This window comes from Microbacterium jejuense (assembly GCF_039544225.1).
In the GTDB taxonomy this organism is placed as follows: Bacteria; Actinomycetota; Actinomycetes; order Actinomycetales; family Microbacteriaceae; genus Microbacterium; species Microbacterium jejuense.
This window is the reverse complement of the sequence record NZ_BAABLG010000001.1, coordinates 283,538-340,478: the sequence shown is the minus strand read 5'-3', so window position 1 is coordinate 340,478 and position 56,941 is coordinate 283,538. Positions and strand designations below refer to the sequence as shown.

Genomic DNA, 56,941 nt, shown 5'->3' with positions numbered 1-56,941 from the left:
GTGGGAGTGACCTTCCGCATCCCCGATCTGTACGTCGCGAACGTGTCGATGTTCATCGCGATGTACACCGTCGGTGCGTGGGTCGACGATCGGCGCCGCGCGATGTGGGTGCGTGCGGCGGTCATCGTCGGCATGTTCGTGTGGCTGCTCGCCACGATGTTCCAGGCGGCGATCGACCCGTCCGACGATGCGCTCTCGAAGGCCGGGCTGTTCTCGCCGTTCGCGGCGATGATGCTCATCCAGCTGCTCATCAACGCCGCGTTCTTCGGCGGCGCCTACTACATGGGCGACCGCGCCTATGCGGCGGCGATGGAGCGGACCGCGCTCGAGGAGCGCACGCACGAGCTCGAGCGCGAGCGCGAGGTGACCGCGGCGCAGGCGGTGGCCCTGGACCGCGTCCGCATCGCGCGCGAGCTGCACGACGTCGTCGCGCACCACGTCTCGGCGATGGGCGTGCAGGCGGGCGCGGCACGGGCCGTGCTCGACCGGGACCCGGATGCCGCACGCTCGGCGCTGCAGGGCGTCGAGGCGTCGGCGCGCTCGGCACTGGTCGAGCTGCGCCAGCTGCTCGAGACCCTCCGCACCTCGGCGCCCGACGGCGACGGCGGCTCGACCGTGCACCTGTCGGCGCTGCCCGACCTGGTCGCGTACGCGAACGACAACGGCCTGCCCACGACGCTGACGATCGTCGGCGAGCCGGCGCCCCTCCCCGACCTCGTGCAGGTGAACGTGTACCGCGTCGCGCAGGAGGCGCTCACGAACGCGCGCCGCCACGGCGGACCGGATGCCGCCGCCGACGTGCGACTGCGCTACGACGACGATGCTGTCGAACTCGAAGTCGTCAACACCGGCCGGGCGATGACCACGCCCATGCGGCCGGGGCTCGGACTCGTCGGCATGCGCGAACGCGCTGCAGCCTCGGGCGGCGAGCTCGAGACCGGACCCCGGTCGCGCGGAGGGTTCCGGGTGCGGCTGCGCGTACCGCTCGCGGCGCACGCGGAGGCTGTCGCGTGAGCGCGCCGATCCGCGTGCTGCTGGTCGACGACCACGCCGTGATGCGCGCCGGCTTCCGCATGATCCTCGAGTCCGCGGGTGACATCGTCGTGATCGGCGAGGCCTCGAACGGCGCCGAGGCGGTGGCTGCGGCATCCGCCCTTCAGCCCGACGTGATCTGCATGGACGTCCAGATGCCCGACATGGACGGGCTCGAGGCGACGCGGCGGATCGTGGCGGACGAGGACATCGCGGCGGCCGTCGTGGTCGTCACGACCTTCGACCGCGACGATTACCTGTTCGACGCCCTCGCGGCCGGGGCGAGCGGCTTCCTGCTGAAGAACGCCGGCCCCGAGGAGCTCATCTCGGCCGTGCGCGTGGCGGCCGCCGGCGACGCGCTGCTCGCACCCGAGGTCACCCGGCGCGTGATCGCGCGGTTCGCGGCGTCGCCGGTGCCGGCGCTCCGGCAGGCGGCCACGCCCCGCGTCGCCGAGCCCGCCGACGCGCGCCTCGTCGTCGATCTCACCGAGCGCGAGGCCGAGGTGCTGCAGCTCGTCGCGCAGGCGATGAGCAATGCCGAGATCGCCCGGCGCCTGTACATCGGCGAGGCCACGGTCAAGACGCACGTGTCGAACGTGCTGCAGAAGCTCGGCGCCCGCGATCGCGTGGCTGCGGTGGTCTACGCCCATCGCCACGGCCTGGCCTGAACGAGACGGCGGGGCCGGAGACGACGGATGCCTCGGCTCCAGGCCCGCGAAGGGCCGGAGCCGAGGCATCCACCGGCTGGAACGGGATCGGCGAGACGCCGATCCACGAGGGTGTCAGGCCGCGACGGCGACCGGGGCGTAGCGCTCGATGAGCGCGCCGAAGGCCTCGAGGTAGGCCGTCAGGAACTCGGCGGTCTGCTCGTTGGTGACCTCGCCGGTCTCGGTGAACAGACCCGGCGTCGACTGCACGTAGCCCTCGGGCTGACCGAGCGTCGGGGCGTTGTAGTGGCTCAGGATCGCCTTGAGGTGCTGCTGCGCGGCCGCGGTGGCGATGCCGCCGCCCGACGTGCCGATCACGGCGGTGGGCTTGCCGTTGAACGAGCCCTGGCCCCACGGGCGGGCGGCCCAGTCGAGCGCGTTCTTGAGCACGCCCGGGATCGAGCGGCTGTACTCGGGGGTGACGAGGATGACGCCGTCGACGTCGTCGATGGCCTGCTTGAAGTCGCGCGCGACCTGCGGGTAGTCGGCGTCGAAGTCGGGCGAGTAGAAGGGGAGGTCCTTGATCGGGATCTCGACGAGGGTGGTGCCCTCGGGTGCAAGGCGCTCGAGGGCCTTCGCGAGGCGGCGGTTGATCGAGCTGCTCGAGATGCTGCCGACGATGTAGCCGATGGTCCGGTCGGTCATGTTCCTGCTCCTTGAAGACAAAAAGGCGTCCCCGGTGGGGATCCACCGTGGACGTTCCACCTCCATGCAAGCACATGAACCTGAGATCTATTCCAGCGTATGCAAAGCGGCGGGATCTTCCCCACGCCGCCACGGGTCTCCCCCTTGCGGGGGAGGCGCGGCCGAGACGCCCCCTCTAGCGTCGAAGGCATGACGAAAGGGGACCAGATGCTGCAGCTGAGCGGTGTCACCAAGAGCTACGGCGGGCGCCGGGCGTTGGACGGGGTGTCGTTCGACGTGCGACAGGGCCGTCTCACCGGCTTCGTCGGCGGCAACGGCGCCGGCAAGACCACGACCATGCGCATCGTGCTAGGCGTGCTCGCCAAGGACGCCGGGACCGTGACGCTCGACGGCACCGAGGTGACCGCATCCGACCGCCGCCGCTTCGGCTACATGCCCGAGGAGCGCGGGCTCTACCCCAAGATGAAGGTGCTCGAGCACATCGTGTACCTCGCGCGCCTGCACGGCTTCTCGAAGACGGATGCCACGACTCGCGCCCGTGCGCTGCTGGAGCAGCTGGGGCTCGGCGAGCGCCTGAACGACAACGTCGAGACGCTGTCGCTCGGCAACCAGCAACGGGCGCAGATCGCCGCCGCCCTCGTGCACGACCCCGAGGTGCTGATCCTCGACGAGCCGTTCTCGGGCCTCGACCCGCTCGCGGTCGACGTCGTGGCGGGCGTGCTGCAGGAGCGCGCGAAGGCCGGCGCCGCCGTGCTGTTCTCGTCGCATCAGCTCGACGTCGTCGAGCGGCTGTGCGACGACCTCGTCATCATCGCGGGCGGCACGATCCGCGCCGCCGGCGCCCGCGACACGCTGCGCGCCCAGCACTCGACCCGCCGCTTCGAGCTGGTCTCGGCCGGCGACGCCGGCTGGCTGCGCTCCGAGCCTGGCGTCGAGGTGCTCGACTTCGACGGCGGCTTCGCCGTGTTCGACGCCGACAGCGACGAGACCGCCCAGCGCGTGCTGCGCCGGGCCGTCGCACAGGGGGATGTGGCCAGCTTCGCGCCGCAGCATCCCTCTCTCGCCCAGATCTTCAAGGAGGTCATCCAGTGAGCACCGCACCCCGCTCCGCCGACACGGCGCCCGGCCTCGGCGCGCCCCAGGCCATCTGGCTCGTCGCCGAGCGCGAGATCGCCTCGAAGCTGCGCAGCAAGGCCTTCGTCATCTCGACGGCGATCCTGCTGCTCGGCTCTCTCGTGCTCGTGATCTGGGGCGGCTTCCAGGCCGCCAACCAGTCCGGCACGCCGGTCGCCGTCACCGCCGACGCGCAGCAGTACGTCGAGGGCCTTCCCGGCCTCGAGGTGACCGATGTCGCCGACAAGGCCGCCGCCGAGGCGCTCGTCAAGGACGGCGCTGTCGACGCCGCGGTCGTCGCCGACTCCTCGTCGCCGATGGGCTTTCTGGTGATCGCCGACGACTCCGCGCCGACACAGCTGCTGCTGTCGCTCGCGCAGCTGCCCCCGGTCGAGCTGCTGAACCCCGAGGGCGGCCAGGCCGCCGCGCTCGGCTACATCGCCGCGATCGGCTTCGGCATCGTGTTCCTGCTCGCGGCCTCGCTGTTCGGCAGCACCATCGCGCAGAGCGTCGTCGAAGAGAAGCAGACCCGCGTGGTCGAGCTGCTGATCTCGGCGATCCCGGTGCGGGCGCTGCTGGCGGGCAAGGTGATCGGCAACACGATCCTCGCGATGGGTCAGATCCTCGTGCTCGCGTCGATCGCGATCATCGGCCTGACCGTGACCGACCAGACCGCCATGCTGCAGGGCCTCGGGGCGCCGATCGCGTGGTTCGCGATCTTCTTCCTGTTCGGATTCATCCTGCTGGCGTCGCTGTTCGCCGCCGCGGCGTCGATGGTCTCGCGTCAGGAGGACATCGGGTCGACCACGATGCCGATCACGATGCTGATCATGGCCCCGTACTTCCTGGTCATCTTCTTCAACGACAACCCGCTGGTGCTGACGATCATGTCGTACGTGCCATTCTCGGCTCCTGTCGGCATGCCGATGCGCATCTTCCTCGGCCAGGCGCAGTGGTGGGAGCCGCTGGTGTCGCTCGTGATCCTGGTCGCCACGTGCGTGGCGGCGATCCTGGTGGCGGCGCGGATCTACCAGAACTCGCTGCTGCGCATGGGCGGCCGCGTGAAGCTGTCGGAGGCGCTCGCGGGCTGACTCACCGCTGCGGGTGCGGGAGTGGCTTCCGGCACTGGAGACGGCGATGTGGGCCGTGCCGGGCGTGGTGGCCTGCGTCCTGCTGCCGGCGCTCGCGGTGAACCTCACGCTCCTGCTGCGGATGCCTGCTCCCGCCCCGACGGCGGCGCCGGCGCACTGACCGGGGCTGCCGTCGCCAGGGACCGCAGCCGCACCGCGTAGACGGCGAGCGCCAGGGTCGTGAAGAGGTAGATCACCGCGGCCTGCAGCGCGTAGGCCGGGTAGTCGATGATCCACGGCGACGCGGTCGGATCACCGGCGGCCGCGGGGTTGTCGTGCACATACGGCACGACCTCCGCCAGCGCGTAGCCGGCGACCTGCCCAGCGGCGTAGAGCAGGGCGGACAGGCCGAGCGCGAGCCAGGCCTGCGCGCGCCGCGTGCGCCACACCCGGCGGGTCGCCCCGAGCGCCGTGCGCGGCCGCCACCCGTCTCCCGGCGCGGCGAACGCGCTCATGACCGGGGCGAGGATCACCGCGGCGGTGAGCACGACGAGCAGCGCGAGCACGCCGGCCATCAGCAGCGACTCGCTGCCGGCGCGGCTGCGCATGAGCTGAGGCACGAGCAGCAGCGCGAGCAGCGGCAGGCAGCCGAGCATCACGGAGGCGTGGGTCCGCAGGAGCACGAGGGGTCGCATGCGACCAGCCAAGCCGGTCACGGTCCTCGCCGGTATCGGGTGAACCCCCCTATCGGCGCACCGGTGCGCCGCGTCCGTCCGCTTGTCAGTCCCCCATCATCTCCGGCGTCATGACGCCGACCGAGATCACGTTGCCGGCCGGGTCGCGGAACCACGCCATGTCGGGTCCGCCCATGAAACCGCGCGAGATGCCCTTCTCATCGGTGCCGTAGTCGGGGTCGGTGTAGATCTTGGTGACGACGCCGCGCGCGTTGAGGTCATCGACGGCCGCGTCGACGTCGTCGACCCCGAAGTTCAGGATCGTGAAGACGGCGGGCTCGTGGTCCTCCTTCGGGTAGACGAACACGCTGCCGCCCGCGGGGAGCTTGAACGTGAATCCTCCGCCCATCTCCTCCCAGACGGTGACGTCGAGTCCCAGGGTGTCGCGGTAGAAGGCCACGGCCTCGTCGATGTCGGGAACGGCGAAGCTCGAATACGCCTGTGCTGTGGTGAACATCTCATCCTCCCAGTGATCGGCCCCGGATCAACGATCCTCTTGCCTGACGAGGCTGTCCAGGGGTCGCCGTGCTCTCCTTCGCGGCACCGGACACGCGGCGTAGACTCCCGGCATCCGCACGAACCGTGACAGTGAAGTGACAGTCAACGGGCGGCAGGTCCCGCTCGCCGGCACGGTGCCGCACGCCACCGCGCTGGAGTTGCTGCGGGGCGTCGGATTCACGGGCGCGAAGGAGGGCTGCGCCGAAGGCGAGTGCGGCGCGTGCGCTGTGCTGCTGGCCACCGAGGGACCGGACGGCGGGACCGTGTGGACGCCTGTCAACGCCTGTCTCGTTCCGGCGCACGCGCTCGACGGCCAGGAGGTCGTGACGGCCGAGGGACTGGGCACCCCGGACGAGCTGCACCCGGTGCAGCAGGGTCTCGCCGCGGCCGGCGGGTCGCAGTGCGGCTACTGCACGCCCGGGTTCGTCTGCGCGATGGCGGCCGAGTACTACCGTCCCGATCGAGCGCCCGCACCCGGGGGCACGGGACCCGAGGCGCAGGACCCCGAGCACGGCCCCAACGGCTTCGACCTGCACGCGCTGAGCGGCAACCTGTGCCGCTGCACCGGCTACCGCCCGATCCGCGACGCCGCCTTCGCCCTCGGGATGCCGCAGCCCGGCGATCCGCTGCGGCGTCGGTCGGAGGGCGGGGCGCCGCCGCCCGCCACGACCGACATCGACGTCGACGGCGCGCGCTTCGTGCGACCGGAGACCCTCGCCGACGCGCTGCGGCTGCTGCGCGACGAACCGGACGCCGTGCCCGTGGCCGGCTCCACAGACTGGGGTGTCGAGGTCAACCTGCGGGCGGCCCGCGCCCGGCTCGTGCTGGCGATCGACCGTCTGCCCGAGCTGCGCACGACGACCGTGTCGGACGACGTCGTCGAGCTCGGAGCGGCCGTGCCGCTCACCGAGCTCGAGCGGCGGATCGCGGGCGACGTACCGCTGCTCGCTCAGCTGATCCCGCAGTTCGCGTCGCGCCTCATCCGCAACCGCGCGACGCTCGGCGGCAACCTCGGCACGGCGTCCCCCATCGGCGACGCCGCCCCGGTGTTGCTCGCGCTGGGCGCGACCATCGTCCTCGTCTCCGCCGACGGCGGCGAGCGCGAGGTCGACCTGGCGGACTACTTCACCGGCTACCGCACGACGGTGCGCCGCCGCGACGAGCTGATCCGCACCATCCGGATCCCCGCGCGCCGCGCGATACCGGGGGTGGGGAGGGAGGTCAGCGGGTTCGTGAAGGTGGCGAAACGGCGGTTCGACGACATCTCGTCGGTCGCCGTGGCGGTGGCGGTGGACATCGATGACGACGGGGTCGTCGTGGCGGCGCGCATCGGCCTGGGCGGAGTGGCCGCGACCCCGCTGCGCGCGTACGCCACCGAACGGACGCTGGTCGGACGCCCGTGGAACGCGCAGACGGCGGCTGCGGCATCCCTCGTCCTTCAGAGCGAGGGGACACCGCTCAGCGACCACCGCGCGAGCGCCGCGTACCGCACGCGCATGCTCGGCACGGCGCTGCCCGCCCTGTACGCCTCGACGACCGCGGTGCCGGCATGAGCGGCCTCGCCGATCGCCCGCCCGACGCCGTCGTCGGACGCCCCGCGGTGCACGAGAGCGCGGCGCTGCACGTCACGGGCGCCGCGATGTACACCGACGACCTCGCCGCGCGCGCCCACGGCGTGCTCACGGCGTGGCCGGTGGCCTCGACATCGGCGCACGCGCTCGTCTCGCTCGACGTCGAGCCGGCCTACGAGGTGCCGGGCGTCGTGCGCGTGCTCACCGCCGACGACGTTCCGGGGATCAACGACGCGGGCGTCAAGCACGACGAGCCGCTGTTCCCGTCCGAGGCGATGTTCCACGGTCACGCGCTCGCGTGGGTGCTGGGCGAGACGACGGATGCCGCACGCCGCGGCGCCGCGGCGGTGCAGGTCTCGTACGAGCAGCTGCCGTCTCTCATCACCGTGCGCGAGGCCATCGCGGCGGGGTCGTTCCAGGGCGCGTCGCCGACGATCGAGCGCGGTGACACGGTGGCCGCCCTCGCGGGCGCCGCCCACGTGTTCGCGGGCGAGATCGAGATCGGCGGGCAGGAGCACTTCTCGCTCGAGACGCACGCGGCCTTCGCGGTGCGCGAGCCCGACGGCCGCTACTTCGTGGAGTGCTCGACGCAGCACCCGTCCGAGACGCAGGAGATCGTCGCGCACGTGCTCGGCATCCCCTCCAGCGAGGTCGCCGTCGAATGCCTGCGCATGGGCGGCGGGTTCGGCGGCAAAGAGATGCAGCCGCACGGGTTCGCCGCGATCGCCGCACTGGGCGCGAAGCTCACCGGCCGCCCGGTGCGGCTGCGGCTGACCCGCACGCAAGACATCACGATGACCGGCAAGCGGCACCCGTTCCTGCTGGAGTGGCGCGCGGGATTCGACGCCGACGGCATGCTGCAGGCGCTCGACACGACGCTCACGTCGGACGGCGGCTGGAGCCTCGACCTCTCGGAACCCGTGCTCGGCCGCGCGCTCGCGCACGTCGACAACGCGTACTGGATCCCGAACGTGCGCGCGCACGGCCGCATCGCGAAGACGAACAAGCCGTCGAACACCGCCTTCCGCGGCTTCGGCGGCCCCCAGGGCGTCTTCGTGATCGAGGAGGTTCTCGGACGCGCGGCGTCGGCGCTCGGCATCCCTCCCCACGAGCTGCGGGCGCGCAACTTCTACCGGCCCGGTCACACCACCCCGTACGGGCAGCCGGTCAAGGACGCCGAGCGCCTGCCGAGGATCTGGACGCAGCTGGGCGACGGGTGCGCGTTCGACGAGCGGCTCGACGAGATCACCCGCTTCAACGCCGCGCACCCCGACCGCAAGCGCGGCCTCGCGATGACGCCGGTCAAGTTCGGCATCTCGTTCACCTTCACCTCGTTCAACCAGGCCGGCGCCCTCGTCATCGTCTACAAGGACGGCTCGGTGCTGATCACCCACGGCGGCACCGAGATGGGCCAGGGACTGCACACCAAGATGATGCAGGTGGCAGCCACCGCTCTCGGGGTTCCGCTGGAGGCCGTGCGGCTCGCACCGACCCGCACCGACAAGGTGCCCAACACGTCGGCGACGGCGGCGTCCTCGAGCGCCGACCTCAACGGCGGGGCGATCAAGGCCGCGTGCGAAGAGATCCGTGGCCGCCTCGCTGCCGTGGCCGGACGGATGCTCGGCGTCGACGAGCGCGACGTGCGGTTCTCGGGCGGCGTCGTGACGGGCCTGGATGCCGCCGGCCCGAGCCTCGCCTTCGCCGAGGTCGTCGGCACGGCGTACCTGCAGCGCGTGCAGCTGTTCGCCGCGGGCTACTACCGCACCGAGGGGCTGCACTGGGATGCGCAGCGCAACCAGGGATCGCCCTTCAAGTACTACGCGTACGGCGCCGCGGCCGCCGAGGTCGAGATCGACGGCTTCACCGGCGCGCACCGCATGCGCCGCGTCGACATCGTGCACGACGTGGGCGACTCGCTGTCGCCACTGCTGGACGTCGGCCAGATCGAGGGCGGCTACGTGCAGGGCGTCGGGTGGCTCACGATGGAGGAGCTGCGCTGGGACACCGGCGACGGCCCGACCCGCGGCCGCCTGCAGACCCCGTCGGCGAGCACGTACAAGCTGCCGAGCTTCTCGGAGCTCCCGGGCGACTTCCACGTGCGCCTGTTCGACGACGCCCGCGAGGACGGCGCCGTGTACGGCTCGAAGGCCGTCGGCGAGCCGCCGTTCCTGCTCGCCTTCAGCGCCCGCGAGGCCCTGCGCCACGCGATCGGCTCGTTCGGCCCGCCCGGCCACGTCGTCGAGCTCGCGTCGCCGGCCACCCCCGAGGCGGTGTTCTGGGCGATCGAGGCGGCTCGCGAGGCGGCGTCGGGATCGGTGGATGCCGGCGGCCCGGCGCACGGCGCCGCCGGCGCTGCGCACGATGCGTCGCAGCCTGCGGGGACCGCCGTCCCCGTGGCGGAGTGAGGCCCGCCGTGGACTGGCTCGACGCGCTGCAGCGGCTGCGCGACGCCCGGACTCCTGCGGTCGTCGTGACGCTCGCGATGGTGCGCGGGCATGCGCCCCGCAACGGCGGCGCCAAGATGGTCGTCTCGCCCGGCGACGCGTTCGGCACGATCGGCGGCGGCAACCTCGAGGCGACCGCGGTGGCGCGGGCGCAGGTCATGCTCGCGTCGGGCGCCGCCGAGCCCGAGCTGCTGACCCTCACGCTGAGCGACAAGGCCGGCACCGACTACGGCGTGCAATGCTGCGGCGGCGAAGTGACGCTGCTGCTCGAACCGGTGCGCGTCGTGCCCTCGGTGGCGGTGTTCGGCATCGGGCACGTGGGGCTCGAGCTCGCCCGCATCCTGGCGCGCCAGAGCCTTGCCCTGCATCTGGTCGACTCGCGCGCCGACATGCTGGCGGCGGCCCGGCTCGCTCCGCTGGCCGACGCCGTCGCCGAGGTGCACGTGCATCATGCGCCGGTGCCCGAGGCGGTGCTGCGCGATGTGCCGCCGGGCACGCACGTGCTGGTCATGACGCACGACCACGCCGAAGACCTCGCGATCGTCGACCAGGCGCTGCGCACCGACGGTGTCGCCTCGATCGGGCTGATCGGCTCGCGGTCGAAGTGGTCCCGCTTCCGCGCGAAGCTCACGGATGCCGGGCACGACGAGGACGCGCTCGCCCGCGTGACGACGCCCATCGGCCTGCCCGGCCTCACCGGCAAACAGCCCGCGACGATCGCCGTGAGCGTGGCCGCCGGCATCCTTCAGCTCATCGAGCAGGCGGCCACCACCGGTCCTCCCCTCCCGGTCCGTGAGCGAGCGAAGCGAGACGACACGCCGTAGGCCCGCCGATCGGACAGAACCGATCTGAGACACACGCGCGGGGGCAGGGTTCTCGAGAGCGTCTCGCCACGTTTCGTCTCGCTCGTGCCTCGCTCGCTCAACGACCGGAAGGGCGCCTGCCACGCCGGCTCGACGACCGGCACAGACGATCGCCGGGCGGTCAGTACTCGATGCGGGTCGACGTGCGCCGCCACTCGTCGAACGGCGCGACGCGCTGCGCGTCCGGCAGGGCGATCGTGGTGACCGGCATGATGTCGCGGTGCTCGGGATGGCCGTCGAAGTAGCGATAGAACAGCGCGTCGTCGAAGCCGGCGGCTGCGGCATCCTCGCGGTCCGCCGCGAAGTAGACGCGCCCGACGCGCGCCCACAGCGCCGCGCCCAGGCACATCGGGCACGGCTCGCAGCTGGAGTAGAGCGTCGCGCCGGCCAGGTCGAACGTGCCGAGCCCCTGGCACGCCCGCCGGATCGCGGTCACCTCCGCATGCGCCGACGGGTCGAGGTCCGCGGTGACCCGGTTCACGCCTTCGAACACCTGCCCGTCGGCCGACACGACGAGGGCTCCGAACGGCCCGCCTGCGTTGCGGACGTTCTCGGTCGCGATCTCGATGGCCCGGGCCAGATGCTGGGCGGGCGCTCCGTCGATGGAGGACATCAGGCCTCCACCATACGAGCGCCGGGTCGCTCGCGCATCACCCTCAGCGTTCGACGAGGACGCCGTCCGCGTCGGCCCACACATGACGGCCCGGGACGAACGTCACGCCGGCGATCGTGACCGGCACGTCGACCTCGCCGAGGCCGTCCTTGGCGCTCTTGCGCGGGTTCGAGCCGAGCGCCTTGATGCCGAGGTCCAGGCCCGCCAGCGCCACCCGGTCGCGGATCGCACCGTGCACGATGAGCCCCGCCCAGCCGTTGGCGACCGCCGAGCCCGCGATGAGGTCGCCCACGAGCGCCGACTCCAGCGATCCCCCGCCGTCGATCACGAGCACCGCGCCCGCGCCGGGCGTCGCGACCAGCGCCTTGAGGAGGGCGTTGTCGCGGTGGCACCGCACGGTGCGGACCGGGCCGTCGAAGGCGGTGCGCCCGCCGAGGTCGTGGAACTGCAGCGCGAGCGAGTCGAGCTCGTCGCCGCGCTCGTCGTAGAGGTCTGCCGTGGCGATCGTCATGCGGCCCAGGCTATGGCCGTCGCAGCGGCCGCCGGCATCCCTCCCCCGCAGAAGTTCGCCCCGCATTCTGCCCGTCGCAAGATCAGTTCGTTCGTCGAACGCTGAGGGACGGACGGATGTCAGCGGGCCGCGGGGGGATTGTCGTCGGGGTGGAGCGCACTGAAGAACGAGTAGGTGTCGCCGTCGGCGTCGGGGCCTCGCTCCTTGAACTCGTTGACGAGCTCGTACAGGCGGTGCTGGAACTCCTCTTTGTGGGCGGCGTTGACCTTCAGGCCCATCCAGGTCACGTCGAGCTCGTCGTCGGGCACGCCCTGGACCTGCTGCAGGAACGTCTCCAGCAGCACGGGAGAACCGCCCGGCATCGACGTGCGCCACGACAGGCCGGTGGCGCGGTACGGAACCTCGCGCGCGCCCTGCGCGCCGGCGCGCTCGGGCTCGGCGGCGAGATAGCCGGTCTGCACGAGCGTGCGCACGTGGTGCAGCATCGTGCCCGGGTTCACGCCGAGCAGCTCCGCGAGCTCTTTGTTGGTGCGGGACTCGAAGGCGCACAGGCGCAGCACGCGCAGACGCAGCGGCGAGCTGAGCGCACGCATCCGCGCCTCTGCCTCGGGGTCCCCCTCATGCAGGACGATCCGCTCTTCCCGGTCTGTCACGAGCTCAGCGTAGCAAGACTGATTGACAGATCTCAATCAGTGGCGCACACTGATTGACATGTCCCAATCAGAAGAGCACCGCGCCGACGACGGCGCCGCCTCGGGGCTCGCGGCGGAGGCGCTCGCAGAAGCGCGGGCCGAGGCATCCACACCTCTCGCCAGCAGAGTCGACGACGCCGTCGAAGCGGACCAGGATGCCGCCGGCGCGGCGCCCGAGCCCCACCACCCCAAGGGCTCGCTGTGGCGCGACCGCAACTTCCTCACGATGTGGACGGGCCAGGCCTTCAGCCAGTTCGGCTCGCAGATCACGATGGTGGCGCTGCCGGTGATCGCGGTCATCCTGCTGGATGCGACCGAATTCGAGGTGGGCCTGCTCAACGCCGCCGAGGTCGCCGCGTTCCTCCTCGTCGGCCTGCCGGCGGGCGCCTGGATAGACCGCATGCGCAAGCGGCATGTCATGATCTGGGCCGACGCCGTACGCGCCCTCGCACTGGCGTCGATCCCCGTGCTGTGGGCGCTGGACCTGCTGCACATCTGGCAGCTGATGGCCGTCGGACTCGTGATCGGCATCGCGACGGTGTTCTTCGACGTGTCCTACCAGAGCATCATCCCGTCGCTCGTTCGCACCGACCAGATCGGCGAGGCCAACGGCAAGTTCGAATCGACGCAGCAGATCGCGCACCTCGCCGGCCCCGCGATCGCCGGCTGGCTGGTCGCCGTGGTCACCGCACCCGTCGCGATCCTCGTCGATGCGGTCACCTACGCCATCTCGTTCTTCGCGCTGCTGCGCACCCGCGACCACGAGCAGCGCCGCGCCCCCGAGGACCACCAGCCGATCATGCGCGAGATCGGCGAGGGCCTGCGGTGGGTGTTCGGCAATCCGCTGCTGCGCCGCATCGTCGGCACCACCGCGGTGTCGAACTTCGCCAGCACGATGGCCTACACGATGCTGCCGATCTTCGTGCTGCGCCAGCTCGAGTTCACACCCCAGGCGTACGGCATCATCTTCTCGCTGGGCGCCATCGGCGGCCTGCTCGGCGCCATCGCGACGCCGCGCATCGTCGCCCGCATCGGCGAGGCGCGGGCGATCCCGGTCAGCGCGATCGCGTTCAGCGTCGCGGGCGCCGGCGTGCTGCTCGCCGCGATCTTTCCCGCCGTGGCGTTCCCGCTGCTGGTGGTGCAGAGCTTCATCGCGAGCTTCACCGTGCTGGTGTACAACATCACGCAGGTGACGTTCCGGCAGCGGATCACCCCGCCGCGCCTGCTCGGCCGCATGAACGCCTCGATCCGCTTCGTGGTGTGGGGCGTCATGCCCATCTCGGCCATCCTCGCGGGCGTGCTCGGCCAATGGCTCGGCGTCGTCCCCACGCTCTGGATCTCCGCCGTGATCGAGCTCGCGTCCGCGCTGTTCGTCGTGATCGGCCCGTTCTGGACGATGCGAGACCTCCCGCAGGCGCCGGCCGAGGCTGCCACCCCCTGACACGGACCAGGATGCCGCGGCCGCCGTGCAGGGTCGGTCGCGGCATCCCCTTCTCCCTGTTCAGCGAGGCCACCGCGCAACCGGCGACCCCGCTCACGCGCTCCTGGTGCGGCTGCACACGGAAGGCGCTGACCGGTCGCGGCTGCGAACCGGGAATGACTCTCAGATATATGCGGTTGCATGGACCTGGGCCGACGGCGTCCCGGCACATCGCACGACAGCAAGGAGACGCCCCATGTCCACCATCACGCGCACCGCCGAGACCGACGCCCCCATCATCGACGTCCTGGCCGAACGCTGGAGCACGCGCATCTTCGACCGCAACGCCGTGATCGACGAGGCCGCACTCGCCAGCGCGCTGGAGGCCGCCCGCTGGGCGCCGACGGCCGCCAACACGCAGGCCTGGCGCGTCGTCGTCGCGCGACGCGGCACCGCCGCGCACGCCACCGTGCTCGCGTCCCTCGCCGGCTTCAACAGCGCCTGGGCCGGAGACGCGGCGGCCCTCGTCGTCTTCGTGGCCGAGACCGAGCGCGACGGCAAGCCGATGATGTGGGCGCAGTACGACACCGGTCAGGTCGCCGCCCACTTCACGGTGCAGGCGCACGCGAACGGCCTCTCGACCCACCAGATGGGCGGCTTCGACCGCGATGCGATCGCCGCCGGCTTCGGCCTCGGCGACGAGTTCACGCCGGTCACCGTCATGGCCGTCGGCGAGCTCGGCGACATCCGGCAGGCCTCGGACGAGCTGCAGGCGCGCGAGAACGCGCCGCGCGTGCGTCGTCCCGTCGCCGAGTCGGTCCTCGTGAACGACTGACGCACCCCGGCCCCGGACCACTGATGCCTCGCCCGCAGCGTGCGGGCGAGGCATCCGTGTCTCCGGCACAGGTGACACCAGGGTTCAGGGCGGTCCCCGGAACGTCAGTCGTCGAGCAGCTCGGCCTCGATCACGTCGTCATCCTCGTCGGCGGCAGGCTCCGGCGTGGCCGGGCCGTCGCTCGTGAGCACGAGCGACGAGCCGTCGGCCGCCACGTCGACGCGCACGACGTCTCCGTCGCGCACCCCGCCCGACAGCAGTGCCATCGCAAGGCGGTCCTGGATCTCGGACTGGATGAGCCGGCGCAGCGGCCGCGCGCCGAACACCGGGTCGTAGCCGCGCTCGGCCAGCCACGCGCGGGCATCCGGGGTGACGGCCAGCGACAGGCGCCGGTCGCGCAGCCGCCGCTGCAGCGCGAACACCGCGAGCTCGACGATCTGCGCGAGGTCGTCCTCGCTCAGCGCCGAGAACATCACGATGTCGTCGAGGCGATTGAGGAACTCGGGCTTGAACGCCTGCCGCACGATCGCCATGACGGACTCGCGCTTCTGCTCGGTCGTCAAGGTCGGGTCGATGAGGATCGGCGAACCGAGGTTCGACGTCAGGATGAGGATCACGTTCGTGAAGTCGACCGTGCGCCCCTGACCGTCGGTGAGACGTCCGTCGTCCATGACCTGCAGCAGCACGTCGAAGACCTCGGGGTGCGCCTTCTCGACCTCGTCGAGCAGCACGACCGAGTACGGGCGCCGGCGGACGGCCTCGGTGAGCTGGCCGCCCTGCTCGTACCCGATGTACCCGGGAGGGGCGCCGACCAGGCGAGAGACCGAGTGCTTCTCGCCGTACTCCGACATGTCGATGCGCACCATGGCGTGCTCGTCGTCGAACAGGAACTCGGCGAGCGCCTTGGCGAGCTCGGTCTTGCCGACGCCGGTCGGGCCGAGGAACAGGAACGAGCCGGTCGGACGACCCGGGTCGCTGATACCGGCGCGGGAGCGCCGGACGGCGTCCGACACCGCCTTGACGGCATCCTTCTGCCCGATCAGGCGCTTGCCGAGCTCGGCCTCCAGATGCAGCAGCTTCTCGGTCTCGCCCTGCATCAGGCGCCCGACGGGGATGCCGGTCCACGCCGCGATGACGGCCGCGATGTCTTCATCGGTGACCTGGTCGTTGACCATGCGGTCGCCGGCGGGCTCTTCGCGCTCCGCTTCGACCAGCTGGCGCTCCAGCGCGGGGATCTCGGCGTACAGCAGGCGCGAGGCCTTCTCGAGGTTGCCCTCGCGCTGCGCGCGCTCAGCCTCCATGCGGGCGGCGTCGAGCTTGGTCTTGAGGTCGCCGACGCGGTTGAGCGACGCGCGCTCGCGCTCCCAGCGGCCCTGCAGCTCGCCCAGGCGCTCCTGCTCGACCCGCAGCGTCTCGCGCAGTGCGGCGAGACGCTCCTTCGACGCGTCATCCTTCTCCTTCTTGAGCGCGAGCTCTTCGAGCTTGAGGCGGTCGACGTGGCGGCGCAGCTCGTCGATCTCGAGCGGGGCCGAGTCGATCTCCATACGCAGGCGCGACGCGGCCTCGTCGATCAGGTCGATGGCCTTGTCGGGCAGCTGCCGGCTCGGGATGTAGCGGTGGCTGAGGGATGCCGCGGCCACGAGAGCCGCGTCGGCGATGGCCACCTTGTGGTGCGCCTCGTACCGCTCCTTCAGCCCGCGCAGGATCGCGACGGTGTCTTCGACGCTCGGCTCGCCCACGTACACCTGCTGGAAGCGGCGCTCCAGCGCGGCATCCTTCTCGATGAACTCGCGGTACTCGTTGAGCGTGGTCGCGCCGATGAGGCGCAGCTCACCGCGGGCGAGCATGGGCTTGAGCATGTTGGATGCGGCGACCGACCCCTCACCGCCGCCCGCGCCCATCAGCACGTGCAACTCGTCGATGAAGGTGATGATGCGGCCGTCGGACTCGGTGATCTCTTTGAGGACGCTCTTCAGTCGCTCCTCGAACTGGCCGCGGTACATCGCGCCGGCGACGAGGGCGGAGATGTCGAGGGTGACGAGCTCCTTGTTCTTGAGGGACTCGGCGACGTCGCCCGCGACGATGCGCTGGGCGAGGCCCTCCACGACGGCGGTCTTGCCGACGCCGGGCTCGCCGATGAGGACGGGGTTGTTCTTGGTGCGACGGGTCAGCACCTGGCTGACGCGACGGATCTCGCTGTCGCGCCCGATGACGGGGTCGAGCTTGCCCTGACGGGCACGGTCGGTGAGGTTGATGCCGAACTGTTCGAGGGCGCTCTGCGCGTCCTCCTGTCCGGGCTGCTGCGTGGCGTTCATATGTCTCCTGAAATCTGTGAGACCCAACTCGTCGCAAAAGTTGAGTCGTGATGACTCAAGTTTACCAAGAGAGGGATGCCGCGGCAAGACGCCTCAGCCCTCGCGGGGTCCTTCCCGCGGGTCTTCGCGCGGCTCGGCGCGCAGTTCGTCGCGCGCGTCGTCGTAAGCCCGCCGGAGCGCGGCCCCCACCCACTCCGAGCCGCGGTAGAGGTTCGCCTCGCCCATCTCGGCGCGCAGCCCGCCGGCCTCGAGCTGGCGGATCACCCGCGCCTCGCTGACCACGAGCTTGAGGTCGGAGTCCACGGCCCGCAGTTCGCGCGCGTACCGGCGCAGCACCTCGACGAACGACAGGCCGACCTCGTCGACGCCGCGCAGGCGCACGATCACGACCGAGCGCGCCGACTCGGCCGTGACCTCGGGCAGCTGCCGCTCGAACGTGGGCGCGCTCGCGAAGAACAGGCTGCCGTAGGGCTGCAGCACCACGATCTCGTGCGGCGGGATGCGGTGCGGCGGATCGATCTCGCGCATGCGCCCGTCGTCGGCGAAGACCACTCGGCGCACCCGTACCCGGTTGGACTGCTGTGCGACGAACAGGATGATGCCGAGGCCGACGCCGGCGAGCACCGCGAACTGCAGCGGGATCACGAGGGTCAGCACGAAGGTGACGGCCATCACGACGGTCTGCAGCGGCCCGCTCCTGATGACCGAATACACGCGGCTCGGCTTGACCGCGGTCACCCCGACGACGATCAGCAGACCGGCGAGCGCGGGCATGGCGATGTAGGCGACGAGCCCCGACGCCAGCAGGATCACGAGCGACATGACGACGCCAGCCACGAAGTACACCAGGCGCGTCCGCGCCCCCGCTGCGGCGACGAGGGTCGAGCCCGACGACGAACCGCCGACCGGCATCCCCCGGAAGATCCCCGACACGATGTTGCCCGCGCCCTGCCCGATGAAGTCCCGCGACGTGTCGGCGGGCTTGCCCTCGGCCGGGATCGCGGCAGACACTCCCGCGCCCTGCACCATCGCCACGAACGCGAGCGAGATCGCGGGCAGGATCAGGAACACCACGTCGTCGAGGCTGGGCAGCACCGGTGTCGGGAGCGAGCCGGGCACGGCCACCAGGTCGCGCAGCTGCGTGACGGGGGTGGCCACCCACAGGTCGAGCAGCACCGCCGAGATCGAGCCGACGACCACCGCGACCACCATTCCCAGCGCACCCACCCGGGTGTTCTGCAGCAGCACGATGATGAGCACCGTGATCGCGCCCACGACGAGCGCGGGGATGCTCCACTGCACGACGTGCAGGCCGAGGTCGATGGTCTTCGCGATGCGGTTGTCGCCCTGTGCGGCATACCCGGTGAAGTTCGACAGCTGCCCCAGCACGATGTTCACGCCGACCGCGGTGACGAACCCGGTCATGACGGCCGTCGGCACGAATCGCACCAGTCTGCCCGCCCCCAGCAGGCCCGCGACGACGAGGATGATCCCACTCATGACGGTCAGCGTGTACAGCGCGCGGTCCGGGTCGGCCAGCGTCTGCAGCCCGGCATCCGACACGATGAGCGCCATCGCCCCGGTGACCTGCACGGTCATGAGCGCGCTGCTCGTGAACAGGGCGGCGCCGACCATGCCGAACAGGTGCCCATACAGCCCCGCGAGCGGATTGAGCCCCGACAGCAGCCCCTGCGCGAGCCCGTCGGGCACGCTCTCGACACCGAGCGTCAGCCCCGCCACGAGGTCATGGCGCAGCGTCTTGCGCGAGAACCACGTCCGCGGATTGAGCCCCACGCTGACACGCTAGCGAACGGCTCCCCCGCTGTCTCGGGCGCCCTCGCCGCTACGCGACGGATTCGAGAGCGGATGCCGCGGCCCCGGCCGTTCCGGCATCCACCAGCTCGTCCTCCGCGCACACCTCGTCGGTGCAGGCGAACCGGGCGCGGTACGAGGTGGGGGTCGTGCCGAGCACGCGCGCGAAGTTCTGGCGCAGCACGGCCGCCGAGCCGAACCCGCTCTCGTACGCGATGCGGTCGAGGCCGAGGTCGGTCTTCTCGAGCAGCCGCTGGGCGTGGATGATCCGCTGGCGTGCGAGCCACGCCGCGGGCGTCGCACCATGGTCGGCCTTGAAGCGCCGCGCGAACGTGCGGGGCGACATGTGAGCCTTCGCGGCGAGCTGGTCGACGGTGAGGTCCAGCCGCAGGTTGTCGAGCATCCAGTCGGTGACCGGCGCGAGCGACAGTGACGTCGTCGCCGGCAGCGGGCTGGCGATGAACTGCGCCTGCCCGCCGTCGCGCTGCGGGGGCACCACCATGCGGCGGGCGATCTTGTTGGTGAGCTCCGCGCCGAGCTCCTGCCGAAGCAGGTGCAGGCAGGCGTCGATGCCGGCAGCGGTGCCGGCGCTCGTGATGATGCGGCCGTCCTGCACGTACAGCACGTCGGGGTCGACGTCGATCGACGGGTACATCGAGGCCATGATGTGCGCGTACATCCAGTGCGTCGTGGCCTTGCGGCCGTCGAGAACGCCGGCCTCGGCGAGGATGAACGAGCCGCTGCAGACGCTCAGCACCCATGCGTCGCGAGCGACGGCGGCGCGCACGGCGGCCATGACGCGGGGGTCGGTGTTACCCCAGTACTCGCGCGGCGTCGGGCACACCACCACGAGGTCGGCCTCGTACGCGAACGACAGGTCGTGCTCGACGTTCAGCGAGAAGCCCAGCTTGGAGCGCACGACGCCCGGATCGGCCGTGACCACGCGGAAGTCGAAGTTGGGCACCCCGTCATCGGTGCGGTCGAGGCCGAACGCCTCGCACGCGACCCCGAACTCGAACGGCGCGAACCCGTCCACGACGATGCAGGCGACGGTCTTCATCGGAACCTCCTCGGTCACTTCCGCTCCTCGGCCGCTGAGCCTGCCGAAGCGTGGCAGTTTTCGTGCGATGTGTGTCCATCCTGCCACTCGTGGCAGTTCTTACGCAAGCGTAGCGTTTCTGCCATGTTCCTGATCATCGTTCTCGCCGCACTGTCGGCCTGGGCCCTTGCCTCGACCGTCGTCGCCCTCCGCAGCGACGGCTACCGCCAGGTGCCCACCGACCGCACCCGCCTGCCCTGACGCGCAGCGTCCACGCCGCGCCCCACACAGCGTCCGCCGGGCCCCCTAAGCTCGGCACGTGACGACTCCCCCGAGCACCCCCGAAACCCCCCACGACCAGCCGATCCCGGCGCCTGACGCGGCTCCGGCGCAACCCGGAGCCCCCGCGGCGCCCTCCTCTGCAGCACCCGGTGCGAAGAACCCGCTCGGCCTCATCGCGCTGATCATCGCCGTGGCGACACTCGCGCTGTCGACAGTGACGCTCATCAGCCAGGCGGCGATGATGCTGCAGCCGGACTACGACTACATGCTCGTCAACCTCGTGACCACTGTCTTCACGAGCATCGGCGGTCTGATGGCCCTCGCCGCCGTCGTGCTGGGCGCGATCGGGCTGGCCAAGAAGGGCGCTCCGAAGGGGGCGGCGGGCGTCGGACTGGGCATCGGCGTCGCCACGGTCTGGGCGATCCTCGGCAACCTGATCTACAGCGGCATCCTCAGCATCGTCTACGGCTGACGCACGGCATCACGCGCTGACGCGCCGGTACACCTCGACCATCGCGGCCGTGCGCGACGACTGGCGGAAGCGCTCGCGGACGGTCGGGTCGGGGGTGCGCGGCGTTCCGGCGGAGATGTCGGATGCCGCCGCCCGCAGCGCCTGCGCCAGCGCGGCGATGGACGCATCGGGGCCGTCGCCGGCGCCGACCGCCCAGAACCCGCTGCCGAGCTCGGCCGCCAGATCGGGATCGCTCACGATGGCAGGAGTGCCGAGCGAGGCCGCCTCGAAGATCGTCATGCCCTGCGTCTCGAAGCCGATCGAGGTCTGCACGACGGCGTCCGCGGCGGCGATGCGCCGCAGCGTCTCGGCGTACGGCATGCGTCCCGCGAAGGTGACGGCGGCGCGCGGCCGGAGCTTCTCGACCAGCCGCTGCGCCGCGCGCAGCTGGCCGCCGCCGCCGATGATCTCGACGTCGGCCTCGATGCCCGACGTCGCGAGGGCTTCGAGGAACGGCAGCAGCCGCTTCTCGGGGCTCATGCGCCCGAGCCACACGAACCGCGGCGGTCCCGGTGCGCGCTCGGCCGGCGCGGTGACGAGCGCGGCTTCGAGAAGGTCATCGTCGATCCCGTTCCAGATGACGTCGACGGCCGGCTCCACCGGCGGTGCCTCGGCGTGCGCACGGGCACGATCCTTCGGCACGGCACCGTGCGCCTCGAGCCGCCGGGCGAAGTGCGTCGACGGCGCGGTGACGGCATCGGACCGGTTCGCGAGCCGCCGCAGATACGCCCAGCCGTCGCGTCCGACCGGCTTCGCGTCGTGCACGCCGAGCGCCCGCCGCTGCCATGCGTTCAGCACGCGCAGCACGAGCTTGGGGAACGGCGCGGTCGCCTCGATGCCGACGTCCACGCGGTTGTGCATCGTGTGCACGAGCGGCAGCCCGTGCCGCTGCGCGAACCGGTGCCCGATGAACGCGCCCCAGAAGTCGGCCTGCACGTGCACGACATCCACGGGCGGACGACCCGTGTCTTCGAGCAGGCGCTGCAGGGCGGCATCCACCCGTCGATCGGTGCGCCGACCCGGCCAGGTCATCGCGTACTCGCGGTCGACCGTGATCGGGATCGACGGCAGATCGAGGTACGAAGGATCGGCGGCGCCCGCCCGCGCCCGCGGGCCGTGCATGCCCGGCGCCACCACCGTCACCGTGTGCCCGGCCTTCTCGAGGAAGCGGCGCTGCAGGCGCATCGACACCTGGGCCCCGCCCAGCGTCTCGGCATGCTGGTCGCCGAACATCACGACGTGCACGGCGGCCTACTCGGGCAGCGGCTCGTCGCGATAGAGCGCCTCGAACGTGTCGAGCGTGCGCCGGATGTCGTGCACCTTGACGCCTTCTAGCGACGCCTGCTGCATGCGCACGCGCTCGTCCTGGGGCAGCGTGAGCACTGTCGTCAGCTTGGCCGCGAGGTCGTCGACGTCGCCGGGGCGGAAGAGGTACCCGTTCTCACCGTCGTGCACGAGGTGCGGCAGCGCGACGGCATCCGCCGCGACGACCGGCAGCCCCGAGGCCATGGCCTCCATCGTGGCGATCGACTGCAGCTCGGCGATCGAGGCGATCGCGAACACGCTCGCGTTCGTCAGCAGCGACCGGATCTCTTCGTCGGTGGTGTGCCCATGGAAGTGCACGCGCTGCGACAGACCGAGCTCGCCGGTGAGGTTCTCGAGGTTGCGGCGCTGGTCGCCGCTGCCCACGATGTCGAAGCGCACGTCGAGGGCGGGATCGAGCTTCGCTATCGCGCGAAGGATCACGTCGATCTGCTTCTCGGTCGTGAGGCGCCCGACGAACACGATGCGGTTGCCGTCGCGGGGCTCGAGGTCGGCCGTGTAGTTGCCGGCGTCGATGCCGCAGCTGATCGGGATGACGCCCTCGATCTCGATCGTCGACTCCAAGAAGTCGGCGGCCTTGCGCGTGGGGGTCGTCACGGCGCGGGTGAGGTCGAAGGTGCGCTTCGCATCGGCCCACGCGATCTTGACCATGACCCGGTCGAGCGAGTCCGGCAGCGTCGTGAAGTCGAGGATGTTCTCTGCCATCACGTGGTTCGTGGCGATGATCGGGATGCCGCGCTTGTGCGCCTCGCGGGCAAGGCCCCGGCCGATCACGATGTGCGACTGGATGTGCACGACGTCGGGCTGCACCTCGTCGAGCACGCGGCGCGCGTAGTGCTTCGACATCCACGGCAGCACGAAGGTCAGCCAGTCGTGCGGCAAGAAGCGCCACGCCGGCAGCCGGTACATCGTCATCGGCTGACCTTCGATCTCTTCGGTGAAGGTGCCGTGCTCACGGTGCGTCTTGCTGGGGGCCATGACGTTCACGTCGTGGCCCCGGGCGACGAGGCCTGCCGCGAGGCGCTCCGCGAAGCGGGCGGCGCCGTTGACGTGGGGCAGGAACGTGTCGGCGCCGATCAGGATCGTCAGCGGGCGCTCGGAAGCGCCGGGGGTTTCGTCGGGCGTCGCAGGATCGGTCACGGATTGGGGGCCTTCTGTGCGGCGGACGCGCGACGAGGGCTGGTCGAGGCGCGGCATCCACCTTACTTCACACGCTTCCGAAGGCTCCCCAGGAACGCGCCAGACGCGGCACGTACCCTGGGGGTCATGCCCCGACTGCAGGCCGACGCCGATCCGAACCTGTGGGTGCCGGTGACCGAGTCCCTCGGCTTCCGCGGACGCCGCCACCGCAAGGCGGCGATCCGGATGCTGCTGACCCAGGCCGGCGGCGCGGCCGGCGCCGAGCCGCGGCCCGGCAGCGGCGTCGCCGCCTGGGCGATGAGTCAGGCCGCACCGTTCCTCATGCGCCGGGCCGCCGGCCGCGTGCTGGTGTGGGTCTTCAAGTCCGACCCCGAACTCGTGGTCGTGATGGCGCAGGTCCAGCAGGCCAACAACGACCTGCGCGCCGCGCGGGCCATGATGCCGATGGAGTACGACGACACCGAGTCGTTCCGCAACCCCTATCTGGGTGTCGGCGAGAAGCTCGAGATGGCGCTGCCGGCCGACCAGCGGACGCCGCCGTTCGCCACCTACACGTGGGACACCGGCACGCACTTCGTGACCGTCACGGCGGTGTGCTCGGACCGCGAGCGGTTCGGCACCGTGATCGGCGGCGTCGACGACATCGCCCGCACGCTGCGGGTCGTCGACGACGTCACGATCGGCGAGGCGCCCGAGGTTCTGCGGATCGACCCGAAGAACTGATCGACGCAACCGTCCGCGCAGGCTCCGCGCCGCTAGCCTGAGCACGTGAAGCGCGATACACCGCCTCCCGTGCCCGCTCAGCCCCTGCTGTCGCCGAGCCTGCGCGTGCTGCTGACGCTCGCGGCGGCCGCCGTCGTGCTGGCCGGTGTGTCCCTCGCGCGCGGCGTGTTCGGACCCCTCGCCCTGGCGATCGTGCTCGTCGTCATCTGCGAACCCGCCCGGCGTCCGTTCCAGCGACTGGGCTGGCCGCGATGGGCCGGCACGACAGCCGTCATCGTCGTCGCCTACCTGGTGCTGCTGGGCATGGCGGCCCTGCTGTGGATCGCGGGCACCCAGTTCGCGGGCCTCATCGCCGACTACGCCGACAAGCTGCGCTCCAGCGCCGACGACGTGGTCGCGTGGCTGCAGTCGCTCGGCCTCGACCAGCAGGCGGCGGATGCCACGGCCGCCGCCGTCGACCCCAAGACGATCCTCGGGCTGGTGTCGAGCCTCGGCGGCACGGTCGTCGGCGTCGCGACCGCCCTGTTCTTCGTGTTCGCCTACGTCATCTTCATGGCCGCCGACGCCGCCCGCTACGGCGAGGCCGAGCGCGTGTTCGGCGCCGAGCGGCGACCGGTCATCCTGCGGGCGCGACAGCTGAACACCGGCATCCGGCGCTACTACGTCGTCAACGCGAGCTTCGGCGCCATCGTGGCGATCATCGACGGCCTCGCGCTGTGGGCCTTGGGCGTGCCGGCGCCGATCACCTGGGCGATCCTCGCGTTCGTCACGAACTTCATCCCCAACATCGGGTTCGTCATCGGGCTGATCCCGCCGGCGGTGCTGGCGTTCGTGATCGGCGGGTGGCCGCTGCTGCTCGGGGTGATCGCGATCTACTGCGTCGTCAATGTCGTGCTGCAGGTGCTCGTGCAGCCCAAGTTCGTGAGCGACGCCGTCGACCTCAGCCTCACGCTGAGCTTCTTCTCGGTGATCTTCTGGACGTTCGTGATCGGCCCGCTCGGCGCGATCCTGTCCATCCCGCTCACCCTGTTCGTACGTACGCTCGTGCTCGAGGGCGACCCCGGCGCCACCTGGCTGCGCTGGCTCTCGGGCGACCGCAACGCGCGGCCGCGCCCGGCACCCGTCCACCAGACCGCAGGGAGGCGGCCATGACCCAGACCCCGATCGACGAGATGGATGCCGCCGACCCGGCACCCGCGTCGGACCCGCACGAGCCGACCCGGCGTGAGGCGGTCGCGACGCGGCTGCTCGACACCTCCACCGAGCGCGGCCTCGAATCGCTGGCACTGAGCGTCGGGGCGATCGCGTTCGTCATCGCCGCGCTCGTGGCCCTCATCGTCTTCCGGTTCCAGTCGACGCCGATCTCGGGTCCCGGATCGATCGGCGAGTACGCCGCCGTCGCCTCGGGCGTAGCCGCCCTGCTCGCGGTGATCGCCGGGCGCTTCGTGCTGCACGAGCGCGGCCGCCACGGCACGCCGCTGCGCTTCCTGGACTATGTCGACATCGCCGCGCTCGCCTTCGCGCACGGGGTGATCGCGGTGCTCGGCTGGACACTGCTCGCCGTGATCCTGGAGCAGTCCTTCCTCGGGGCCGAGGTGTTCGCCCTGCCCGTGCTGGTGCTCGCCGGCGCGACCGCCGCACTGACCGCCTACGTCGCGTTCTACTCGGCCACCCACATGGATCTGCAGCTGCTGGCAGTCGTGCTCGCGGTGTTCCTCGTGCTCGGCGTCGTGGCCAGCATGATGACCGCCAGCGACCCGGACTGGTGGAAAGACAACCTCAGCGCGCTCGGCATGTCGTCGAACGCGTCGTCGTGGGCCTTCAACATCACGATCATCGTCGCCGGGGTGCTGGTGACGACGCTCGCCCGCTACGCGACGCGCGGCGTACCCGCGGCAAGCGAGAACGGCAGGCGCTGGGTGCGGATCCTCCTGGTCATCGTCGGCATCTTCCTCGCCTGCGTCGGCATCTTCCACGTCGACGACTTCTTCGCGATCCACAACACCGTCGCGACCGGGATGGTCGTCGCGTACGCCGCGCTGGTCGTCATGCTGCCGCGGTGGATCCCCGGGATGCCCCGCGTCTTCTATGCGCTCGGCTGGGTGTTCCTGGCCGTCACGGTGGTGCTCGGCATCCTCTTCGGCGTGGGGTACTACACCCTGACCGCGGTGGAGCTCGTCGCGGGCATCCTGATCTTCTCGTGGATCGTGCTGTTCATCCGCAACACGGCCGCGCTCGAACTGGACGCCCGCAAGGCCTGAGCATGGACGAGCGGACGTGGCATCAGCGCACCGAGGTGCCGCTGATGATCGCGGGCCTGGTGTACCTCGTCGCGTTCTCGTGGCGGGTGATCGCCGACCTGCAGGGGCCGGGACGCGTCGTCGCCGATGTGCTCATCTTCGTGACATGGGCGATGTTCATCGGCGACTACCTCGTGCGGCTGTTCCTCGCCGACCAGCGCTGGCTCTGGTTCCGCACGCACCTGTTCGCCCTGGCGTTCGCGGTCATCCCGGTGCTGCGCCTGGTACGGCTGCTGCAGGTGCTCACGAAGCTGCCCGGGATGAAGCCGACGCGCGGCGCGCTTCTGCGCACGCAGATCATCGTGTACGGCGCCGGCGCGTCGATGCTGCTGGTCTTCGTGGCATCGCTGGCGGTGCTGGATGCCGAGCGTCACGCGCCGGACGCCTCGATCACGACGTTCGGGATCGCGATGTGGTGGTCGTGCGTCACCGTGACGACGACGGGCTACGGCGACTACACGCCGATCACATCGGCCGGCCGGTGGGTCGGCGTGGGCCTCATGCTCGGCGGGGTGGCGCTGGCCGGCGTCATCACGGCGACGCTGGCGTCGTGGGTCGTCGAGCGCGGAACACGCAACAACGACGCCGAAGAGCCGGCGACACGCGCCCAGGTGCGCGAGCTGATGGCGCGGATCGACGCGCTCACCGCCGCCACGGGAGGCGGAGCGGATGCCGGGAGCACCGGCGCGACCGGCACCGCCGCCGATGCCTCCACCCCGGCTCCCGCGCCCCCTGCGGACGCCGAGGACGGCCGACGCACCGACGACGGGACCTGAAGTCACGTGCCTGGCGGGCGGATCATTGGACCGTGATCTCGACGCCCTGTCCGGCATCCACGATCACTCCGACGAACGACGGGATCACCGTCGACAGCGAGTCGCGCAGGTCGTCGACCGCGGGCGTCGAGCCGTCCGTCGTGCGCACGTCGACCGTGGCGGTGGTGCCCGACCAGGTGACCCCCGCCACCTGTGCACCCTCGTCATCGGCCAGCCACTGGGTCGCGGTCTGCTGGATCGACACCGACCACCGGGCGAGCGCGACCGACACGACCGAGTTGAACGCGAGCGGGATCGCGATGATCACGGTCAGCACGGTGACGATGATGTAGGCGCGGCGGCGGTTCGCCACGGGCGACGATCCGGGGTCGCGTGCGTAGCCCGCGAGGGTGAACACGATGCTCCCGGCGATCACGAGCGCGAACACGTTCGACAGGAACAGCCACAGCGCACCGAGGGCGTCTGCCCACAGCCCCTGCCCCGCGCAGACGCCGACCACACCGAGAGGCGGCACGAGCGAGATCGCGATCGCGACGCCGGGCAGGATCGCGCTGAGGTCGCGGCGGCACATCGCGAACCCGCCCGCGAAGCCGGTCGCCAGCGCCGCGACCAGGTCCATGAAGCTCGGCGAGGTGCGCCCGAGCACCTGCGAGTTCGTCTGAAGGCTCTCGGGCGTCGCGACGAAGACCGAGAACGCGAGACCCAGCACGATCACGATCGCGAGCCCCGCAAGCACCCACAGGATGGATCGCACCACCAGGCTCAGATGCCCTGTGACGATGCCGAGCGCGATGGCGAGGATGGGCGTCCCCAGCGGCGCGATGATCATGGCGCCGATGACCGTCGCGGTCGAGTCGGTCAGCACGCCGGCGATCGCGATGATGCCCGCGAGCACGAGCATGATGAGGAACCCGCTGCGCTTGCCCGCGCGGTCGCCGGAGCCGAGGTCGAGGGCCTCGGTCACCTCGGCCGCGGTCTGGCGCTGCGTCGGCGGAATGAGGTTCCGCAGCATCTGCGAAGGCGTTGCCATGCGCACATCATGGCGCACGATCCGGCCGCGGCCGCGCGGCGCCGGTCGCGCCACGCCGGGCATCCGGCGGTCACCTGACCGGGGACGACGAAGGCCGCACCCCGGGGATGCGGCCTTCGTGCGTTCCGTGTGACGGAGGGTCAGCCGAGCAGCTTCGCCTTCGCGGCGGCGAACTCCTCGTCCGACAGGATGCCCTGCGCGTGCAGCTGAGCCAGCTGCGTGAGCTTGGCCATCATGTCGTCCCCGCCGCCGGCGGCGGGAGCTGCCGGGGCCGGAGCCGGAGGGGCCGCGGCCTGCGCGTTCGCGACGGCCTGGGCTGCGGCGGCATCCATCGCGGCCTGCTGCTGCTGGGCCTCGTAGGCCTGCTGCTCCTGAGCGGCGTAGGCCTTCTGCTGCTGGTGACCGGCGACGGCGCCCGAGACGGCGGTCGCGGTGCCCGCGACGACGGCGGTGCGCGCCGCCATGCCGATCAGGCCGGGACGGCCCATTCTTCCGAGTGGCATGTCTTCCTCCTTCAGTCGGCGTTCTCAGCGAGGAACGCGTTGACGATCGGCGCGGGGACGCCCTCGCGGGCGATGACGGCGCCGCCGGCGTTGTAGAGCGCCGATGCGAAAGCCTTGGCCCAGAGCAGCTCGACGACGAGGATCGCCGCCGAGGTGCCCGGCTCGAGGCCTGCGGCGAGGGCGAGGATGTCTTCCTCGCCCGCGAGACCCTCGAGGTCGAGTGTCGGCACGTCGCTCTCGATCGTGTCGGACAGCTCGAGGATCTCCAGCTCGCCCTCGGGCGAGCGCCGGACGAACACCAGGTCGAGGACGTTCACCGTGCCTTCGGCGACCAGGTCGTCGATGGCCTGGAGCACGGCCGGGCCCGGGCGGTCGCCCTCGAACCCGATCGCGTAGAACTCGATGGGGCCGTAGTCGAAGTCAGTCATGTCTTCTCCGTTTCGCGGATCGCCCTCAGGCCGAGAGCGCCTTTGCCTTCAGTGAGTCGAACTCGGCCTGGGTGATCGTTCCGGCGTCGAGCAGTGCCTTCGCCTTGGCGACCTCGTCGGCGGGGCTGGCCGAGGCGCCCGCCGTCTGTCGGATGTAGTCCTGCTGAGCCGCCTGGAGCGCGCGGGCCTGTGCGATCGAGCGCTCCTGCATGCCCTTGCCACGCGCGATGAGGTACACGAGCGCGGTGAGGAACGGGACGAAGATCAGGAAGAGGATCCAGACCGCCTTCAGCCAGCCGTTGAGCTTCTCGTCGCGGAACAGGTCGCCGATGATCGAGAAGACCACCATCAGGTAGGCGACGAAGACGAAGACCCAGAAGATCCAAGCGAGAAGGTCCCAGAAACCCATGTGCGGAATGCCAATCTGTTGGACGGGCCGAGGCCCGTCTCTGTAACGAAAGGAACAGCGCGGCGCGCCGTTCCTGATCGCGACACTACTCCCAACCGGCCTTCGACGGCATCATGTGGGAATGGTCGATTCCCCCGAGTCCCCGAACGTTTCCGAACCCGACACCGAGGTCGTGGCATCCCCCCGCTCCGCCGTCGCCGCCGCGGAACGACCGCGACGGGTGTGGGCGGTCGTCGCCGGGCTCGATCACCCGCTCGCGCTGGGGTTCCTGGTGACGATCGGCGTGCTCGCGGCGCTGGTCCTGGGACTCGCGGCGACGGTGATCTCGACGATCCTGGTGTACATCGTGCTGGCGATGTTCCTGGCCGTCGGGCTCGACCCGCTGGTGCGGCGCCTCGAGGGCAAGGGCATCCGGCGCGGCACCGGCATCGCCATCGTGTTCTGCGGTTTCGCGGTGGCGATGGCGGCATTCCTGATGTTCGTGTTCCCGCCGGTGCTCGCGCAGATCGGCCAGCTGGTCGCCGCGATCCCCGACGCGATCGCGGCGGTCCCCGAGTCCGCGTGGTTCGGAGCCCTCGATGCCGGAGCCCAGCAGGCGGTGCTGGCCGGCATCGACCAGGCGGGCGACTGGATCTCGTCGCCGTCGACCCTCGCCCACCTGGGCGGCGGGCTGCTGTCGGCGGGCATCGGGTTGATCGGCGCCGTCTCGGCGACCTTCATCGTCGTCGCGCTGACGCTGTACTTCCTCGCCTCGCTCGCGGCGAGCAAGCACGCTCTGTACGCCCTCGCCCCCGCGCGCAGCCGCACCCGCATCGAGGACCTCACCGAGCGCATCACCGACTCCGTCGGCTCGGCGCTGCTCGGATCGGTGACGCTGTCGCTCATCAACGCGGCCGTGGTGTTCGTGCTGCACCTGCTGATCGGCCTGCCGTTCCCGGCGCTGATGGCGGTGATCGCGTTCGTGATCACGCTGATCCCGCTGTTCGGCTCGGTGATCTTCCTGGTGCTGGGCAGCCTCGTGGCCCTCTTCACGAGCCCGCTGCAGGCCCTGATCTTCGCGATCTGCTACCTCGTGTACATCCAGATCGAGTCGTACGTGGTCAGTCCGCGCGTCATGAACAAGGCGATCTCGATCCCGCCCGCGCTGGTGCTGATCGGTGCGCTCGCGGGCGGCGCGCTCATGGGCATCGTGGGCGTGCTGCTCGCGCTGCCCGTGATCGCCTCGCTGCTGCTGATCATCCGCGAGGTGGTCGTGCCGCGTCAGAACCTCAAGGTGTAGCCCGGTCCCCTCCTCGAACTCGTGTGGCGGGACCCCCCGCTTCATCGAGCCAGGGGATGTCCGGCGAAACCGAGGCCCACGCCCCTCGTCTCGCGTCGATTCCCCTGCTTCGCCGAAGAGATCCCCTGCTTCGCGGAACGGCCGCGATGGTGGATGCCGGGCCCCCGGCATCCACCGGGCCACCCGGGCATCGGGCACCGGGCATCGGGCACCCGGGGCATCGGGCATCGGGCATCGGGCCACCGGGCACCCGGGGCACCGGGCACCCGGGGCACCGGGCATCGGGCCACCAGGCACCGGGCACCGGGCACACCGGCGCAAAGCCCCCGGCTCGGCGCGCAGACCCCCGACCTCAGCGCGAAACCCCCGCCTCGACGCGCAGACCCCCGGCCTCAGCGCAAAGCCCCCGGCTCGGCGCGCAGATCCCCGCCTCGGCGCACGAATCACTGGTCTCGCGAACCGCTCGGGAAGGGAGATGCCGGGCGCCCGGCATCCCCTCCGCCTCAGTTCAGCGCCGAGGTCAGACGGGCCACGCCGTCGAGGAACGTCGCCTTGGCCGGCTCACGCCGCCACTCCTCGAGGGTGAGCTCGCGGCCGGCGTCGCGGTAGGCCTGCTCGACCTCGCGCATCTGGGCGACGAAGGACTCACCCAGCACCATCATCGAGACCTCCATGTTGAGGCTGAACGAGCGGATGTCCATGTTGCTGGACCCGATGACGGCGATGTCGTGGTCGATCGAGAAGTGCTTCGAGTGCAGGATGAACGGCGCCGGGTACATGAAGATGCGCACACCGGCCTCCAGCAGCGCGTCGTAGTACGAGCGCTGCGCGTGGTAGACCATGCCCTGGTCGCCGATCTCGGACACGAACAGCTGCACCTCGAGTCCCCGTTGGCACGCCGTCGTGATCGCGTAGACCATGGCCTCGTCGGGCACGAAGTACGGGCTCGTGATGATGACGCGCTCGGTCGCCCCGTGGATGAGCGACAGGAAGAGGCGCAGGTTGTTCTCGGTCTCGTAGCCCGGCCCGCTCGGCACGAGCTGGCAGACGAGATCTCCGGATGCCGGGACCTGCGCGGCGGGGACGTGCTCGTCGTCGAGCTGCACGCCGGTCTCGATCAGCCAGTCCGAGAGGAACACCGCGTCGATCTCGGCCACGGCGGGACCGTCGACGCGCGACACAAGCTCCTGCCACTTGAGGCCGCGCTTGATGTTCTTGGGCGAGTTGTAGGTGCGGTCGATGAGGTTCTGCGAGCCGACGAACGCGGTGCGGCCGTCGACGACCACGATCTTGCGGTGGTTGCGCAGGTCGGGTCGCTGGTACTTGCCCTGGAACGGCTGGACCGGCAGCATCCACGACCAGATCACGCCGATGCGGTCGAGCTCGGCGAACGTCTTCTCCTGATCGGCGACCTTGCGCGAGGCGATGTAGTCGGCGAGCAGGCGCACCGTGACACCGCGCTTGACCGCGTTCGCCATCGCGGTGAAGAACACCTCGGTCGTCTTGTCCCACGACACGATGTAGAACTCGACGTGCACGAACTTCTCGGCGGTGTCGATCGCCTGTGCCATCGCGATGATGGATGCCTCGTAGTCGCTGATCAGCTCGGCCCGGTTGCCCGGCACCGGCGGCAGGCTCGTGAGCTTCTCGTTCTGCGCCGTGACCCGCGTGAACCAGGTCGGCCACGACGACGGATCGGCCTTCTCGCTGCCGGCCGCGGCGACCCGGTCACGGAGGATCCCGTCGATGCGAGCCTGCTCGGCGCGTCGCTTCTTGGGCAGCTTGACGTTGCCGATCAGCAGGAACAGCACGATGCCGACGATCGGCAGCAGGAAGATCAGCAGCAGCCACGACATCGCGGCCGTGGGCTTGCGGCCCTTGGGGATGACGATGAGCGCGGTGATGTTGATCGCGAGCACCACGAGTGCCCCGATCAGCCAGCCGAGGTTCGCGAAGAAGGCGGAGTCCACGTGAGCAGTGTGCCGCATTCCACGGCGATCCCGGTACATTCGCGAATGTGACCTCGACCGCCCCCGCTTCTCGACGGCCCCGCTGGCTGCTGCCCACCTTCGCCGGTTACCGCCGCGAGTGGCTCACGCCCGACATCGTCGGCGGCCTCTCAGCCGGAGCGGTGGTGGTGCCCCAGGCGATGGCGTACGCGACGATCGCGAACCTCCCGGTGCAGATCGGCCTCTACACGTGCATCCTGCCGATGCTGGTCTATGCACTGCTGGGCGGCAGCCGAGCGATGAGCGTGTCGACGACCTCGACGATCGCGACGCTCACGGCGACGACGCTCGTGTCGGCGGGCGTCGCGGCCGCGGCCGACGACCCCGATGCCGCGCTCGGCTCACTCGTGCTGCTGACTTTGCTGGTGGGCGCGATCCTGCTGATCGCCTGGCTGCTGAGGCTCGGCTCGCTGGTCGAGAACATCAGCGGCGCCACCGTGCTCGGCCTCAAGATCGGCGTCGGCGCGACGGTCGCGGTCGGCCAGCTGCCGAAGCTGCTCGGCGAGACGGGGAACGTCTCAGGTGAGGGGTTCGTCAACTCCCTCGTCGCGGTCGGCGCGGCTCTCGACAGCGTCAACTGGCCCACAGTCGCGCTCTCGGTCGGCTCGATCCTCGCGCTCGTGGTGCTGCAGCGGTTCGCTCCGCGCGTGCCCGGGACGCTCATCGTGGTCATGGTCGGCATCCTGCTCAGCGCGTTCACCGGGCTGACGGCGGCCGGCGTGGCGCTCATCGACCCGGTGCCGTCGGGGTTCCCGCTCCCGTCGCTCCCCGACTTCACGCACCTGCCCGAGTTGATCCCCGGCGCGCTCGCGATCGCCATCATGGCGTTCCTGGAGTCCGCGGCTGTGGCGCGCGGTATCCGCAAAGCGACCGAGCCGCAGGTCGACAGCAATCAGGAGCTGTTCGCGACCGGCGCTGCCAACGTCATCGGCGCGTTCTTCACGACCATGCCGGCGGCGGGCGGGTTCTCGCAGAGCGCGGTCAACCAGAACGCCGGAGCGAAGACTCAGCTGTCGACGATCGTCACGGTGGTGCTCGCGATCCTGGTGGCGCTGTTCCTCGGTCCGGTACTGAGTCTGCTCCCCCAGGCGACGCTCGCGGCCATGGTGTTCGTCGCGGTCGCGGGACTCATCAACATCCCCGAGCTCGTGCGCTGGGCGCGCATCAGCCGGATCGACTTCTGGATCGCGCTCGTCGTCGCGCTCATCGGCCTGTCGGCGGGCCTGCTCCCCGCTGTCGCCATCGGCGTCGTCATGACGCTCGTCCTCGTCCTGCGTGAGGTGAACATCCCCAAGCTCGACATCATCGACCGAGAGGGCGACGCCGTCGCCGTGCACCTCGGGCGCGGCCTTTATACGGCCAACGCCGCTGAGAACGCCCGCGCGATCGTCGCACTTGCGACCAGCCAGGCGCCGCCCGTCGACGCCCTGGTGCTCGACGTCGAGCGGCTCGACATCGTCACCGTCACGATCCTCGACGCGCTGGAGGGCCTGGACCGCGAGCTGGCTCAGCTGGGCATCGTGCTGTATCTCGCCCGGCTTCCTGAGAAGGCCACAGCCATCGCCCGGAAGACGCCGTGGTTCGAGAGTCTGGAGCAGGGCGGCCGCGTGCACGCCGCCGTCGACGAGGGGCTCGCCGCCGCGTCCGCGGCAGCGGCGAGATGAGGGACCGCTGATGACCGAGCCGCCGGCACCTGCCGCACGCAGGCCCCCGACTTCTCAGCGCGCCTGCCGGTGCGCATGTCGATCCCGGCGCTGATCGTCGGTGTGGTGTGCGCCGTGATGCTGCAGCTCCTCGACGTCGTGCCGGTAGCGCTGGAGAGCGTGCTGTGAGACTCCCTGCCGTCCGCGCTGGGCCTCGCCGACGATACGTGGTGGTGGACGATCGTGGTGCTGACCCGCGACCGGCGTCGCGGTCGGACTGGCGCTGTGACTCATGCCCGGGCACGGCGGACCCGACACCGCGACGACCGAGCTGGTCGCGCCTCCGCTGCCGCTGAAGACGCTGCCGGACCTGGCGATCGTGCTGGTCCTCGGCCTCGCCGTCGGCGTCAGCCTCGGCCCTGAGAACCCGATCATCGCGATCAACATCGCCGTGCTGATCGCCCTGTTCGCCCGCTTCGTGCCGGCGATCCCGCCGTCGCCGACGATCATGCTCGCCGCGTCAGGGACCATCGGCGCCATGTTCGGCACCCCGGTCGCGGGCGCGCTCATCTTCACCGCCGCCGCAGCCGCCATGAAGGGTGGCGGCTCGGTGTGGGACAAGCTCTTCCTGCCGCTGGTCTCGGGCGGCGCGGACGCGATCACCATGCACGTGTTCGGCGTGCCGCCGCTGTCGTTCGGCCTGCCCGCCTACGGCACCCCCGAAGGCATCTGCTCACGGGCGCGATCGTGGTCGTGCTCGCGGCGCTGGTCGCCATGGCGGCGCTGTACACGTTCCCGTGGGTGCACCGCGCGTTCCACGGGCTGCGGCATCCCCTCGTCATCCCGGTGGTCAGCGGACTCGTGCTCGGCCAGCTGGGCGCGATCGGCGGTGGGATCACCCTCTTCAAGGGCGGGGAGCAGATGGGCGAGCTGCTCACGAACCGCGCCGACTACGACGCCGGCCAGCTGGCGCTCATCGCGGGCGTCAAGGTCGTCGCGCTGGTCGTGGCGGCGAGCGCGTCGTACCGCGGCGGCCGGATCTTCTCCGCCACGTTCATCGGCGTGGCGCTGGGCCTGCTCGCGGCGACGCTGATGCCTGCGATCCCGCTCACCCTCGCCGTGCTCGGCGTGGTGCTCGTGTGGCGCGTGGTCTCGCGCGCACGGGAGCTCCGGATCGTCCCCGAGACTCCCGCGGTCGTCGCCTCGAAGCTCTGAGGGCCGATACGGACAGGGGGTGGATGCCGCGGCCCGCGGCATCCACCCCCGCTCACTGTTCGCGCGTCAGTCGCGGGCGTAGGCCGCGGCCAGGTGCGCTTCGAGGTCGACGTACGTGTCGTCCGCGATGTCGAAGACGACCTTCGCGATCTCACCGCCGGCGAAGTCGAACCCGTAGCCGTACAGCGACGACACCGGGTCGGCGCTGTCACGGCCGATGGTGAGACCTTCGCCGCAGAGCGAGAAGTGGCCGAGCACCGTGCGGATCGGCTTCTCGCCGACCTGCTGCTCGTCGATGTAGAGCTTCAGCGGCCCCTTCGGCTCGCGGTAGTCGCCGACGCCCTCCTTGGTGAACTCGACGCCGATGATGTGCCTGCCCGAGGTGGGCGCCGCCGCCGAGATGCGATCCTCGGGCGGGATCCCGAGGAAGTTGTACACGTAATGCACCTGGCCGTCCTTCACCACGAGCGCATGCCCGCCGAACCGGGAGCCGTGGGCGAAGATCACGCCCTCGGTGTCAGCGGTGAACTCCACTTCGGCCGCGATCTTGTACGAGCCGCCGTGGACGTTCGCCGCGGAGCGCTCCGGAACCTCGCTCGTGCCGGGGTAGTAGACGAACTGGCCGGACGGCGGCGCCGGCTGGTGGAACTCCATGGCGACGAACGTCTCGAAGTCCTTCGGGTTTCCGATGATCTGCAGGTCGTTCAACGGCAGCACGAGGTTGGCCTTCGCCTCTTCGAGCCACAGCGCCTTGAGCGCTTCGAGCTTCTCGGGGTGCTCGGCGGCGAGGTTGTGCGCCTCGGAGCGGTCGACGTCGGTGTGGTACAGCTCCCACTCGTCGTTCGGGAAGTCGCCCTTGCCGCTGACCGGACCGTGCACGGTGACCGCCTTCCAGCCTTCGTGCCAGATGCCGCGCTGACCGAACATCTCGTAGTACTGCGTCTGCTTGTTCGTCGGGCCATCAGGTGCCGCCGCGAACGACGGCACCATCGACACACCCGACAGCGGCGTCTGTGCCACGCCGTGGTACGTGTCGGGGAACGTCACGCCGCAGGCCTCGAGGATCGTCGGCACGATGTCGACCGAGTGGTGGTACTGGTGGCGGATCTCGCCCTTGGCCGAGAAGCCTGCCGGCCAGTGGATCACCAGCGGGTCGGCGACGCCGCCCTGGTAGGTGTACCGCTTGAACATCTTGTACGGCGTCGAGAACGCCGCCGCCCACCCCGTCGGGTAGTGGTTGTAGGTGTCGGGCGAGCCGAGCTTGTCGACCATCGACAGGTTCTGCTGCTCGTCGTCGGGGTAGCCGCCGAAGATCTTGCCCTCGTTGACGGATCCGTACGGGCTCCCCTCACCGGACGCGCCGTTGTCGGCGCAGTAGATGACGAGGGTGTTGTCGAGCTGGCCCGACTCCTCCAGGTAGTCGATGATGCGGCCCACCTGTGCGTCGGTGTACTCGCTGAAACCGGCGTACACCTCGGCCATCCGGCTGAACATCGCCTTCTCTTCGGGCTTCAGCGAGTCCCAGGCCAACACCTCGTCGGTCTGCGAGAACGTGCCCTCGGGCATCGGGTTGAGCGGCGTGAGGGCGGTGTCGCCCGGGACGATGCCCTTCTCCTTCATACGGTCGAGCACCCACTCGCGGTACGACTCGTAGCCGTCGTCGAAGGCGCCCTTGTACTTCGCGATGTACTCCTCGGGAGCGTGATGCGGAGCGTGGTTGGCGCCCGGGCAGAACCACAGATACCAAGGCTTCTCAGGCTCTGTCTGCTTGACGTCGCGGATCATCTTGAGCGCCTGGTCGGCGAGATCCTTCGACAGGTGGTACCCGTCCTCGGGCAGGTACGGCTGGTCGATGTAGTGGTTGTCCTCGGCCAGCGACGGGTACCAGTTGTTGGTCTCGCCGCCGACGAATCCGTAGAAGCGGTCGTAGCCCTGCGCGAGCGGCCAGTGCTTCTTGCTGGCACCGGCGGTCCACTCGTCGATGGGCACGTTGTGGTTCTTGCCCACCCAGAACGTCGACCATCCGGCATCCCGCAGGACGTTCGCCATCGTCGCGTTGGAGTCCGGGATGTGGGAGTTGTACCCGGGGAAGCCCGTCGAGGACTCCGAGATCGTCGCGAACCCGTTGAGGTGGTGGTTGCGGCCGGTGAGGAATGTGGAACGCGTCGGCGAGCACAGCGCCGTGGTGTGCCACTGCGTGTACGTCAGGCCGTCCTTGGCGAGGCGGTCCATCGTCGGCATGTTGATGCGTCCGCCATACGGCGACCAGGCAGCCATGCCCGTGTCGTCGTAGAGGACCACCAGCACGTTCGGTGCGTCCTTCGGCGGCTGCGATGGGAGGAACGCGTCCCAGTCCGCCACCGAGTCGCGGACGTCGAGTTCGATCTTCCCCTGGAAATCGCGAGGCACGGAGTTCTCCTTCGTTCACACGTCGAGGGGGCGCCCGAGTGCCCCCACTGTGGACCCTATTGGGTGGCCCACGGCGAAGGAAGGACGCCTGGCCGATTCGCAGCCGGCCCCTCAGTGGGTGACGAACGCCTTCAGCAGGATGAGGATCACACCGAACGAGCCCGCGATGAGCGCGCCGAGCAACCGGGCTGCGAACCTCGGCCGCCAGCGCCCGACGGCGATCCAGCCCAGGACGGCGAGCATGATCGTGTTCACGATGAGCGCGGCCCAGTTCGCGACGACATCGGGGATCACGTGCGACGTGCCGAGGAACAGGATGACGACGGGGACGACGCTCGCGACGAGGAGTCCAGAGGACTCCCGCGCGGCGAACGCCAGGCTGCCGGCGGGCGACGCTTTGCCCCGGGACTCGGCCAGTCGTGCCACGGCACCGGCGTACACATGGGCCGCATAGAACACGAGCACCGTGACGACCACGGTGACGAGGACGGCGAGGGACGCTCCTTTGCCGGCGACGACGATCATCCCCGACACCAGGATGAGGCCGTAGATCGCCTCCTCCGTCATCAGGATCGGCAGTACGGACGGCGAGGACTCGTCCAGGCCGCCGTCCACGCCGGTCACGACGCCTCGGCCCGCCGACGGTGCCGCGAGCGCCGGAGGAGCTTCTCGAGCTCGATGAACACCGGTACCAGCAGCGACAGTCCGAGGCAGGTGAGCCACTCCGTGCCGGTCAGCGACGTCGTGCCGACGAGGCGCTGGAGGAAGCCGATCTCGACCGCGGCGACCGTCAGCGCCAGCGGGATCGCCAGCCACTTCACGGCGACCAGGATCGGCGGCGTGAGCCCCGACTCGGGGTCGCGGCGCATCACCAGTCCGCCGAAGATCGACCCGAGGGCGGCGACCACGAAGGCCATCGTCACGGGCGCGTTCGGCACCGTCGAACTGAGCTGGTCTGGGTAGATCAGCAGCGGGATGAGCGTCGTGATGAAGATGAGTCCGCCGTAGATGAACCACAGCACCACCGCGCCGCCGTTCGCGATCGTCTTCTTCGGATCCCGCGGGGGCTTCTGCATGATGCCCTCGGGCGCGGGATCGAGCAGGATCACGATGACCGGGAAGATCGCGATGAAGAAGTTCAGGAACAGCACCATGATCGGCGTGAGCGGGACGCCGTCGTTGATGTTGAACAGGCTCGCGACGAGGAACAGCAGCACGAGCGAGAAGAGCTGCGACATCTGGAACCGCACGTAGCTGACGATCTTGTCGTAGATCGCACGGCCCAGCTGCACGGCGGTGACGAGGGTGCCGAAGTTGTCATCGACGAGGATCATCTTTCCGGCCTGCTTCGTCACGTCGCTGCCGGAGCCCATCGCGACGCCGATGTCGGCCTGCTTGAGCGCGGCGGCGTCGTTGACGGCGTCACCGGTCATGGCGACGACGGCGCCGTCCTCCTGCATCAGGCGCGCCAGCCGCAGCTTGTCCTCCGGCGTGACCCGGCCGAACACGTGCAGGTGCGGGAGCTTCGCCTTGAGCTCTTCGTCCGACATCGCCTGGATCTCGGCGCCGCTGGCAGCCCCGTCGCCGAGGCCGAGCTGCGCGCCGATCGCCGCGGCGGTGATCGCGTGGTCGCCCGTGATCATGCGGACCTCGATGCCTGCCTCGCGGGCGATCCGCACGGCCTCCTTCGACGACGGCCGGAGCGGGTCGATGATGCCCACGAGCCCCGCGAGGCTGAGGTCCGTCACCTCGGCCATCGCGTCCGCCGGAGCCGGCGTCCCGGGTGCGAGGCGCCTGACCGCGAACGCGAGGACGCGCAGTCCCCGCTCGGAGAGCTGCCTGTTGGCGTCGAGGATCGCCTGTCGCCGTTCCTCGATCGGGGCGACGCCGTCGACCGTGAGCACCGACGAGCAGCGTTCGAGCACGACGTCCGGTCCACCCTTGACGAGCTCGACGATCTCGGTGCCGCCCCCGGCCGCCGGTCGCTCGTGGAACGTCGCCATGAACTTGTAGGCCGAGTCGAAGGGCACCTCCGCAGCCCGGGGGTACTGCACACGTGTGAGGGCGGCATCCGCCCCCATCTTCGCCGCCAGCACGACCAGCGCGGCCTCGGTCGGATCGCCGATCACGTCGCCGTCGTCCGACACCGTCGCGTCGCTGCAGAGCGTGAGCGCCAGCGCGAGCTGCGTGAAGTCGGGCGTCGCCAGGCCGGCGGCGTGGAGGATGTCGCCCGTTTTCTCGTAGCCCGTACCGCTGACGGTGAACCACTCGCCGGCGTAGTACAGCGACTCCACCGTCATCTCGTTCATCGTGAGCGTGCCGGTCTTGTCGGAGTTGATCGCGCTGGTGGCTCCGAGCGTCTCGACGTCGGTGAGGTTCTTCACGACGGCCTTGTGCTCGGCCAGCTGCCGCGACCCGTACGAGAGCATCGCCTGCACGAACGAGGGCATGCCGGTGGGGATCGCCGAGATCGCCATCGAGATGCCGAGCAGTATGACGGAGGTGATCTCCTGGCCACGCAGGAGCCCCGTGATGATGATGATCGCGACGGCGCCCCAGGCGATCCAGCCGAGGACGCCGGTCAGCGAGTCGAGTTCGCGCTGCAGCGGCGACTTCGAGGGCTTCACCGCCGACAGCATCGACGCGATCTGTCCCATCTGCGTGCCCATGCCGGTCGCGACGACGACGACAGTCGCCGTGCCGCGCGTCACCTGCGTGTTCTGGAACACCATGTTCGCCCGGTCGCCGAGGGTCGTCTCCGGGTCGGCGATGACGGCGGCGTCCTTCGCGATCGGCGCGCTCTCGCCGGTGAGCGCGGCCTCCTGGGTCTCGAGCGTCGCCGAGCGGAGGATCCGGCCGTCGGCGGGCACGATGTCGCCGGCTTCGAGCGTGATGACGTCTCCCGGCACGAGCGAGGTCGCGTCGACCTGCAGCAGCACGCCGTCGCGGATGACCTTCGCCTTCGGGATCTGCATCTTGGCGAGGGCGTCGACGGACGCCTTGGCCTTCATCTCCTGCCGCGTGCCGAGGAACACGTTGAGGATCACCAGGGCGCCGACCAGGATGCCGACGCTCACCTGGTTGATGAACAGGCTGATGATCGCCACCGCGACGAGCATCACGTTCATCGGGTCGGCGAGCTGCCGGAGCGCCACCTGCCACACCGAAGGCGGGGGTTCCGACGCGATGGCGTTCGGCCCGTGCTCGGCGAGCCTGCGCTCGGCCTCCGCGCCCGTCAGGCCGGCATCCCGATCGGTGGTGACGCCGGCGACGACGGCGTCCGCTTCCTGGGCGAACCAGGGCGTTTCGGTGGATCCTCCGGTAGCGGTGGTCATGTGTCCGACGCTACCGAGGGGGTGTTCACCCCTCGGGGGTGATCTTGAGGTCCTGCCGGGGCACGACGATCTCACGGATGATGAGCAGGATGGATGCCGTCACCGGCAGGGCGACCAGCACCCCGATGACCCCGCCCAGCGCTCCGCCGACCATCGCCGCGATGAGCACCAGTGCGGCCGGGATCGAGATGGCGCGGTTCATGATCCGCGGGCTCAGCACGTACGACTCGATCTGGATGTAGATGAGGTAGCAGATCAGGAAGATGACGGCCTGCGTGGGACTGGAGAACAGTGCGACCGCTGTGCCGATCACGAGGAAGATGACCGAGCCGAAGAGCGGGATGAGCGTGATCACGAACGCGATCACCGCCATCAGCGCCGCGAACGGCAGGCCGATGAGCAGGTGCAGCACGAACACCGTGCCCGCGTTCAGCGCCGAGAGCGTCACCGAGCCGAGCAGCGCGCTGCCCACCGACGCCGTGATGCGCTCGGTGAGCTCATGCAGCTTCGGCCGGCTGTGCGCCGGGGCGAGCAGGTAGAACGCCTGCTTGGTCGCGTCCAGCGACGCGAGGAAGTACAGGGTCAGGGCGACGACGATGAAGCTCGCCGAGATCGCCGCGACGAAGCCGATGCCGGCGGCGACGATCCCGACGCCGATCGCGGCGTGCGTCGACGGACTCGCGATCCAGTCGGCGAGACCCTCGACCACGCCCGCGATGGCCGCCTGCATGTCGGGCGGGAGGCTCGCGAACCATGCCGTCTGGTCGACCTCGTCGAGCGCGTCCGGGATCGCCTTGATGAACTGCCCGATCTGCGCCAGCAGGGGCGGCAGCACGAACACGAGGAACAGCACGAAGAGCACCGCGAAGCATCCGAACACGATGAGGATCGCGAGCGCTCGCTTGATCCGCTTGCGCTCGAGCATGCGCACGATCGGGTCGAGGCCGAGCGCGAGGAACATCGCGAGCACGATGTACAGCAGGATCGTGCCGATCGACATGAAAGCGGTGCCGAGCAGGATCGCTGCCAGCACCCCGATCGTCGCGAGGAACCCCGACACCAGCGGACGCTGGAAAAGCGCCTCCACGGCCAGCGGCCCGCCCCGACGCCGTGCCACAGGCGCCGCGGGCTGCGGCTCGATCGCGGTCCCGGCCGCGGGTGCGGCCTCGGGGCCTTCCGTGGTGTCGCTCATGCCGCACTCCCCTTGATCGTGTCGTCCTTGCGCCCCGCGACGCCGAGGAACCGGATGAAGACCGCGATCCACCCGAAGATCAGGGCGAACACGATGATCTCGAAGGCTGTCAGCGAGAAGTACCCGACGATGAACAGCACGACCGAGACGACAGTGGCCGCCAGGAACGCCGACGACGCGATGAAGTAGGCGCGTGGCATCCCGCTCAGATTCCGGTACCCGGCGATGAGCAGCACCAGGTAGGCGACCGCCATGCCCGAGGCCGACAGGTTGTGCACCCACAGGTTGACGTCGACCGGGCAGATGCCGACGAACGCCAGCATGATGCCCATGACCACGAACGCCGTGCTCACGAAGCGTGCGACGCCGCGGTGGGCGAGGGTGCCGGCCTCGGCGAGCGCGGCCAGGTCGCGCGAGATGTGGACGGCGAATGTCGTGACCAGCAGGCCGCCCGCGATGAGGGTGCCGTTGAAGATCCAGCTCGACAGGTCGTCGAAGGTGCCCAGCTGGCTGAAGTGCACCGTCCACCACTCCGGGTCGGGGGTGGTGATCGTGGCCGTCAGCGTGCCGATCGAGATGAAGGCCATGAGCAGCGTCGACAGGCGCTGCGTCGTGATGCTCGACGACGACAGATACACGAAGTACGCCGACAGGCCAAGAGTCACCGCCATCAGCACGACGGCCCAGAAGGTGACGACGGGGAGCCCGATGAAGCCGAGCGCCAGGAGCCGATACAGCGCATAGGTGCCCAGGAACGCGAGCGCGACGTGCACGACGACGACCGAGATCGTGTTGACCGTGAACAGCCACGACGGCAGGTCGCGCCGCCACTGCTGCTCGGGCTGCGACCGCGACCGCCAGTAGCCGACGGTGGAGACCACCGCCGCGACCACCGCGGCGCCGATCGCCGCCCACAGCGCGAACGGGTCCTCGCCCGTCAGCGAGAGCGCCGCGGTGAACTGCGCGAGCACGAAGCCGTAGACGGCGCCCACCACCTGTGCGCCGAGCGACAGGTAGAGCGCCTCCCGCTCGGTGCGGGGGGTCTGCTCCGGCGTCGCCCCGGCCGGGGTGACGCCGGACGTGGTCCGGGTCATGGCGTCAGTCTGTACCGATGACCGTCACCCCAGGGGGGTGATTCCCGCAGCGCCGCGGCATGGTTCGCTGTGCGTCATGAGCAGCGGGCAAGACGCGGGTCGCTTCAATTCACGCCTGGCGATCCTGATGGCCATGGCGATGTTCGTCCTCGTGGTCGACACGTCGCTGATGAACGTCTCGATCTCGGCGGTGGTGAAGGATCTCGGGGCGACGGCGAGCGGCGTGCAGGGGGCGATCGCGCTCGAGGCGCTCGTGTCGGCCGCCTTCATCCTGATCGGCGGCAAGACCGGCGACCTGATCGGCCGCAAGCTCGCGTACACCCTCGGGCTCATCGGCTACGCGATCGGCGCGGTCGCGATGACGCTCGCGACCACCCTGACCGCGGTCATCATCTTCTGGGCGATCATCGGCGGCCTCGGGGCATCCCTCCTGCTCCCCTCGATGCAGTCGCTCATCCACGGCAACTTCGAGGGCGCCCACCGCGTCCGCGTCTACGCGACGGTGGGAGCGGCGGCCGCGATCGCGGCCGCCGTCGGACCGCTGCTCGGCGGCGCCATCACGACCTTCCTGTCGTGGCGGGTCGGCTTCCTGCTCGAAGCGCTCACGATCGCCGTGGTGCTCATCGGCGTGCGGCTCGTGAAGGACGTCCCGTACACCGGCGACCGCTCGATCGACCTGTTCGGGTCGCTGCTGTCGATCGTCGGCATGGGCGGCATCGTGCTCGGCATCCTGCTGTGGCAGGAGGGCGCGGCCTACGTCGGTGCGACGATCCTGCTCGGAGTCATCGCCCTCGTCGGCCTCGGGTTCTGGCTGGTGCGCCGCAAGCGGCGCGGCAAGCCGACGCTGCTCGATCCGGCACTGTTCAGCTCCAAGCCGTTCCGCACCGGGGCGACGGGTCAGCTCCTGCAGCAGATCACTCTGGGCGGCACCATGATCGTGCTGCCGCTGTACCTGCAGATGGTGCTGGAGTACAACGCGTTCCTCGCCGGCCTCTCGATCGCCCCGCTGTCGCTGAGCATGTTCGCGATCGCGCTGCTGGCCGGCCGCGGGGTCAAGCGCCGCCCGGCGACGATCATCCTGTTCGGATTCCTGCTGGCGGTGATCGGGCTGATCATCCTGGTACCGCTCGTGCCCGTCGCGACCAACGGCTGGTACCTGGCCATCCCGCTCATCATCGTCGGGTCCGGCCTCGGCATGCTCGTCTCGCAGCTGAACAACTACACGCTGTCGCCGATCGCCGAGGAGCGCGTGAGCGAGGCCGCCGGCGTCAACTCGGCCGCAGGCTCGTTCGGTCTCTCGTTCGGACTCGCCTTCGCCGGCGCGATCCTGCTGGCCGCACTCGCGAGCAGCTTCGCCACCCTCACTGCGCAGAGCACCGTGCTCACCGACGACCAGAAGACGCAGGTCACCAGCGTCCTCGAAGAGGACGCCGAGCTCATGTCGAACACCGGCCTGGAAGAGATGCTGGCCGACGAGTCGCCCGAGACCTCGGCCGAGGTCATCCGCATCAACTCCGAGGCAGGCCCGATCGCGCTGCAGATCGCGCTGTTCGTGCCGATCCTCGCGGCGGCGGCCGGCGCGCTCAACGCGCTGCGGATGCGGCGACTGCCCGACCCCGCCCCCTCGAGCGGCGTCGAGAGCATCGTGGGCTGAGCCCTACGACGGAGGGATGCCGGCGGCCCGCGCCGCCGGCATCCCTCCGTTCCTCTCACGCGCACCGGGCTCAGGAACGTGCCGACACCGCCACCTCTTCGATGAAGGCGACCTGGGCCGCGATCATGCGCGCGATCTCGGCCGGGTCGACGGACTCGTCCGACGCGTGGATGCGGGCCTTCGCGGTGTCTTCGGCGCCCCACAGCACGATGGCCGCATCGGGCGCGATCTTCTTGAGCGACGCCACCAGCGGGATCGAGGCCCCGCTGCCGATGGATTCGACCTCGGCGCCGTACGCCGACTTGAGCGCGTCCTTGGCCGCGACGATCGCCGGGTGCGTCTCGTCGACCGCGAAGGCGTGACCGGTCTTCACCTTGGCCACCTCGACCTCGCAGTTCCACGGGCGCTGCGCGCGCAGGTGCGCCATGAGCGCCTCGAGCTGCGCGTCGGCGTCCGACCCCGGCACGATCCGCATCGACAGCTTCGCGGTCACCTCGGGCAGCAGCACGTTCGACGCCTCGGCGGTGCTCGGCAGGTCCATGCCGAGCACGGTGACCGACGGCTTCGCCCAGATGCGGTCCGACAGCGATCCGGTCCCCAGGTAGTCGACCCCGGGAAGGATCGCCGAGCCGTCGCGGTAGACGTCCTCCTCCATCGCGGCGCCGTCCCACGCCGACGTGTCGACGCCCGGGATGACGGTGTCGCCCGCCTCGTCGTGCAGCGTGTCGAGGATGCGGATCATCGCGGTCATCGCGTCGGGGGCGGCCCCGCCGAACAGCCCGGAGTGCACCGGGAACGACAGCGTGCGCACGGTGACCGTGCACGCCACGTCGCCCCGCAGCGCCGTCGTGAGCCCCGGCCGGCCGACGACCTGCCCGCCGATGTCGGCGATCACGAACGCGTCGGCGGCGAAGCGCTCGGGATTCGCCTCGACGAAGTCCTCCAGGTGCGAGATCGTCTCCTCCTCGCCCTCGACGAGCAGCTTGATGCGGCACGGGCGGTCCTCGCCCAGCAGACGCAGCGTCGCGTAGTGGATCACGAGCCCCGACTTGTCGTCGGCGGCGCCGCGGCCGTAGATGCGGCCGTCCTCGCCGGTGACCGGTTCGAACGGGTCGACGATCGACCAGCCTTGGCTCGCCGGTGCCGGCTGGACGTCGTAGTGCGCGTACAGCAGCACCGTCGGCGACCCCTCGGGCCCCGGCAGATCGGCGTAGACGCACGGGTAGCCGCCCGGCACGTCGACGAGGGCGACGTCGGTGGCCCCGGCCGCCTGGAACAGCTCGACGACCGCCTCGCCCATCCGATGCACCGGCTCGGGGTCGAACCCCGGGAATGCGACGGACGGGATCCGCACGAGACCCCGCAGGCGCTCCAGCACCTCCGGCATCAGCTGCTCAACCTCGGACGCACGATCGGACATGATTCCTCTTCTCGTTCGGACTCTCGGTCGGACTCCTGGCCGTGGATCCCGATCGGGACCCCGGCTGGGCTCTCGGCTCGGTCAGGCAGGCACGACCAGCTGGATCAGCAGGCCCGATGCGACCACCGCGACCCACGAGACCAGCATCGGGATCGTGAACGAGTGCCAGACCGGGATCTGGGTCAGCTTGGTCGAGCCGGTGGCATCCGTCTCGACCGACGCGATCTGCGAGCCGTTCGCGGGGAACAGCCACACGCCGATGAGCGACGGCCACATCGCCGTGATGACCCCGGGCGCCAGGCCCGCGGCGAGCGCGATCGGGATCAGCGTGTTGGTGGTGGCGGACTGGCTCGTGGTCAGGCCGGCGACGATGAACAGCGCCACCGCCAGCAGCAGCGGGTTGGCGACGATGAGCTTGCCGAGGGGCTCGATGATGGTCTCCTGGTTGGCCGAGATGAAGGTGTCGGCCATCCACGCGATACCGAAGAGGGCGACGGCGGCCACGTAGCCCGCCTTCAGCAACGGCTGCTCGACCACCGCGCTCGGCTTGACGCGGCGCACCAGGATGATGACCAGTGCTGCGGTGAACATCACCATCTCGATCACGGTGGCCATGCCGATCGGCACCAGCTCGCCCTCTGAGTCCGGGAACGCCGGCCGCAGGCCCGGGAACAGCCCCAGCAGCACGACCAGCAGCGTGCCGGCGATGAAGATGAGGGCGGCGGTCTGACCGCCCGGGGGCACGGGGTGCTCGATGACGGTGGATGCCGTCTTGCCGGCCGTTCTCGTGCGCGCTCTGCCTGCGGTATCCGAGGGTGCGCCCTCGGCGGTCCCGGCCATCTTCGCGTCGTACCGCGCGCGCAGCGCCGGCGACAGCTCGACGCGGCCATCGGCGACCCGCTTGAGGAACTCGGGGTCGTCGAGCAGGTCCTTGCCGAGACGCTGCTGCACGAACGACGTCGCGATGCACGCGACGATCGCCGAGGGGATCGTGATCAGGAGGATCTGCGGCAGCTCGTAGCCGGTGCCGGCCATGAGCACGAGGTAGGCGGCCATCGCCGCCGACACCGGGCTGGCCGTGATGCCGAGGCCCGAGGTCACCGTCGAGGCGGCCAGTGCGCGCTCGGGACGCTGCCCGTTGCGGTAGGCGGTCTCGTAGATCACCGGGATGAGGGCGAAGAAGATGTTCGACGTGCCCGACAGCACAGTGAACACGAACGCGACGATCGGGGCGACGTAGGTGAGCCGCCGCGGATTGCGCTGGATGATCTTCGAGGCGATCGACACCAGATAGTCGATGCCGCCGGCGGCCTGCATGGCCGAGGACGCGGTGATGACCGCGATGATGATGAAGAAGGCATCGATCGGCGGCGAGCCGGGCTCGAGCCGGAACACGAACACGAGGATCGTGGTGCCGACAACACCCCACAGTCCCAGGCCCAGACCGCCGGTGCGGACGCCGAGCATGATGGCGCCCAGCACCACGCAGGCCTGCAGGATGACGAGAACGGTTTCCATGTCGCTCCTTTGCCACTGCGCGGCGGCGGGCGCCGCATCATGGGTGATGGCCCGGGACCGCAGTCCCGGGCCGAGCCTCACTCGGGGCTAGTCGTTGTTCTTGAGCTCGCTGCCGTGGGCGGTCAGCGCGTAGATCACGAGGATGTCGACGGCGATGATGGCCAGCGCCCAGAAGGGCTGCACCGGGATGAGCATGAGCTGCCCGATCGCGCTCAGCGAGGCGAGGATGATCGCGACCACCCGCGCCCAGGTCTGGCCCGCCAGCAGCGCGATGCCCGTCAGGATCAGCAGGACGCCGATGATGAGGTTCCACCACCCCCACCCCTGCACGTCGAACAGGAACAGGGAGCCGTTGGCGACGGCGAAGTAGGCGTCTGGACCGACGAGGGCGACGAGTCCCTGCAGCCCGGTGAAGATGCCGCTGATGAGCAGGATGACCGCGGCGAAGACGCCCCAGCCCGCCCACCCGGTGCGGCCGCTTGCTGTACTCATTGCGTTCTCCTGTTCTCTCGGCCCGACGCGTCAGCCGGCGAGGGTCTTGGACTTCATGGCGTCGAACTCGGCCTGGGTGATCGCGCCCGAGTCCAGGAGGCCCTTGGCCTTGGCGATCTCGTCGGCCGCCGACGAGGACGAGGTCCCGGCGGTCGAGCGGATGTAGGCGTCCTGCTGCGCGCGCAGCTCCTGCGCCTGAGCGATCGAACGCTTCTGCATGCCGTTGCCGCGGGCGATCAGGTAGACGAGCGCGGTGAGGAAGGGCACGAAGATCAGGAAGATGATCCACACCGCCTTCAGCCAGCCGTTGAGCTTGTCGTCCCGGAACAGGTCGCCGATGATCGAGAACAGCACCATCAGGTAGGCGACGAAGACGAACAGCCAGAAGAACCAGGCGACCCAGCTCCAGAGATCCATATCTCACTCCATCAGTCGAGCCGAGCCCCACGCCCGGCGTCACGGCACACGCTACGGTCGCGTGCTCGGGCGTCACGTCACCCCGCGAGGGTGAGAATCCTCGTCGTCGATCGGGTTCACCGAGATGACGGTGACGTGCAGCCCGTCGAACATCGCAAGCAGCCCGATCAGCCGCGCCTGGTCGGGCACCGGCCCGACCACGTGTGTGCGTCCCTGCTCGTCGGTCGTGACCGCGAAGCCCTCCAGCGCCGTCGCGACGAGGTCGGCGCTCAGCGGTCCGCCCACCACGATCTCGACCGTCTGATCGTGCATCGTGACCCCCCTTCAGGCGACGGTGCCCGTGGCATCCGGGCTCGCGGCGACAACTCTCGTGCATGCATCTCGCCGCCACGTCACCCCTGTGGGATGATTTGGCCACCGCAAGTCCCGGGGGAAGGGATTCCAGTGGTCGAACCTCGCAGGATGCCGCCGCACGCCGTGGACCGCCCTTCGCTGCGGCGTCAGCTCGACGCGGCCCTCGTCTCGCCGCTGGCGCTCGTGGTCGCACCCGCGGGCGCCGGCAAGACGGTGCTCATCACGCAGTGGGCGCTGTGCCGGCCCGACCTCGCGATCGCGTGGTTCGACCTGTCGGCCGCCGACCGCGCGGTCGGCGCGTTCGCGCGCCGGCTGTGTGCGGGCATCGCCGCCGTCGCGCCTCGGTTCTCTCCGCCCGAGCTCCCGGCCGTGACGGCCAGGGCGCGCCTGGGCGAGCCCTTCCTGGTGGACCTCGCGGAACGGCTGGCGGACGCCGGCGACCTCGTGCTGGTGTTCGACGACCTCGACCATCTGGCCAAGACGGCGGTACTGACGGACCTGTGGCGGCTCGTCGATCTGCTCCCCCGCAACGTGCACGCGATCTTCTCGTCGCGTGTCGATCTGAACCTCGGCTGGAGCAGGCATCGGCTCGAGCACGATCTGGTCGAGATCCGCCAGCGCGAGCTCGCGTTCGACGACGAGACCACCCGCAAGGTGCTGTCGGCCATCGCCGGGCGCCGGATCGCAGCCGCCACTGCCGCCGCGGTGGCGGCGCAGACCGAAGGGTGGGCGGCGGGGGTGCAGCTGACGGCCCTTCGGCTCCGCTTCTCGGACGACCCCGACCAGCTGGTCGACGAACTCACCGACCCCGACCAGCTCGTCATGAACTACCTCAGCGTCGAGGTGCTCGACGGGCTGAGGCCGGAGCGCCGCGACGCGCTCATGCGGCTGGCCGTGCTCGACGAGGTGTCGGCGGGACTCGGCGAAGCGGTCGCCGACATCGCGGGCGGTGACGAGTTCCTCACACGGCTCGAGCGCGACTCGCTGTTCCTCGTGCGCGTGCCGGGCCGCCCCGGCTGGTTCCGTTTCCACCGGCTGTTCCGCGATCTGCTCATCTACCGCCTCCGCGCGACCGACGCCGCCGTCGAAGAGACGGTGTTCGAGGCCGCTGCCGACTGGTTCCTCGCGGCCGGCGACACCGAGACCGCGATCGAGTATCTGCTGCGCGGCCACCGCTGGAACCGCGCCATGGACCTGATCATGCGCCTCGGCCCCGATCCCTATGAAGAGGTGCGCTCGGCGAGGATCGCGCACTGGCTCCTGCTCGTGCCCGTCGAAGTCCGGGCGACGCGGCCCGACGCGGAGCTGCTGCTCGCGATCGCGAACACGATGAGCGGGCATGCCGGCCCCGCCGTCGACACCCTGCAGCGGCTGGTGGCCGACCGCCGCCTCACGATCGGCCGCCGTCAGATCGCGCTGACCTATCTCGCCGCCGAGGTGCAGTTCACGGCGCACCCCGAGCTCTTCGCCGACATCGCGGACGAGTCGCTCGCACTGCTGGAGGCGCACCCCGACGCACAGCCGCCGGACCTGATGGGGCTGACCTCGCCACCGCTGCTGCAGCTCATCAGCGGGGTGTCGGCAGGCCGCGCGCGGCTCATGCTCGGACGCGTCGACGAAGCGCGCGCGATGCTCACCGCGGCGCTCTCGTCCGCCGCGCTGGCGTTCCCGCGGCACCGCGTGCACGCGCTCGGGACGCTCGCGATCGCCGAGGCGCTGTCGGGTCTGCTCGCCGACGCGTCCGAGCACGCGAACGAGGCGCTCGACCTCGCCGGAGATGTCGGCGCGCACGGGCACCCCGCTCCTGCCGACGCGCACCTCGCACGCGCACTGGTCTGTGTCCAGCGCGGCGAAGCCGGAGCGGGCGCGGCCTCGCTGGCCGTGGCGGTCGGGGCCGCGGCATCCAACAACCGCACCCAGCTGCTCTGGCTCGCCCACGCCGTCTCGCGACTCATCCACCCGCACGACCTGCCCGAGAGCGTCGAATCGCTCGGCCCGCCCCCGCCGCTCGTGCGCAACGCGCTGACCGCGTTCGCGTTGCGCGACTCGCGCATGAAGGGGCTGCCGGCCTCTCCTCCCGCGGCGACGCCGGAGTGGTCGGCGGTCGCATTCGAAGAGGTCGCGGGCCTCGTGGCGGCGGGGCTGACGGAAAGCGCGCGCGAGCGGCTCGTGGCGCTGCGGGCGGCCGGCGTGCAGCCGAACCCGATCGCCGGCATCGAGGTCGACGCGCTCACCGCCTGGCTGTGCGTCGCGGAGGGACACCGGGTCGCCGCCCGGGAGCACCTCGAAGCCGCGCTGGCGTGTGCTCGCGACGACAGGGTGGTCCGGCCGTTCCTGCGGGTCGGACCCGCGCTGCTCGATCTGCTCGACGAGGTGCCGACCGGGCGCGCCGAGTTCGGGAGGGCGATCGCCGAGCGGCTGCGCAGCCAGGGATCGCCGCGCACCGAACGGCTGGTCGACGAGCTGACGCCGCGCGAGCTGGAGCTGATCGGCTACCTGCCGACCCGGTACACCATCGCCGACATCGCCGAGCGATGCTTCCTGTCGACGAACACGATCAAGACGCATCTCGCGCACATCTACCGCAAGCTCGGGGTCGCCTCGCGCGACGCCGCGATCGAGCGGGCGACCGAGCTCGGACTGTTCGACGTCCGCGAAGGCAGCCACGTCATCTGACACGGGTGATGCGGCGGGCCGCAGGTGAGAGCGAGGATGAGGTCGTGAACACCATGTCAGATGCCGGCTGGGTCGGGCCGGTGAGCACCCAGGAGCACGTCGCACGCGGGCTCGCGGCCCGCAAGCGGACGCCGCGCCGATCGCTCTCGGCCCTGACGACGACCGGGCGCGACCCGCTGTCGATCCTGGCCGCCCAGAACCGGACACGCGTGCCGGAGCTCGTCCCGCTGCGCACCGAGCGCATGTCGGCGAACCCGTTCGCGTTCTACCGGGCCACAGCCGCACTGCAGGCGGCGGATCTCGCCCGCGACCCGCACAGCGGCATCCTCGTCGCGTCGTGCGGCGATGCGCATGTCGCCAACTTCGGCTTCTACGCCTCTCCGCAGCGCACCCTCGTGTTCGACCTCAACGACTTCGACGAGGCCGCGTGGGCGCCCTGGGAGTGGGATCTCAAGCGCCTGATCGCCAGCGTCGTCATCGCGGGTCAAGCCACTTCGCGCGACGACGAGGTGGTGGATGCCGCGGTCCGCGCCGCCGTCTACGCCTATGCGCGCGCGATCCACTCGTTGGTCGGGGCGTCGCCTCTCGAGCGGTTCTACCGGCATTCCGACCTGGATGCGGCGCTCGCGGTCATGGACCCGCAGTCCCGGCGCGCGATGCGAGTCGCGATCCGCGAGGCGAAGAAGCGCACCGGCGACAAGGCGGCGCGCAAGCTGACGCAGCTGGACGAAGACGGGCGGCGCCGTTTCGTCGACGAGCCCCCGACCATGACCCACGTCGAATCCGAATTCGCGAACCGTCTGCAGGGTTACATCGAGACGTACCTCGCCAGCGCGGACATCAGTGTCCGCGTGCTGCTGCACGACTATGTCTTCGCCGACATCGCACGGCGCGTCGTCGGGGTCGGAAGCGTCGGCACACGCTGCTGGATCGCCGTCTTCCAGGACGGCGACGGACGCCCCCTGCTGCTGCAGATCAAAGAAGCGGGCCGCAGCGTGCTCGCGGAGTACGGCGGCATCGAGCAGCCGGTCAAGGCGGACCAGTACATCGCCGAACAGGGCCAGGGGGCCCGCGTGGTCGCACTGCAGAAGACCCTGCAGGCGTTCTCGGACCCGTTCCTCGGTCACGCCCGGGGGCCCGAGGGCCGCGACTTCTACGTGCGCCAGTTCCGCGACATGAAGGGCGGCGTCGCGGCCGAGACGCTCGAGGACGTGCCGTTCGGCACGTACGCACAGGCCTGTGCGGTCACACTGGCTCGCGCGCACGCGCAGTCCGAGACGGTGACGCAGCTGGCGGGCTACATCGGCAACGGGCGCGTCGCGGCAGAGGCGATCCTGCAGTGGGCCCGGGCCTATGCGGACCTGTCGCGCGCGGACTACGAGGCCTTCGTCGCCGCGAACTGAGGCTTCCCGGCGCCGCGTGGCCGCGCCCCGCTAGAGTCGCCAGCATGAGCGACTCCCTGCCCTCGTGGCGCGACACCGCCACTCGCACCGCCATCCTCGACTTCGTCGCCGCCGTGACCGACGAGGGCGGACCGGACTTCGTCGCCCCCGAGGCGCGCGTGGCGGTGTTCGACAACGACGGCACGCTGTGGACCGAGAAGCCGCTCGTGACCCAGCTGCACTACCTGCTGGAGCAGTGGAAGGCGGCCGCAGCCGCCGACCCGTCGCTCGCCGAGAGGCAGCCGTACCAGGCGGCCGCGAGCGGCGAGCTGTCGTGGCTCGCGGCGGCGGTCGACAAGCATTACGCCGGCGACGACTCCGATCTGGGCATCCTGATCGGAGCCGTGGCGGGCACGTCCGGGGGAATGACGGTCGACGAGTACGCGGCATCCGTCGCCGAGTTCTATCGCGACGCCCGCCACCTGACGCTCGGCACCCCGTACTCGCAGGCCATCTACCAGCCGATGGTCGAGCTCATCCGGCACCTCGAGGCGAACGGCTTCACGACGTACATCGTGTCGGGCGGCGAGCGCGACTTCATGCGTCCGATGACCGAGGCGAACTACGGCATCCCTGCCGAGCGCGTGGTCGGCACCGGCCTGGGGCTCACCTACGACGCCGAGACGAACTCGGTGCGGTACGCGCCCAAGCTCGCGTTCTTCGACGACGGACCTGAGAAGCCGGTGCGCATCTGGATGCGCACCGGGCGGCGCCCGATCCTCGCCGCCGGCAACTCCAACGGCGACCTGCCGATGCTGCGGTTCGCTCAGGGGAGCCCGCGCAGCCTCGCACTGCTGGTGCACCACGACGACGACAGCGGCCGCGGCGACGCCCCCTACGACAAGGGCGCCGAGCAGGCGCTCACTGCCGACGGCGTGACGGTCATCAGCGTCCGCGACGACTGGTCGCAGGTCTTCCCGACGGGGTGAGGGCCTGCGCGGCGAGGCCGCTCAGGCCTCGCCGACGAGCCGGAAGCCGATGTGCGACATGCCGGTGTCCTCGGCCTGCGGCGAGCGCGCCGCGGGCCGGAAGCGCAGGCAGTAGTCCGGCGAGCACAGGTGTGAGCCGCCCTTGAGCACGCGGCGCGGGATCGACGGGAAGCCGTCCTGCGCGCTCGCGGCCGCCAGCAGGTTTGCGCGCTTGCCGGCGTCGACGGGCTTGTCCGACAGCCGCAGGTGGCGCGGGGTGTAGAAGTCTGTGGTCCACTCCCACACGTTGCCGGTCATGTCGTACAGCCCGTAGCCGTTCGGAGCGTACGAGCCGACGGGCGCGGCATCCCCCACCCCCTGGTTGTCGTACGGAAAGCGGCCGAGCCACGAGTTCGCCTGCGCGACACCGCCCGGGTAGGGCTCGTCGCCCCACGCGAACCGCTTGCCGTCCAGCCCGCCGCGGGCGGCGTACTCGTGCTCGACCTCGGTGGGCAGGCGCAGCCCCGCCCAGTCGGCGTAGGCCTGGGCGTCTTCGAACGCGATGTGGACGACGGGATGCCGCAGCCTCCCGTCGATGGACGACTCGGGCCCGAACGGCCGGCGCCAGAACGCGCCCGGCTGCCAGCGCCACCAGTTGCGCCAGTCGCGCAGATCGACCGGTCCGCGCGTCGGCGTGAACACCATGGCGCCGGGAACGAGATCAGCAGGGTCGGCGCCTTCGAAGTTCGCCGGGTCGAGCTCGCGCTCGGCGACCGTGACGTACCCGGTGTCGTCGACGAACGCGGCGTACTGCTCGTTGGTGACGGCGTAGCGGTCGATGCGGAACGGCGCGACCTCGCGCTCGTGCACGGGCTGCTCGTCGGGGTAGAACTCGTCCGAGCCCATCGTGAACGTGCCACCCTCAAGCAGCACCTGGTCGTGGTTCGCAGACGTCACCCGACCACCGTAGCCGGGCTAGAAGCTGCCGATGCCCTTGCCGATCAGCGAGACGCCGATCACCAGCAGCAGCACGGCCATGATGATCGCGTTCTCTTTGCCGAGCCACACCCGCAGCGCGTCGAGCGGCCCCCGCAGCTTGTCGGCCGCGATCAGGTACCCGACCACGGGGACCAGGACCGTGGATGCGGCAAGCAGCGTGAAGATGGCGATCACGAGGACGATCTCACCGGTGTCCAGGCCGGCAGAGCCGATGTCGACGCCGGCGCCGGCTGCCATGAGCAGGTTCTTCGGGTTGATCGCCGAGAGCAGGAAGCCCAGGCCGAAGGCGACGGGGAAGGTGACCTTGTCGATCGCCTGCATCCATTTGGGCATGACCGGCTCCTCCCCGGCCTTCGGCCGCTTGCGCCACTGCGACACCGCGAGGAGGAGCAGCAGCACCCCGAGGATCAGCTGGATGACGCCCTGGATCGGCTTGGAGGCATCCGGATCGTCATCAGGGAGCACCGACGAGAGCAGCGTGAACACCGTGACCGCGACGATGATGCCGATCACCCAGCCGAGCAGGAACCCGACGCTGGTGACCCGCGCCTTCGGCGAGAGCAGCATGAGGATCGCCGCGATGACCGGGATGGGGCTGATCGCCACACCGAGCGCGAGGGGAAGGATCTCTCCGATGACGGCGCCCATGGGCGTGGCCTCCTGGTCGTGATCGATTCGACTGTCGGACTCACCGTAGCGGTACGCCCGCCCGATACGTCGGTGGATCCAGGGCCCGCGTCGCTCCTTCCGCTCATCGCGGTCAGTGGATAGCGTCGATCTCGTGCCGTGCCGTCGCGCGGCATCGAGGACGAAGTTGGAGAGAGACATGGCCGCAGAGTTCAAGGGGACCATCAAGCTCGACGTGCGCGACTCGGTCGCGGACTGGGCCCCGTACGAACGACCGAAGGCACCCGAGGGAGCCCCGAACGTGCTGGTGATCCTGTACGACGACACCGGCATGGCGTCGTGGTCGCCGTACGGCGGCCGCATCAACATGCCGACGCTCGATCGTCTCGCCAAGAACGGCCTCACCTACACGCAGTGGCACACCACCGCGCTGTGCTCACCGACGCGGTCGACCTTCCTCACCGGCCGCAACCACCACGTCAACGGCATGGGCAACATCATGGAGGGCACGAACGGGTTCCCCGGTCTGTCGGGCCACATCCCCGAGTCGTGCGCCACCATCGGCCAGGTGCTGCAGAAGAACGGCTACTCGACGTTCTGGATCGGCAAGAACCACAACGTCCCCGAGGAGGACGTCTCCACCGGCGGCAGCAAGGAGCAGTGGCCGCTCGCCATGGGCTTCGACCGCTTCTACGGCTTCCTCGGCGGCGAGACCAACAACTGGTACCCCGACCTCGCCGAGGACAACCACTTCATCGAGCCGCCGTACTCGCCCGAAGAGGGGTACCACCTCTCCAAGGACCTCGCCGACCAGACGATCCGCCTGATCCGCGACCAGAACGCATCGAACCCGTCCAAGCCCTGGTACACGTGGTTCTGCCCCGGCGCCAACCACGCCCCGCACCACGCGCCCAAGGAG

Annotated in this window: 51 protein-coding genes (2 of these 51 cut by a window edge); 22 read left to right on the top strand and 29 right to left on the bottom strand. The window is 70.3% G+C overall.

Features of this window, described 5'->3' with window-relative positions:
- Both ABEA46_RS01530 and ABEA46_RS01525 read left to right on the top strand, forming a co-directional pair.
- Window positions 1-1,014, top strand: the 3' portion of a protein-coding gene (locus ABEA46_RS01530; protein WP_345542552.1) for a sensor histidine kinase. 264 nt of this gene lie to the left of the window's left edge; the window shows 1,014 of its 1,278 coding nt (coding positions 265-1,278); its start codon lies off the left edge, out of view; the stop codon is at window positions 1,012-1,014.
- Complete coding sequence (locus ABEA46_RS01525; RefSeq protein WP_345542551.1) at window positions 1,011-1,700, top strand: response regulator; 690 nt, start codon at window positions 1,011-1,013, stop codon at window positions 1,698-1,700. Before ABEA46_RS01530 ends, ABEA46_RS01525 begins: the two co-directional genes overlap by 4 nt.
- A 114-nt stretch (window positions 1,701-1,814) precedes the next feature.
- On the opposite strand, the gene ABEA46_RS01520 is transcribed toward ABEA46_RS01525, so the two are convergent.
- Entirely contained in the window at window positions 1,815-2,384 is a 570-nt protein-coding gene (locus ABEA46_RS01520) for an NADPH-dependent FMN reductase (RefSeq protein ID WP_345542550.1), read from the bottom strand.
- A 207-nt stretch (window positions 2,385-2,591) separates the two neighbouring features.
- Between ABEA46_RS01520 and ABEA46_RS01515 the strand changes: the two genes are divergently transcribed.
- Both ABEA46_RS01515 and ABEA46_RS01510 read left to right on the top strand, forming a co-directional pair.
- On the top strand, window positions 2,592-3,476 hold the full coding sequence (locus tag ABEA46_RS01515) for an ABC transporter ATP-binding protein (RefSeq protein ID WP_345542744.1): 885 nt from the start codon (window positions 2,592-2,594) through the stop codon (window positions 3,474-3,476).
- Window positions 3,473-4,588, top strand: coding sequence for an ABC transporter permease (locus tag ABEA46_RS01510; RefSeq protein ID WP_345542549.1), 1,116 nt, complete (start codon window positions 3,473-3,475; stop codon window positions 4,586-4,588). The genes ABEA46_RS01515 and ABEA46_RS01510 overlap by 4 nt, the downstream gene beginning before the upstream one ends.
- 104 nt (window positions 4,589-4,692) lie before the next feature.
- Here ABEA46_RS01510 and ABEA46_RS01505 read toward each other — a convergent pair whose 3' ends face one another.
- Together ABEA46_RS01505 and ABEA46_RS01500 are read right to left on the bottom strand one after the other, a co-directional pair.
- Window positions 4,693-5,262, bottom strand: a complete 570-nt coding sequence (locus tag ABEA46_RS01505) for a hypothetical protein (RefSeq protein ID WP_345542548.1) — start codon at window positions 5,260-5,262, stop codon at window positions 4,693-4,695.
- Between the two features lie 85 nt (window positions 5,263-5,347).
- Window positions 5,348-5,758: a VOC family protein gene (locus tag ABEA46_RS01500; RefSeq protein ID WP_345542547.1), complete on the bottom strand. Its 411-nt coding sequence runs from the start codon at window positions 5,756-5,758 to the stop codon at window positions 5,348-5,350.
- 136 nt (window positions 5,759-5,894) lie between these two features.
- On the opposite strand from ABEA46_RS01500, the gene ABEA46_RS01495 reads away from it, so the two are divergent.
- From ABEA46_RS01495 to xdhC, 3 genes are read left to right on the top strand one after another with little or no spacing between them, the layout of a single operon-like run.
- Window positions 5,895-7,352 (top strand): xanthine dehydrogenase small subunit, encoded by a 1,458-nt coding sequence (locus ABEA46_RS01495; protein WP_345542546.1) that lies wholly within the window; start codon window positions 5,895-5,897, stop codon window positions 7,350-7,352.
- The gene (gene xdhB / locus ABEA46_RS01490; protein ID WP_345542545.1) at window positions 7,349-9,775 is read left to right on the top strand and encodes a xanthine dehydrogenase molybdopterin binding subunit; all 2,427 of its coding nucleotides are present in this window, start codon (window positions 7,349-7,351) and stop codon (window positions 9,773-9,775) included. Before ABEA46_RS01495 ends, xdhB begins: the two co-directional genes overlap by 4 nt.
- An 8-nt stretch (window positions 9,776-9,783) precedes the next feature.
- Window positions 9,784-10,638, top strand: a complete 855-nt coding sequence (gene xdhC / locus ABEA46_RS01485; protein WP_345542544.1) for a xanthine dehydrogenase accessory protein XdhC — start codon at window positions 9,784-9,786, stop codon at window positions 10,636-10,638.
- A 160-nt stretch (window positions 10,639-10,798) separates the two neighbouring features.
- Here xdhC and ABEA46_RS01480 read toward each other — a convergent pair whose 3' ends face one another.
- The 3 genes from ABEA46_RS01480 to ABEA46_RS01470 all read right to left on the bottom strand — a co-directional run bounded on the left by ABEA46_RS01480 (window position 10,799) and on the right by ABEA46_RS01470 (window position 12,454).
- Complete coding sequence (locus ABEA46_RS01480; protein WP_345542543.1) at window positions 10,799-11,290, bottom strand: nucleoside deaminase; 492 nt, start codon at window positions 11,288-11,290, stop codon at window positions 10,799-10,801.
- A 43-nt stretch (window positions 11,291-11,333) separates the two neighbouring features.
- A complete protein-coding gene (rraA, locus tag ABEA46_RS01475) occupies window positions 11,334-11,801 on the bottom strand; it encodes a ribonuclease E activity regulator RraA (protein WP_345542542.1) in 468 nt (155 codons plus the stop codon).
- 119 nt (window positions 11,802-11,920) lie between these two features.
- A complete protein-coding gene (locus tag ABEA46_RS01470; protein WP_345542541.1) occupies window positions 11,921-12,454 on the bottom strand; it encodes an ArsR/SmtB family transcription factor in 534 nt (177 codons plus the stop codon).
- A gap of 58 nt (window positions 12,455-12,512) precedes the next feature.
- Here ABEA46_RS01470 and ABEA46_RS01465 point away from each other — a divergent pair, with 58 nt between their 5' ends.
- Complete coding sequence (locus tag ABEA46_RS01465; RefSeq protein WP_345542540.1) at window positions 12,513-13,934, top strand: MFS transporter; 1,422 nt, start codon at window positions 12,513-12,515, stop codon at window positions 13,932-13,934.
- A 235-nt stretch (window positions 13,935-14,169) separates the two neighbouring features.
- Window positions 14,170-14,748, top strand: coding sequence for a nitroreductase family protein (locus ABEA46_RS01460; protein ID WP_345542539.1), 579 nt, complete (start codon window positions 14,170-14,172; stop codon window positions 14,746-14,748).
- 104 nt (window positions 14,749-14,852) lie between these two features.
- On the opposite strand, the gene ABEA46_RS01455 is transcribed toward ABEA46_RS01460, so the two are convergent.
- From ABEA46_RS01455 to ABEA46_RS01445, 3 genes are all read right to left on the bottom strand, one after another.
- Window positions 14,853-17,063 carry an ATP-dependent Clp protease ATP-binding subunit gene (locus ABEA46_RS01455; RefSeq protein WP_345542538.1) on the bottom strand — a complete coding sequence of 737 codons (2,211 nt, stop codon included), beginning with the start codon at window positions 17,061-17,063 and terminating at the stop codon, window positions 14,853-14,855.
- A 93-nt stretch (window positions 17,064-17,156) separates the two neighbouring features.
- Window positions 17,157-18,857 (bottom strand): SulP family inorganic anion transporter, encoded by a 1,701-nt coding sequence (locus ABEA46_RS01450; protein ID WP_345542537.1) that lies wholly within the window; start codon window positions 18,855-18,857, stop codon window positions 17,157-17,159.
- 49 nt (window positions 18,858-18,906) lie between these two features.
- A complete protein-coding gene (locus ABEA46_RS01445; protein WP_345542536.1) occupies window positions 18,907-19,935 on the bottom strand; it encodes a GlxA family transcriptional regulator in 1,029 nt (342 codons plus the stop codon).
- Window positions 19,936-20,233: 298 nt separating this feature from the next.
- Here ABEA46_RS01445 and ABEA46_RS01440 point away from each other — a divergent pair, with 298 nt between their 5' ends.
- Window positions 20,234-20,668 carry a hypothetical protein gene (locus ABEA46_RS01440; RefSeq protein ID WP_345542535.1) on the top strand — a complete coding sequence of 145 codons (435 nt, stop codon included), beginning with the start codon at window positions 20,234-20,236 and terminating at the stop codon, window positions 20,666-20,668.
- A gap of 9 nt (window positions 20,669-20,677) precedes the next feature.
- Here ABEA46_RS01440 and ABEA46_RS01435 read toward each other — a convergent pair whose 3' ends face one another.
- Both ABEA46_RS01435 and ABEA46_RS01430 read right to left on the bottom strand, forming a co-directional pair.
- Window positions 20,678-21,952, bottom strand: a complete 1,275-nt coding sequence (locus tag ABEA46_RS01435) for a glycosyltransferase (RefSeq protein WP_345542534.1) — start codon at window positions 21,950-21,952, stop codon at window positions 20,678-20,680.
- 6 nt (window positions 21,953-21,958) lie between these two features.
- Window positions 21,959-23,170, bottom strand: coding sequence for a glycosyltransferase (locus tag ABEA46_RS01430; protein WP_345542533.1), 1,212 nt, complete (start codon window positions 23,168-23,170; stop codon window positions 21,959-21,961).
- A gap of 126 nt (window positions 23,171-23,296) precedes the next feature.
- Between ABEA46_RS01430 and ABEA46_RS01425 the strand changes: the two genes are divergently transcribed.
- From ABEA46_RS01425 to ABEA46_RS01410, 4 genes are all read left to right on the top strand, one after another.
- A complete protein-coding gene (locus tag ABEA46_RS01425; RefSeq protein WP_345542532.1) occupies window positions 23,297-23,893 on the top strand; it encodes a hypothetical protein in 597 nt (198 codons plus the stop codon).
- Window positions 23,894-23,962: 69 nt separating this feature from the next.
- Window positions 23,963-25,045 (top strand): AI-2E family transporter, encoded by a 1,083-nt coding sequence (locus ABEA46_RS01420; RefSeq protein ID WP_345542531.1) that lies wholly within the window; start codon window positions 23,963-23,965, stop codon window positions 25,043-25,045.
- The gene (locus tag ABEA46_RS01415) at window positions 25,042-26,154 is read left to right on the top strand and encodes a DUF998 domain-containing protein (protein ID WP_345542530.1); all 1,113 of its coding nucleotides are present in this window, start codon (window positions 25,042-25,044) and stop codon (window positions 26,152-26,154) included. Before ABEA46_RS01420 ends, ABEA46_RS01415 begins: the two co-directional genes overlap by 4 nt.
- Window positions 26,155-26,156: 2 nt before the next feature.
- Window positions 26,157-26,969 carry a potassium channel family protein gene (locus tag ABEA46_RS01410; protein ID WP_345542529.1) on the top strand — a complete coding sequence of 271 codons (813 nt, stop codon included), beginning with the start codon at window positions 26,157-26,159 and terminating at the stop codon, window positions 26,967-26,969.
- A 22-nt stretch (window positions 26,970-26,991) separates the two neighbouring features.
- Here the strand turns inward: ABEA46_RS01410 and ABEA46_RS01405 are convergent, their stop codons facing one another.
- From ABEA46_RS01405 to ABEA46_RS01390, 4 genes are all read right to left on the bottom strand, one after another.
- Complete coding sequence (locus ABEA46_RS01405; RefSeq protein WP_345542528.1) at window positions 26,992-27,999, bottom strand: TIGR00341 family protein; 1,008 nt, start codon at window positions 27,997-27,999, stop codon at window positions 26,992-26,994.
- A gap of 140 nt (window positions 28,000-28,139) precedes the next feature.
- Entirely contained in the window at window positions 28,140-28,487 is a 348-nt protein-coding gene (locus ABEA46_RS01400; protein WP_345542743.1) for an SHOCT domain-containing protein, read from the bottom strand.
- Between the two features lie 26 nt (window positions 28,488-28,513).
- The gene (locus tag ABEA46_RS01395; protein ID WP_345542527.1) at window positions 28,514-28,930 is read right to left on the bottom strand and encodes a DUF6325 family protein; all 417 of its coding nucleotides are present in this window, start codon (window positions 28,928-28,930) and stop codon (window positions 28,514-28,516) included.
- A gap of 25 nt (window positions 28,931-28,955) precedes the next feature.
- Window positions 28,956-29,339: an SHOCT domain-containing protein gene (locus ABEA46_RS01390; protein ID WP_345542526.1), complete on the bottom strand. Its 384-nt coding sequence runs from the start codon at window positions 29,337-29,339 to the stop codon at window positions 28,956-28,958.
- Between the two features lie 121 nt (window positions 29,340-29,460).
- Here ABEA46_RS01390 and ABEA46_RS01385 point away from each other — a divergent pair, with 121 nt between their 5' ends.
- Window positions 29,461-30,618 carry an AI-2E family transporter gene (locus ABEA46_RS01385; RefSeq protein WP_345542525.1) on the top strand — a complete coding sequence of 386 codons (1,158 nt, stop codon included), beginning with the start codon at window positions 29,461-29,463 and terminating at the stop codon, window positions 30,616-30,618.
- Window positions 30,619-31,121: 503 nt separating this feature from the next.
- Here the strand turns inward: ABEA46_RS01385 and cls are convergent.
- Window positions 31,122-32,588, bottom strand: a complete 1,467-nt coding sequence (cls, locus tag ABEA46_RS01380) for a cardiolipin synthase (protein ID WP_345542524.1) — start codon at window positions 32,586-32,588, stop codon at window positions 31,122-31,124.
- A gap of 47 nt (window positions 32,589-32,635) precedes the next feature.
- Between cls and ABEA46_RS01375 the strand changes: the two genes are divergently transcribed.
- Window positions 32,636-34,291, top strand: coding sequence for a SulP family inorganic anion transporter (locus ABEA46_RS01375; protein ID WP_345542523.1), 1,656 nt, complete (start codon window positions 32,636-32,638; stop codon window positions 34,289-34,291).
- Window positions 34,292-34,345: 54 nt separating this feature from the next.
- On the opposite strand, the gene ABEA46_RS01370 is transcribed toward ABEA46_RS01375, so the two are convergent.
- Entirely contained in the window at window positions 34,346-34,936 is a 591-nt protein-coding gene (locus ABEA46_RS01370; RefSeq protein WP_345542750.1) for a hypothetical protein, read from the bottom strand.
- Here ABEA46_RS01370 and ABEA46_RS01365 point away from each other — a divergent pair.
- Window positions 34,883-35,485 carry a chloride channel protein gene (locus ABEA46_RS01365; protein WP_345542522.1) on the top strand — a complete coding sequence of 201 codons (603 nt, stop codon included), beginning with the start codon at window positions 34,883-34,885 and terminating at the stop codon, window positions 35,483-35,485. The two genes, ABEA46_RS01370 and ABEA46_RS01365, sit on opposite strands and share 54 nt — an antisense overlap.
- Window positions 35,486-35,551: 66 nt before the next feature.
- Here ABEA46_RS01365 and ABEA46_RS01360 read toward each other — a convergent pair whose 3' ends face one another.
- The 5 genes from ABEA46_RS01360 to ABEA46_RS01340 form a co-directional block, all read right to left on the bottom strand.
- Window positions 35,552-37,894: an arylsulfatase gene (locus tag ABEA46_RS01360; RefSeq protein ID WP_345542521.1), complete on the bottom strand. Its 2,343-nt coding sequence runs from the start codon at window positions 37,892-37,894 to the stop codon at window positions 35,552-35,554.
- Window positions 37,895-38,005: 111 nt separating this feature from the next.
- Window positions 38,006-38,518, bottom strand: coding sequence for a hypothetical protein (locus ABEA46_RS01355; RefSeq protein ID WP_345542520.1), 513 nt, complete (start codon window positions 38,516-38,518; stop codon window positions 38,006-38,008).
- Window positions 38,515-41,229 (bottom strand): cation-translocating P-type ATPase, encoded by a 2,715-nt coding sequence (locus ABEA46_RS01350; protein WP_345542519.1) that lies wholly within the window; start codon window positions 41,227-41,229, stop codon window positions 38,515-38,517. The genes ABEA46_RS01355 and ABEA46_RS01350 overlap by 4 nt, the downstream gene beginning before the upstream one ends.
- A gap of 25 nt (window positions 41,230-41,254) precedes the next feature.
- On the bottom strand, window positions 41,255-42,421 hold the full coding sequence (locus ABEA46_RS01345) for an AI-2E family transporter (RefSeq protein WP_345542518.1): 1,167 nt from the start codon (window positions 42,419-42,421) through the stop codon (window positions 41,255-41,257).
- Window positions 42,418-43,515 (bottom strand): DUF998 domain-containing protein, encoded by a 1,098-nt coding sequence (locus ABEA46_RS01340; protein ID WP_345542517.1) that lies wholly within the window; start codon window positions 43,513-43,515, stop codon window positions 42,418-42,420. The genes ABEA46_RS01345 and ABEA46_RS01340 overlap by 4 nt, the downstream gene beginning before the upstream one ends.
- Before the next feature lie 76 nt (window positions 43,516-43,591).
- On the opposite strand from ABEA46_RS01340, the gene ABEA46_RS01335 reads away from it, so the two are divergent.
- Window positions 43,592-45,169: an MFS transporter gene (locus ABEA46_RS01335; RefSeq protein WP_345542516.1), complete on the top strand. Its 1,578-nt coding sequence runs from the start codon at window positions 43,592-43,594 to the stop codon at window positions 45,167-45,169.
- A 70-nt stretch (window positions 45,170-45,239) separates the two neighbouring features.
- On the opposite strand, the gene ABEA46_RS01330 is transcribed toward ABEA46_RS01335, so the two are convergent.
- The 5 genes from ABEA46_RS01330 to ABEA46_RS01310 all read right to left on the bottom strand — a co-directional run bounded on the left by ABEA46_RS01330 (window position 45,240) and on the right by ABEA46_RS01310 (window position 49,328).
- Window positions 45,240-46,589, bottom strand: coding sequence for a M20/M25/M40 family metallo-hydrolase (locus ABEA46_RS01330; protein ID WP_345542515.1), 1,350 nt, complete (start codon window positions 46,587-46,589; stop codon window positions 45,240-45,242).
- 81 nt (window positions 46,590-46,670) lie between these two features.
- Entirely contained in the window at window positions 46,671-48,107 is a 1,437-nt protein-coding gene (locus ABEA46_RS01325) for an anaerobic C4-dicarboxylate transporter (protein WP_345542514.1), read from the bottom strand.
- Window positions 48,108-48,194: 87 nt separating this feature from the next.
- Window positions 48,195-48,599, bottom strand: coding sequence for a DUF7144 family membrane protein (locus ABEA46_RS01320; protein WP_345542513.1), 405 nt, complete (start codon window positions 48,597-48,599; stop codon window positions 48,195-48,197).
- Window positions 48,600-48,629: 30 nt separating this feature from the next.
- The gene (locus ABEA46_RS01315; protein WP_345542512.1) at window positions 48,630-49,016 is read right to left on the bottom strand and encodes an SHOCT domain-containing protein; all 387 of its coding nucleotides are present in this window, start codon (window positions 49,014-49,016) and stop codon (window positions 48,630-48,632) included.
- Between the two features lie 72 nt (window positions 49,017-49,088).
- Complete coding sequence (locus tag ABEA46_RS01310; protein ID WP_345542511.1) at window positions 49,089-49,328, bottom strand: hypothetical protein; 240 nt, start codon at window positions 49,326-49,328, stop codon at window positions 49,089-49,091.
- 150 nt (window positions 49,329-49,478) lie between these two features.
- Here ABEA46_RS01310 and ABEA46_RS01305 point away from each other — a divergent pair, with 150 nt between their 5' ends.
- The 3 genes from ABEA46_RS01305 to ABEA46_RS01295 are packed head-to-tail and all read left to right on the top strand — an operon-like array spanning window position 49,479 to window position 54,417.
- Window positions 49,479-52,046, top strand: coding sequence for a winged helix-turn-helix domain-containing protein (locus ABEA46_RS01305; RefSeq protein WP_345542509.1), 2,568 nt, complete (start codon window positions 49,479-49,481; stop codon window positions 52,044-52,046).
- 53 nt (window positions 52,047-52,099) lie between these two features.
- A complete protein-coding gene (locus tag ABEA46_RS01300) occupies window positions 52,100-53,449 on the top strand; it encodes a DUF2252 domain-containing protein (RefSeq protein WP_345542742.1) in 1,350 nt (449 codons plus the stop codon).
- Window positions 53,450-53,493: 44 nt separating this feature from the next.
- Window positions 53,494-54,417, top strand: coding sequence for an HAD family hydrolase (locus tag ABEA46_RS01295; protein WP_345542508.1), 924 nt, complete (start codon window positions 53,494-53,496; stop codon window positions 54,415-54,417).
- Between the two features lie 21 nt (window positions 54,418-54,438).
- On the opposite strand, the gene ABEA46_RS01290 is transcribed toward ABEA46_RS01295, so the two are convergent.
- On the bottom strand, window positions 54,439-55,353 hold the full coding sequence (locus tag ABEA46_RS01290) for a formylglycine-generating enzyme family protein (protein ID WP_345542507.1): 915 nt from the start codon (window positions 55,351-55,353) through the stop codon (window positions 54,439-54,441).
- An 18-nt stretch (window positions 55,354-55,371) separates the two neighbouring features.
- Window positions 55,372-56,043: a GAP family protein gene (locus tag ABEA46_RS01285; RefSeq protein ID WP_345542506.1), complete on the bottom strand. Its 672-nt coding sequence runs from the start codon at window positions 56,041-56,043 to the stop codon at window positions 55,372-55,374.
- Window positions 56,044-56,221: 178 nt separating this feature from the next.
- Between ABEA46_RS01285 and ABEA46_RS01280 the strand changes: the two genes are divergently transcribed.
- Window positions 56,222-56,941: the start of an arylsulfatase gene (locus ABEA46_RS01280; protein WP_345542505.1), read on the top strand. It continues 1,605 nt past the right edge of the window; the window shows 720 of its 2,325 coding nt (coding positions 1-720); it begins with the start codon at window positions 56,222-56,224; the stop codon falls past the right edge of the window.

What these genes read in the sequence shown, in the direction of transcription:
- ABEA46_RS01520 (WP_345542550.1), bottom strand. Translation starts at nt 2,384, where the DNA reads ATGACCGACCGGACCATCGGCTACATCGTCGGCAGCATCTCGAGCAGC.
- ABEA46_RS01515 (WP_345542744.1), top strand. Translation starts at nt 2,592, where the DNA reads ATGCTGCAGCTGAGCGGTGTCACCAAGAGCTACGGCGGGCGCCGGGCG.
- ABEA46_RS01505 (WP_345542548.1), bottom strand. Translation starts at nt 5,262, where the DNA reads ATGCGACCCCTCGTGCTCCTGCGGACCCACGCCTCCGTGATGCTCGGC.
- ABEA46_RS01500 (WP_345542547.1), bottom strand. Translation starts at nt 5,758, where the DNA reads ATGTTCACCACAGCACAGGCGTATTCGAGCTTCGCCGTTCCCGACATC.
- xdhB (WP_345542545.1), top strand. Translation starts at nt 7,349, where the DNA reads ATGAGCGGCCTCGCCGATCGCCCGCCCGACGCCGTCGTCGGACGCCCC.
- ABEA46_RS01480 (WP_345542543.1), bottom strand. Translation starts at nt 11,290, where the DNA reads ATGTCCTCCATCGACGGAGCGCCCGCCCAGCATCTGGCCCGGGCCATC.
- rraA (WP_345542542.1), bottom strand. Translation starts at nt 11,801, where the DNA reads ATGACGATCGCCACGGCAGACCTCTACGACGAGCGCGGCGACGAGCTC.
- ABEA46_RS01465 (WP_345542540.1), top strand. Translation starts at nt 12,513, where the DNA reads ATGTCCCAATCAGAAGAGCACCGCGCCGACGACGGCGCCGCCTCGGGG.
- ABEA46_RS01460 (WP_345542539.1), top strand. Translation starts at nt 14,170, where the DNA reads ATGTCCACCATCACGCGCACCGCCGAGACCGACGCCCCCATCATCGAC.
- ABEA46_RS01455 (WP_345542538.1), bottom strand. Translation starts at nt 17,063, where the DNA reads ATGAACGCCACGCAGCAGCCCGGACAGGAGGACGCGCAGAGCGCCCTC.
- ABEA46_RS01445 (WP_345542536.1), bottom strand. Translation starts at nt 19,935, where the DNA reads ATGAAGACCGTCGCCTGCATCGTCGTGGACGGGTTCGCGCCGTTCGAG.
- ABEA46_RS01425 (WP_345542532.1), top strand. Translation starts at nt 23,297, where the DNA reads ATGCCCCGACTGCAGGCCGACGCCGATCCGAACCTGTGGGTGCCGGTG.
- ABEA46_RS01415 (WP_345542530.1), top strand. Translation starts at nt 25,042, where the DNA reads ATGACCCAGACCCCGATCGACGAGATGGATGCCGCCGACCCGGCACCC.
- ABEA46_RS01410 (WP_345542529.1), top strand. Translation starts at nt 26,157, where the DNA reads ATGGACGAGCGGACGTGGCATCAGCGCACCGAGGTGCCGCTGATGATC.
- ABEA46_RS01405 (WP_345542528.1), bottom strand. Translation starts at nt 27,999, where the DNA reads ATGGCAACGCCTTCGCAGATGCTGCGGAACCTCATTCCGCCGACGCAG.
- ABEA46_RS01400 (WP_345542743.1), bottom strand. Translation starts at nt 28,487, where the DNA reads ATGGGCCGTCCCGGCCTGATCGGCATGGCGGCGCGCACCGCCGTCGTC.
- ABEA46_RS01395 (WP_345542527.1), bottom strand. Translation starts at nt 28,930, where the DNA reads ATGACTGACTTCGACTACGGCCCCATCGAGTTCTACGCGATCGGGTTC.
- ABEA46_RS01390 (WP_345542526.1), bottom strand. Translation starts at nt 29,339, where the DNA reads ATGGGTTTCTGGGACCTTCTCGCTTGGATCTTCTGGGTCTTCGTCTTC.
- ABEA46_RS01385 (WP_345542525.1), top strand. Translation starts at nt 29,461, where the DNA reads ATGGTCGATTCCCCCGAGTCCCCGAACGTTTCCGAACCCGACACCGAG.
- ABEA46_RS01370 (WP_345542750.1), bottom strand. Translation starts at nt 34,936, where the DNA reads ATGGTGATCGCGTCCGCGCCGCCCGAGACCAGCGGCAGGAAGAGCTTG.
- ABEA46_RS01350 (WP_345542519.1), bottom strand. Translation starts at nt 41,229, where the DNA reads ATGACCACCGCTACCGGAGGATCCACCGAAACGCCCTGGTTCGCCCAG.
- ABEA46_RS01345 (WP_345542518.1), bottom strand. Translation starts at nt 42,421, where the DNA reads ATGAGCGACACCACGGAAGGCCCCGAGGCCGCACCCGCGGCCGGGACC.
- ABEA46_RS01340 (WP_345542517.1), bottom strand. Translation starts at nt 43,515, where the DNA reads ATGACCCGGACCACGTCCGGCGTCACCCCGGCCGGGGCGACGCCGGAG.
- ABEA46_RS01335 (WP_345542516.1), top strand. Translation starts at nt 43,592, where the DNA reads ATGAGCAGCGGGCAAGACGCGGGTCGCTTCAATTCACGCCTGGCGATC.
- ABEA46_RS01330 (WP_345542515.1), bottom strand. Translation starts at nt 46,589, where the DNA reads ATGTCCGATCGTGCGTCCGAGGTTGAGCAGCTGATGCCGGAGGTGCTG.
- ABEA46_RS01325 (WP_345542514.1), bottom strand. Translation starts at nt 48,107, where the DNA reads ATGGAAACCGTTCTCGTCATCCTGCAGGCCTGCGTGGTGCTGGGCGCC.
- ABEA46_RS01320 (WP_345542513.1), bottom strand. Translation starts at nt 48,599, where the DNA reads ATGAGTACAGCAAGCGGCCGCACCGGGTGGGCGGGCTGGGGCGTCTTC.
- ABEA46_RS01315 (WP_345542512.1), bottom strand. Translation starts at nt 49,016, where the DNA reads ATGGATCTCTGGAGCTGGGTCGCCTGGTTCTTCTGGCTGTTCGTCTTC.
- ABEA46_RS01310 (WP_345542511.1), bottom strand. Translation starts at nt 49,328, where the DNA reads ATGCACGATCAGACGGTCGAGATCGTGGTGGGCGGACCGCTGAGCGCC.
- ABEA46_RS01305 (WP_345542509.1), top strand. Translation starts at nt 49,479, where the DNA reads ATGCCGCCGCACGCCGTGGACCGCCCTTCGCTGCGGCGTCAGCTCGAC.
- ABEA46_RS01300 (WP_345542742.1), top strand. Translation starts at nt 52,100, where the DNA reads ATGTCAGATGCCGGCTGGGTCGGGCCGGTGAGCACCCAGGAGCACGTC.
- ABEA46_RS01295 (WP_345542508.1), top strand. Translation starts at nt 53,494, where the DNA reads ATGAGCGACTCCCTGCCCTCGTGGCGCGACACCGCCACTCGCACCGCC.
- ABEA46_RS01285 (WP_345542506.1), bottom strand. Translation starts at nt 56,043, where the DNA reads ATGGGCGCCGTCATCGGAGAGATCCTTCCCCTCGCGCTCGGTGTGGCG.